The organism is Amycolatopsis sp. NPDC004378 (genome assembly GCF_053602455.1).
The window spans coordinates 380,142-434,552 of sequence record NZ_JBSGDR010000003.1; the positions used below are offsets into that span (position 1 = coordinate 380,142).

Sequence of the window (54,411 nt, forward strand, 5' to 3'; positions counted from 1 at the left end):
GACGAGACCGGGGACGGCGACGTCGTGCTGGCCGCGTGGCGCTCGGTGCTGGGCGCCACGGTCGGGCCGGACGACCACTTCTTCGACAGCGGCGGCAACTCGCTGCTGGCCGCCAAGACCCTGGCCGTCCTGCGCGGAGCCGGCCTCACCGTCGGGATCCGCGACCTCTACGGCCACCCCACCCCGCGCCTGCTCGCCGCCCACTTCGCCGCCGCTCCGCCGTCCACACAGAAGGAAGCCCAGCCGTGACCACTCCGCACCCGCAGCCCGACCTCGAAGCCCTGGTCCGCCGGACGTGGGCCCGCGTGCTGGGCCACGACCGGTTCACCGACGAGGACTTCTACTTCTCCGTCGGCGGCAACTCCCTCGGCGCGACCCGGATCATGGCGGCGCTGGGCCGGGAGCTCGGCACGCGGCTGCCGGTCCGGATGGTGTTCGACCACCAGACGGTCACCGCATTGGCCGCCGCCGTGGCCACCCGGCTCGAGGCGAACGCGGCATGAAGGGCCTGAGCCGGATCGCCGCCCTGCCGCGGGCGGCGCGGCTGCTGATCTTCACCAACGGGATCAGCGCGCTCGGCGCGGGCATGGTGATGCCGTTCCTCTGGATCTACCTGACCGAGGTGCGGCACCTGCCCACCTGGGTGCCCGCGGCGACGCTGGCGGTGCAGGCGTTCGCGGCGGTGTTCGGCGGCCTGGCCTACGGCATGCTGCTGGACCGGCTGCCCTACAACGTCGTCGTGCCGGTGGCCAACGTCAACGCCGGGATCGGCACACTGCTGTTCGCCTTCGCCGGGCAGGCCTGGATCGCGGTCGCGGCGGCGATCGTGTTCGGGTTCGGGATCAGCGGGGTCGGCACCGTCGTGCGCGCCGCCTACGGGGCGACCACGGGCCCGGAGCAGCGGGAGACGGCGTACTCGGCGGACTACGGCGTGCTCAACATCGCGATGGGGATCGGCGTGATCCTCGGCGGGGTGTTCGCCGCGCTGGCGTTCCTCAGCCCGGTCGGCCGGTACTTCCTGATGTACTCGATCGACGCGGCGACGTTCTTCGTGATGGCCGTGGCGACCGTGCGGGCGCTGCCCAACCGGGTGCACCACGCCGAAAGCAAGGCCGGCGCCGTCCGCGGCAGCTACCGGGCCGTGCTGCGCTCGCCGAGCCTGCTGGCGCTGCTGGCCGTGCTGCTGCTGTCCGCGCTGGTGTCCTTCGGCCAGTTTCGCGCGGGCCTGCCGGGCTACCTCACCCAGACCGGTGCCATCACCGCGAGCGGGCTGTCGTTCGCCTTCGCCGTCAACATCATCCTCTGCGCCGTGGTGCAGTTCCTGGTGATGCCGCACCTCGAGCGGTTCTCGCGGACGCTGCTGGTCGCGGCCAGCGGCGTGCTGTTCGCGGCGTGCTGGGTGTTCGTGCTGCTGGCCGGCGGCCACACCGGCATGACGGCGCTCGTGCTCGCCACGGTCGCGGTGATCCTGCTGTCGATCGGGGAGTCCCTGGTGGTCCCGCTGCTGACGACGTTGCTCAACAACGCCGTCAGCGAAGAACTGCGCGGCCGGGCCAACGCGCTGTTCTCGATCACGCTGTCCACCAGCGCCGTCATCGGGCCGTCGGTGGCCGGGGCGCTGCTGCCGATCGGGTCCGGTGCCGCGTTCGTCGGCGTGATGATCGTCCTGAGCGTCGTGGCGACGCTGCTGGTGCTGGGCCTGCGCCGGGCGCTGCCCGCCGAGCGGGCCGAGCCGGAGACCATCGACGAAGTGGAGGCGGCGGCATGACCACCGAGGCTGGATCGGGCGCGATCGCGATCGTCGGCATGGGCTGCCGCTACGCCGGCGCCGCGAGCGCGACGCAGTTCTGGGACAACCTGCGGGCCGGGCGCGACCGCTTCACCCGCGGCGGCCCGGTGCCTCCGGGCGACGGGCCGCGCGATATCCCGGCGTGGGGCCTGATCCCCGACCGCAACCGCTACGACGCCGGCCTGGTCGGCTACACGCGGGAGACGGCCGAGCGCGACCCGCAGCACGGCATGCTCTACGAGGCGCTGTGGGCCGCGGCCGAGGACGCCGGAGTGCGGCTCTCGGACATCGGCCCGTCGACCGCGCTCTACGCCGGGGTGGCTCGCACCAAGCACGTCGAACGCGGCACCTTCGAGTCCACAGTGGACAAGGACGCCACGTTCGCCGGGCCGCACTTCTCCTACTTCCACGACCTGCACGCCGAAAGCATCATGGTCGACGCCTCGTGCGCGACCGGGCTGGTCGTGGTGCACCTGGCCTGCCAGAGCCTGCGGCTGGGCGCGTGCGACTACGCGCTCGCCGGCGGGGTCGCGGTGATGGACACGGACGGCAGCTACGAGTACACGCCCAACGGCATCTACTCCAGCGAAGGCGTCTGCCGTCCGTTCGACCGGGCCTCGACCGGCACCGTCCCGGGTGACGGCGTCGGCGCGGTGCTGCTGCGCCGGCTCGAGGACGCGCTCGCCGACGGCGACCCGATCCACGCGGTGATCCGCTCCACCGCCGTCGACAACGACGGGCGGCAGAAGGCCGGGTTCACCATCCCGGGCGTCGAGGGCAAGATCCGGGTCGTCACCAAGGCGCTGGCCGGGGCCGGGCTGACCGGCGCCGACCTCGGGTACGTCGAGGCGCACGGCGTCGGCATCCCGGTCAACGACCAGATCGAGGCCACCGCGCTGACCGAGGCGCTCGGCCCCGAAGGCCAGCCGCTCGCCGTCGGCTCGGTGAAGGCCAGCATCGGGCACACCGACACCGCGGCCGGGCTGGCCGCGCTGATCAAGACGGCGTACGCGGTGGAGCACGGGTTCCTGCCCGCCACCCCGAACACCGGCGACCCGATCGAGGAGCTGACCGCGGGCGGCGACCGGTTCTCGATCGTGCCCGAGGGCCGCGAGTGGACGGCCGGAGTGACGCGCCGGGCCGGGGTCATGTCGGCCGGGATCGGGGGCACCAACGCGTTCGCGGTCCTCGAGCAGGTCCCGTGCTGACCGGAGCCCGGCACCGCGACCAGGTGCTCTGCGTGACGGGCACCGCCTGGCGCACGGCACTGGGCGCCGGCCGCGAGCAAGTCTGGCGGGCCCTGCTCGCCGGGCGCTCCGGCCTGCGCGTGGTGCCCGGGTCGAGCAAGGTCCGCAGCTTCGTCGCCGGCCCGCTGCCCGACGGCCCGGCCGAGGGGACCGCGCGGGAGCGGCACGTCGAACTGGCCGTCCTCACGGCCGAGGCGGCCCTGCGCGACGCCGGGCTCGAGGACACCGATCCGGTGCTGGTGCTCGGCACCAGCCTGGGCCCGCACATCGACGACGCGGACCCGGGGTCGCTGCACGACTGGGCGGCCGAGGCCGCCAAGCGGCTGGGCCTGACGCGGCCGCCGGTGTCGCTGTCGACGGCGTGCTCGTCGGGCTCGGACGCGATCGCCGTCGCCGCCGAGCTGCTGAACGCGGGCTACGCGGACGTCGCCGTCGCGGGCGGCGTCGACCTGCTGACCGAAGGCAAGCGGCTCGGGCATTCGCTGCTGGGCACCCTGTCCTCGTCGACGCACCGCGCGTTCGACGCCGACCGCAGCGGGATGCTGCCCGGCGACGGCGCCGGGTACGTCGTGCTCGAGCGCGCCGGCCCGGCCCGGCGCCGGGGCGCCCGCGTGCACGGGTACCTGCGCGGCTGGGGTTCCACCAACGACGCGGCCGGGATGACCGCGCCGAAACCCGACGGGGAGGCCGCCGCGCGGGCCGTCCGCCGCAGCGTCGAGGTCGCCGGGCTGGACCTGGCCGACGTCGCGGTCGTGAACGCCCACGGCACGGCGACCGTCCTCAACGACCAGGCCGAAGCGACCTGCCTGGCCGGGTTGTTCGGCGACGTGCCGCGCCCGCCGGTGGTGTTCGCGACCAAGGGTGCACTGGGCCATTCGCTCGGCGCGACCGGCGTGGTCGAGGCGATCACGTTGCTGCTGGCGCTGCGGGACCGGCGCGTTCCGCCGGTGCTCGGCCTCACCCAGCCGATGCCGGAGCTGCGGCTGCCGGTGGCGCGCGACGCGTCCCGCGCGTTCGACGGCGGCTTCGGGATCAGCCTGACCCTCGGCTTCGGCGGGTTCAACACCTGCCTGCTGGTCGAACGGGGGGACGATGCCTGAACCGGTCACCGCGACCCGCGCGCCGGACGCCCCCCGCCCGCCCGGCGCGCCGATCCGCTACGCCGACGCGTCCGCCTGGCTCGTGTGCGACCTCGTCGGCCAGGCCCTGCGCGACTGGTCCGGCCCCCGCGACCGGGTCGGCGTCCTCGGCATCAGCGAGTACGCCACGGGCGACACCCTGCGCCAGGTCGCCCTCGATGTCGCGAAGAAGGCGGTCTCGCCGCTGCGGTTCGTCGCCGCGAGCCCCGGGACCCTGGTCGGGCTGAGCTGCCTGCACCACGGCCTGCACGGGCCGAGCCTGCTGCTCACGATGCCGCCGTCCGACGGCCTGCCCGTCGCGCGGGTGCTCGCCGCGCAGTGGCTGGCCGGCGCCGCGCCCGCGGTGCTGCTGGTGACCCACCACGTCGACCGCTCGGGCACCCACCGCGGCACCTGCGAACTCCTGGAGGCGGCGTGAACGACACCGCGGTGACCGTGCGGGAGGTCGAAGACCTGCTCGCCCGGACGACCTGGCCCGGTGCCACCGGCGACTGCCCGGGGGTGGCGGAGCTCGCCCGCCGGTTCGCCGCGGCCGGCCTGCCCCCGGGGTCGGTGGTGCTCGTGGCGCTGCCCAACGGCACCCGGCTGATCCGGGTGTTCTTCGCCCTGGTCCTGGCCGGGCTGGTCCCGACGCTGCTGGCCGCGTCGACCCCGGCGACGCGCCTGCGTGCCACCGCGGCCCGGCTCGGCGCCGCGGCGCTCGTCCGCCCGGCCGGCACGGACGTCGCCGTCACGCACCTGGCCGAGGGACCGCGCCGCACGCACCGGCCGGGGCAGGCCGTCCTGCTCACCTCCGGCACGTCCGGGATGGCCACCGGCTGCCTGCACGACGTCACCGCGTTGCGGCGCAACGCTTCCCGGCACGCCCGGAGCATCGGCCTGCGGCCGGCCGACCGGATGCTGATCACGCTGCCGATGCACTACTCCTACGCGCTGGTCGCCCAGGTGCTGGCCGCGCTGGTCACCGGCGCGTCGCTGGTGGTCACCGGGCCGCCGTTCACCCCGGCCGGCTACCGCGACGTCGTCGCCGCGCACGACGTCACCGTCTCCGCCCTGACCCCGCTGCTCGTCGCCGGCCTGCTCGCCGACGACGGCCGGCTGCCCCGCGGGCTGCGGGCGCTCGGTGTCGGCGGCAACGCGCTCGCCCCGGACCGCACCGCCCGGCTGCTGACCGAGAACCCGGGGCTCGAGCTGTACCTGACCTACGGGCTCACCGAAGCCGGACCGCGGGTGGCGACCCTTGCCGCGCACCGCGAGCCCTCGCGCCGGTTCGCCTCGGCCGGGACACCGCTGCAGGGCGTCCGGCTCGGCGTGCGCGACGCCGGGCGCGGCCCCGCCGAACAGGAGGTGCTCGTCACCGCCGACACCGTGTACCGGGCCAAGGTCGGGGTCGAAGGCGGGGTGTCGCGCGGCAAGCTCGTCGGGCCGGACACCATCGCCACCGGCGACGTCGGCCGCCTCGACGACGACGGCTACCTGTGGCTCAGCGGCCGGATCTCCGACTTCGCGATCGTCCGCGGCGACAAGGTGTCGCTCTCCTCGGTGCGCACGGCGGCCGAGTCGCTCGACGGCGTCCTGCGCGCGGTCGTCACCCCGCCCGGCGACGAGAACGCCGGCGCGCTCGGGCTCGCGGTCTACGTCGACGAGTCCCGGTCCCTGTCCGAAACGGACGTCCGGCGGACGCTGTACCCGTTGCTGACGCCCAACGAGCGCCCCGGCGAACTGACCGTGCACCCGGTCGCCGCCGGGAGCCTGCACAAGTAGGGGAGAACGCCGTGGAACTGCTCTGCGTACCGGGGGCCGGCGGCTCGGCCCGGGCCTACCGCCCGTGGGCCGCGGCACTGGCCCCGGAACTCACCGTCCGCGCGCTCGACCTGCCGGGCCGGGGCAAGGCGGCGCGGGAGACCCCGGCGTCGACGCTGGTGGGCGCGGCCGCGAAGCTCGTCGAACGGATCCCGGACGACGGCCGCTACGCGCTGGCCGGGCACAGCATGGGCGGGCTCGTCGTCTACGAGATGGCGCGCCGGATCTGCGCGTCGGACGCACTGCCGCGGCCGGAGTTCGTCGTCATCGCCGGGGCGCGGCCGCCGCACCTGATCTCGGCCGCCGAGTTCAACCGGCTCACCACCACCGGGGACGACGACTTCGTCAACGGGCTCGTCGCCCTCGGTTTCCTCGACCCGGTCGCCCGGCAGTCGCCGATGCGCGCCCTGTTCGTGCCGACCCTGCGCGCGGACCTGGGGCTGGTGGCGGGGTACGAACCGGGACCCGTCGAGGCGCTGCCGGTCGACCTGTTCGCCTGGTACGGCCGCGCCGACCTCACCGCGCCGGGCAGCGCGGTGGCGGAATGGGCGCGCTACACCGGCGCGCGGTTCGAGGCGGCCGCCTTCCCCGGCGGCCACGACTTCCCGTTCGACCGGCCGCCCGCGGTGGCCGAGCGGCTGCGGGCGCACCTGAGCGTCCACTGAGGACGATCCGACACACGAGGAGGCACCATGTCGGCCACCATCGACCACACCCCGGGCCGGTTCACGGGCTGGACCCCGCCGCGGGAGCTGCCCTTCCACTGGCACATCTACGACGTCGGCAGCGCCCTGCCGGCCGGGTGGGCCGAGGAGCTGCTGGACGTCGCGGCCGGGCAGGCCGCCCGGCGCAGCTTCCGCCCGACTATGACCACCGCGCGCGAGACCCCCGACGCGGTCATCCCGCTGGAGTCGGTCGACGGCGAGGTGCTCGTCGAGCGGGCGCCGTGGGTCGGCGAGCTCTACACGGGCTGGTTCCGGCAGCTGGGCGAGCGGCTGATCGACGAGCCGCTGGAGCTGACCAGCACCGCCAACCGGGCGCTGAGCCTGAACGTGCAGCGCGGCATCACCATGCGCTACCCGTGCCACGTCGACAGCAACCCGATGGAGGGCCTGCTGTACCTGACCGACTGCACCGAGGAGACCGGTGGCGGCCTGGTCGTCTCCCGCAACCGCCACGCCCGTGACGTGTCCGAAGTGGACGAAGACGCGGCCGTCATCTACCCGCGGCGGGGCCAGCTGTTCTTCTTCGACGCCCGCTTCCACCCGCACTACGTCCAGCCGCTGCGCACCGCGGACGCCCTGCGCGCGGTCGTCACGATGAACTACTACACGCGGTCGATCCCGGAAGCGGTGCGCCCGGCCGGGCTCGACGACCAGCTGTTCGGCACGCGATGACGCTGCTGGTGCTCTCCGGCGACGACGTCCGCGCGGCGTTCCCGCCCGGCGAAGGCCTCGCGCCGATGCGCGACGCCCTGATCGCCCTTTCGCGCGGCGAGGCGCATCAGCCGCTGCGGCCGGTCGTCTCCCCGGAGGGCGCGTCGGGGCTGCTGGCGATGATGCCCGCTTACACCGCCGGCGCGGGCTACGGCGTCAAGATCGTCTGCCTGTTCGAGGGCAACACCGCGCTCGGCCTCGACGCCCACCAAGGCGCGATGCTGCTCTTCAGCGGAGACACCGGGGAGGCCCTGGCGCTGCTGAACGCCTCGGTGCTGACCGAGCTGCGGACCCCGGCGGTCACGGCGGTGGCGACCGAGGCGCTGGCCCGTTCGGGCGCCGCGGAGCTGACGGTGTTCGGCATCGGCGTCCAGGGGGCGGCGCACGTCCGGACGCTGGCGGCGGTCCGCCCGCTGAAGCGGGTGCGGGTGGTGGCCGGGGACGCGTCGCGGGCCGGGCGGGCGTGCGCGGCGCTGTCGGCCGAACTGGGGGTGCCGGTGGAGGTGGCGTCGTCGGCGGAGGAGGCCGTGCGCGCGGCCGACATCGTGGTGACGGCGACCACCGCGACGGCCCCGGTCCTGCGGCACGAGTGGCTGCGCCCGGGCACCCACGTCAACGCCGTGGGCTCGTGCGTCCCGCACACCCGCGAGCTGGACACGGCGACGATGGCCGCCGCGCGGGTGTTCGTGGACTCGGTCGAATCGGCGACGCACGAGGCCGGGGACTACTTGTTCGCCGCGCGCGAGGCGGCGATCGACCTCACCCCGCTGGGCGACGTCCTGCTCGGTCGCGCGCCGGGCCGGACGTCGCCGGAGGAGATCACGGTGTTCGAGTCGGTCGGCCTCGCGGTCCAGGACCTGGCGGCGGCCCGGTTCGTGGTGGCGCGCGCGGAGGAGACGGGCGCGGGCACGCGTGTCGCGTACTGACCGCGGTACGTGACAGTTCCCGGTCAGTTCCCGGCCAACCGCCGCCCGGCCGCGGAGATCGCCCCGAAGATGAGCGCGTGGGGCGATGGATCACCAAGGACGGCAAGAAGATCTACATCCGCGACAAGGGGACCGGGGTCGTGGTCGCGGCGGTCGTCGGCCTGGCGGTCGCCGGGGGCGCGGGCGGGGCGGGGGTGTTCGGTGGCGCGGCGGGGACGGCGTCGGACGCGCTCGCCGGGAACGCGGCCGGGGACGTGGCCGACTCGCTGCCCGGCCGGTCGCTGAAGACCCGGCAGGCCGAGGCCCGTGAGTCGGCCAAGCGCGGCAACGCGCGGGAAGCGTGGAGCCGGTTGAAGCTCAAGGAGCTCAAGCGGGCGGTCCGGCGGCTGGAGCGCGAAGGCGACTGCGTCGCGGCCGCTTCGGGCAAGGTGCGGGACTTCCTCGTCCGGACGCCGTGCACGTCGCTGGACCGCATGCTGCTGGCGGTCGGCGACGGCCACGGCAACGCTGCGGTCATCTCCGTGGTGCGAGTCGGATTCCGCACGAAGAAGCAAGCGAGGGACTTCGAGAAGGTCGAGGCCGTGCAAGGCGACGGCGACGTGCGCCCGCTGGAGATCGCGGCGGTCCTCGGGATCGCCGGCGTGCGGATGACCGGGCTGCACTACCGGTCCCGCGCGGACGGCACCGGCATGGTCGTCGCCGAGGCCGACACCGCCGCCGGTCACCTCGACCGCGAGACGCTCGACGCTCTGGCCGACGTGGCCGCCTACCTGCCGATCAGGTGAAGGTGGCCGCCTGTCGTCAAAAATACCGTTCCCGGATTTCGATTCGTGGTCGTCGCTAATGGGAGGAAGATTCGGCGGCCGAACGGTCGTCGAAACGACGTCGTGGAAATGGCTAGACTCCGCTGGTTGTGCCCGGATCCGTCGTCGAACTGGAGGTTTCCCATGCAGACCGTTGACACCACGGCCGTTCTCGAAGGCTGGTTGTCGGGTGCGGAATCGGCGCACGGCCAGGCGAATCCCGCCGGGCCGCTGTACGTCGGCGGGAACGCGGCCGAAGCCGCGCTGGTCGATCCGACCGACATGCTGTACGCGTTCTGTTCCAGCCCGACCGGTTCGCACGGCAGCTGGTGCTGCTGACGATATCGGGTCATCGGTACGCGCCCGCCATTCCCGTTCCCGGGAGTGCGCGGGCGCACTCGGATCGGATGAGGCGGAGGCCGGCGTGCTCGATTCGGCGGACAGCGGCACCCTTGCGTTCAGCGGACCCGTCGAACGGCTCGCGCGGCCGTGGCGGACTGCGCTGGCGGCGGACCTCGACGCGGTTCCCGGCCTGACCCCGGACGAGCGCGCTCTGGTGCTGACGGCCGGGAGCGACGCGCTGGTCCAGTCCCTGCACGCGAAGCTGTCCCGGGTGTTCCTCATCGAACTGCACGCGCGGCGGCTGGCGGGCGGGGACGACGACGAGATCTGGGCGGACTACGTCGAAGAAGCGATGCGCGAGGACTACCTGGCGAGCATCGAAGCGCGGTACCCGGTGCTGCCGGGGCGCGTCGAGCGGGTGGCGCGGGCGTCCGTGGCCGCCGTCGCCGGGTTCGCCGCCCGGCTGGCCGCCGACCGCCCGCGGTTCGCGCAGGTGACGCGCGGGACGCTGCGCGCGGTGACGTTCGGGCGTGGCGACACCCACCGCGGCGGCCTGACGGTCAGCCGCGTCGACGTCGGCGCCGGAACCGTCATGTACAAGCCGCGGAACTCGGCGATCGACGTCGCACTGGCCGCGCTGCTCGACGACGTCTACGCGGAGTTCCCGGACGCGCCGGAGACCGCCGAGCGGATCCGGGTGCCCGCGGTGCTGCTGCGCGAAGGCTACGGCTGGGCCGACTACGTCGAGCCGCGCTACTGCGCCGACGAGCACGAACTCGCCGCCTTCTACCGCAACATCGGGCACTGGCTGGCGATCCTGCGGCTGTGCGGTGGCACCGACATGCACGCGGAGAACATGATCGCGGCGGGCCCGGTGCCGGTCATCGTGGACGCCGAGACGTTGTTCGACGCCCCGGCGGAGTTCCCGGCCAGTGGTCAGGGCGACGCCGTGGACGTCGCGACCGCGGCGATCCGCCGGACGGTCCTGCGCACGGGGCTGCTCCCGGTCCGCGGCACCGGGTACGCGCTGGGCGGGGTCGACATCTCCGGGATCGGCGCGCTGCCCGGGCAGCAGCCGCGCATCCCCGCACCGGTTATCGCGGACGCGGGCACGGCCGCCGCGCGCCTGCGGGTCGACCTGGTGGACGTGCCGGCCGCGGGCAACCACCCCAGCCCGGAACCCGTGCTGCACGCCTACTGGGACCGTGTCCTGGCAGGCTTTCAGGAGATGACCGCGCACCTGCACCGCCTCGACGTGGCGCACCTGCTGCGGCACTTCGAGGGGGCCGAGGCCCGCCGGATCCTGCGGCCGACGCAGGCCTACGTCGACATCGGCCGGATGCTGTGGCACCCGGCTTCCCTGCACGACGAGGCGGCCGCGCTCGAGCGGGGCCGGGACATCCTGCGCCGCAACGCCGAAGTCCTGCACGGCGCGCCGCGGGACCTGCCGACGATCGACGCGGAGATCGCCGACCTGCTGGCCGGCGACGTCCCGTTGTTCGCCTTCACGGTGGACCGGGCGGCGATCGCGGCGTCGGTGGCCGACTGGCGCGGGGCGGACCTGCCGTTCGAGGAGGCGATCATCCAGGACGCGCTCGTCGGCGCCTACCTCAACGAGCGGACGTTGCCGACGCGGCGCCAGTACCCCGCGCACGAGCCGCACTGCCGGGACCGGGAGCACCGCCGTCGCGCGTTGGCCGCGCGGCTGGTCGGGCAGTTGTGCGACGGCGCGGTGCGCGGTGAGGACGGGACGGTCACCTGGGTCAGCCCGGTGTTCACGCCGGCGGGCTGGTCGATCCGGGTCCTGCCGGCCGATCTCTACACCGGCCAGGGCGGCGTGGTCCTCGCCCTGGCCGAGTACCTGGCCGAGGTGCGCGCCGGCCGGGCCGACGAGGTCGACGGCGTCCAGGAGTGCTTCGACGGCGCCTTGCGGGTGCTGACGAGCGTCGAGGAACTCACGGAGACGCCGTCAGCCGGGGCGTTCAGCGGTGCCGCGTCCCAGGTGTGGACGTGGCTCGCGCTGCACCGCGTGCTCGGCGAGGACTGGCTGCTGGAGCGCGCGGCCGGGCGGGCGGCACTGTTCTCCGACGGCCGCCGGATCGCCGAGGACCGCGAGGTGGACCTGCTCAACGGCGTCGCGGGCGCCGGAGTGCCGCTGCTCGGCCTCGCCGGGACCGGCCGGCCGGAGTGGCTGCCGGTGGCCGCGGCGGTCGGCAACCGGCTGGTGGAGCTGGCGGTGCACGAGGACTACGGGGCTCGCTGGCCCACCCGGCTCAACCCCGAGGGCATCGGCGGCTTCGCCCACGGCGCCACGGGCATCGGCTGGACCCTGATGCGGCTGGCCCTCAGCGACGCCGGCACGACAGCGGAACGCACCACCTGGCGGGAGCTGGCCGAGAAGGCGTTCGCCTACCAGGAATGGCTGTACCGCCCGGAGGAAGGCAACTGGTTCGACGCCCGGATCGGCAGCGAAGAGGACTTCTTCACCAGCTGGTGCCACGGCAGCGCGGGCATCGGCCTGGCAGCGCTCGACCTGCACCGGCGCACGGGCGAGCCGCGGTGGCTGGAGATGGCGGGCCGCGCCGCCCGCGCGAGCGCGGCGGAAGGGTTCGGCTGGAGCCACACGCTGTGCCACGGCGACATGGGCCAGTGGGAGGTGCTCGACGCGATCCGCCGGGCCGACCCGTCGTGGACCGGCCCGGGCCGCGACGAGATCGACGCCGAGCTCCTGACCGGCCTGGAGCAGCGTGGCCCGGTCGGCGGCCTGGCCCGCGAGGCGTTCTCGCCGAGCCTGATGTCCGGCTTGGCCGGCGTGGTGCACGGTTTGCTCCGCATGCACCCGGGCCACACCCTGCCCTCGCCGCTGCTGCTGGACTGATCCGGTGGGGCCCCGGTCCGGAGCCCCACCGGCAGGTCAGCCGCGCTGGTTGGCCCACCAGGCCTGCCCGGCCTCGGGCAGCGTCGCGATCGGGTCGTAGTACGGGTAGCGGCGCTGCAGGGCCTCCGGGTCGTCCAGCTCGATGCCCGTCCGGTAGTTCTTCGTCCAGTACGAGATGCCCAGCTCGCGGTCGTAGTCGGCCAGCTGGTGCACCCACCGCTTGCCGACGTAGGGCACGTCGCACACGATGCGCGGCGTCGCGTAGCCCGGCAGGTAGCCCATGATCGCGTGCTGCAGCTCCTGCGCCTCGTGCACCGACACCCGCCAGTGCTCGGCGTTCGGGATCATGTCGCACATGTAGAAGTAGTACGGCAGGATGTTCGCCTCGCCCTGCAGCGCGAAGCACAGGTCCAGCAGCGCCGCCGGGGTGGCGTTGACGCCGCGCATCAGGACGCCCTGGTTGCGGACGTCGCGCACCCCCACGTTCAGTGCCGTCTGGGCGGCCTCGGCCACCAGCGGGGTCACCGACTGGGCGTGGTTGACGTGGGTGTGGATCGCCAGGTTGACGCCGCGGCGCTGGGCGGTCACGGCGACGCGCTCCAGGCCTTCGACGACCTTGGGCTGGATCCAGTGCTGCGGCAGCGCCGCGAGCGCCTTCGTCGCCAGCCGGATGTCGCGGACGGTGTCGATGTCCATCAGGCGCATCAGGAACGACTCCAGCTGCGGCCACGGCACGTTGGCGACGTCGCCGCCCGACACCACGACGTCGCGCACGCCCGGGGTCTTCTTCAGGTAGGCGATCATCGCGTCCTGGCGGTCGACCGGCTTGAGCGCGAGCTTGTGCTTCTCGATCTGCTCGGTCGAGTTGCCGACCAGGTCCATGCGGGTGCAGTGGCCGCAGTACTGCGGGCAGGTCGAGATCATCTCGGCCAGCACCTTGGTCGGGTAGCGGTGGGTCAACCCCTCGACGACCCACATCTCGGCCTCGTGCAGCGAGTCGCGCTCCGAGTGGGGGTGGCTCGCCCAGACCGGGTCGCGGTCGCTGCGAACCGGGAGCATGTACCGGCGGATCGGGTCGGCGTAGAAGGCCTCGGTGACCTTCGCCGGGTCGGTGCCGGCCGTCGGCGCCATCGTGTTGAGCATCTGCGGCGGCAGCAGCATCGACATCGTCGCCATCTCGCGCTGGTCGGCGAGCAGGTCGTCGTAGAAGCGCTCCTCCAGCAGGTCGCCCATCAGCGCGCGCAGCTGCTTGGCGTTGCGGACGCAGTGCACCCGCTGCCACTGCGCGTCACGCCACTCGGCCTCGGTCACGTCGTGCCAGCCCGGGAAGCGGCGCCAGTCGGGTTCCACCAGCTCGGCGCGGGCGTACTCGTAGGGCTGGTCAAAGGCGGCGGCAGGCGTCACAGGTTCCTGGATCGCAGTCACTTGTACTCCTAGTCGTCGGGAACGCGTAAAAATATCCTGTCATAACGCTCTCACAGAGTAAATCTTCCTGCATGCTCGCGGATCTTCCCCCAGGTGGAGGAGGGGGTGACCGGCGAGGCAGACTCAAGGGCGTGACGGACGAACAGACGACGACGCTCCTGCTCGGCGGGCGCATCTACACCCCCGCCGGCCCGGACGCCACGGCGATGGCCGTCACCGGCGGCACCGTGGTCTGGGTCGGGCAGGACGCCCCGGCCCGCGCCCTGCACCCCGGCGCCCGGGTCGTCGACCTCGACGGCGCCTTCGTCGCCCCCGCGTTCGTCGACGCGCACGTCCACGCCACCGCCACCGGCCTGCACCTGACCGGCCTCGACCTCACGGGCGTCAAGAGCGGCGCCGAGTTGCTGGCCCGCGTCCGCGACGCCGTCGTGCCCGGCCGGGTCCTGCTCGCCCACGGCTGGGACGAGAGCGCCTGGACCGACCCGCGGCTGCCCAGCCGCGCCGAACTCGACGACGCCGCCGGCGGCGCCCCGGTCTACCTCAGCCGCGTCGACGTCCACTCCGCGCTGGTCTCCACCGCCCTGGTCGAGCTGGCCCCGGCCGCCCGCGACGCCGACGGCTGGTCGTCCGGCGGGCCGCTGACCCGCGCCGCCCACCACGCCGTCCGCGCGGCCGTGCGCGCCGCCGTCACCCCGGAGCAGCGCGAACACGCTCAGCGCGCGTTCCTCGCCGAGGCGGCCCGGCAGGGGATCGTCAGCGTCCACGAATGCGCGGGCCCCGACATCTCCGGCCGCGACGACCTCGCCGCACTGCTCGCCCTCGCCGGCCCGGGCACGCCGGAGGTCGTCGGCTACTGGGGCGAGCTCGGCGCCGTCGACACCGCCCGCGCACTGGGCGTCCGCGGCCTGGCCGGCGACCTGTTCGCCGACGGCGCGCTCGGCTCCCACACCGCCGCCCTGACAACGCCGTACGCCGACCACGACGGCACCGGTTCGCTCTACCTCGACGCGCGGCGCATCGGCGAGCACCTGGCCGTGTGCACCGAAGCCGGGTTGCAGGCCGGGTTCCACGTCATCGGGGACGCCGCCGTCGCCGAGGTCGTCGAAGGCTTCCGCCTCGCCGAAAAGGAAGTCGGGCAGCGCGCCCTGGCCGCCCGCCACCACCGGCTCGAGCACCTCGAGATGGTCACCGCCGAGCAGGCCGGGCTCCTGGCCGGCTGGGGCGTCGTCGCCTCGATGCAGCCGCTGTTCGACGTGCTGTGGGGTGGCCCGGACGGCATGTACGCCGAACGTCTCGGTGCGGACCGCGCGGCCGGGCTCAACCCGTTCTCGACGCTGGCCGCCGAAGGCGTCCTGCTGGCCTTCGGCTCCGACGCGCCGGTGACGCCGCTCGACCCGTGGGCCGGCGTCCGCGCGGCCGCCTACCACCGGACGCCCGGTGCGGGCCTGTCGCCGCGGGCGGCGTTCACCGCCCACACCCGGGCCGGGCACCGCGCCGCGGGCGTCAACGACGGCGTCACCGGCAGCCTCGTCCCGGGCGCGCCGGCGCACTACGCGATCTGGGACGCCACCGACCTCGTCGTCGCGACCCCGGACAGCCGCGTGCAGCGCTGGTCCACCGACCCGCGCGCCGGGGTTCCGCCGCTGCCGCGCCTCGAGCCGGACGCCGCGCTGCCACGCTGCCTGCGCACTGTCCGCGCGGGTGAAGTCCTCCACGACGCCATCACCTAGAGTTGTCACCCGTGGCAGTCACCGTCGCGGACCCGGAACCGGGCGTCCCGCACCACCCCGCCCGCACCCGGCGGTTCCCGCGAGCGTGGCTGCTGCGCCTGGCCGCCGCGCTGGTGTCCGGGTTCGCCTACTACCTGAGCTTTGCGCCGCGGCCGCTGTGGTGGCTCGCGCCCCTGGCGTTCGCCGGGTTCGCCCTCGTGCTGCGCGGGCGCCGGCGGTTCCGGGGCGCGTTCGGCTACGGCTTCGCGTTCGGGTTCGTGTTCTTCCTGCCGCTGCTGACGTGGCTGCTGGACTTCCTCGGCCCGGACTTCGGGCCGTGGCCGTGGCTGGCCCTGTCGTTCGCGCTGGCGCTCTACTACGGCCTCGCCGGCGGTCTCATGACCCTGGTGTCGCGCCTGCCGGGCGGACCGCTGTGGTCGGCCCTGGTGTTCATCGCCCTCGAGACGCCCCGCGCGTGGTTCCCCTTCGGAGGCTTCCCGTGGGGCCGGGTCGCGTTCAGCCAGCCCGAAGGTGCGTTCCTCCCGCTCGCTTCGATCGGCGGCGCGCCCCTGGTCGGCCTCGCCGTCGTGCTGAGCGGGTTCTGCCTGGCCGCGCTCGCCGGACGGCTCTGGGACGGCCGGAAGGTCCTCACGGCGGCGCTGCGGACGCGTCCGGTGGTCTTCGCGGCCGTCGGAACGGTGGTGCCGGTGGTGGCCGGGCTCGCGCTGTGGCCGACGATCGGCACCGACGCACAGGACGGCGAACGCACCGTCGCGACCGTCCAGGGCAACGCCCCCGACATCGGGCTGGCCCTGCAGGGCGAGCGCGACCTGCTGCGCCGCAACACCATCGCCGAAAGCGAACGGCTGCTGGCCGACATCCGCGCCGGGAAGGTGGCGAAGCCGGACCTGGTGCTCTGGCCGGAGAGCGCCACGACGGTCACCGGGCCGGACCCGCAGGTCGACCGGCTCGTCGCGAACTTCGGGGTACCGGCGCTGATCGGCGCGATCTACGAGCTGCCGGACCGGCACCTGCAGAACTCCGTCATCGCCTGGGACCCGGCCACCGGACCCGGGCAGCGGTACGCGAAGCAGCAGCTGGTCCCGTTCGGCGAGTACGTGCCGGCGCGGAAGGTCGCCGAGCTCGTCACCCCGTTCCTGGACAACGAAACCGTGGACATGGTCCCCGGCGACGGCGCGAACCAGGCGATGGCCGTCGCGGGCACCAAGGTCGGCGTGTTCGTCTGCTACGAGGCCGCGTTCGACTACCCGGCCCGCGACGCCGCCCGCGACGGCGCGGAACTGCTCGTGGTGCCGACCAACAACGCCTGGTACGGCGACAGCGAGATGAGCGTGCAGCAGCTGGCGATGTCGCGGCTGCGGGCGGTCGAGCACGGCCGGGCCGTGGTGGTGTCGGCGGTCTCGGGGGTGAGCGCCATCGTCGCCCCGGACGGCTCGGTGACCAGCTCAACGGGCCTTTTCACGGCGGATTCCCTGGTCGGGCGCGTCCCGCTGCGGACGCAGACTACGCTGTCGGATCGACTCGGTGCGTGGACGGAGTACGGGCTGCTGGCACTGGCGATCGCCGGGGTGGCCGGCGGGCTCGTGCTCCGTTTTCGCACCCGGCGCGTGAGCGCCGGCACGGCAGCAGGGGAAACGGCGGAGTGACCGCCGGGGATATCGGAGGAACACGGATGTCGCAGGCGCCGCGGGGGGCCCAGGGAATCGAGCCGGTGCTGGTGGTGATCCCGACCTACAACGAGCGGGAGAACCTCGGCCCGATCCTGGATCGCCTGCACAAGGTACTCCCGGACGTGCACGTGCTCGTGGTGGACGACGGCAGCCCCGACGGCACCGGCGAGCTCGCCGACGAGCGCGCGGCGGCCAACGACCACGTGCACGTGATGCACCGCACGGAGAAGGCCGGCCTCGGCGCCGCCTACATCGCCGGGTTCCGGTGGGGCCTGGCGCGCGAGTACGCCACGATCGTCGAGATGGACGCCGACGGCTCGCACGCGCCGGAGGACCTGCCGCGCCTGCTGGACGCGGTCGGCGACGCCGACCTGGCGATCGGCTCGCGGTACGTGCCGGGCGGCGCGGTAGTGAACTGGCCGCTCAAGCGGCAGGTCCTCTCGCGCGGCGCCAACATCTACTCGCAGATCGCCCTGGGCATGCGCACCCGCGACATCACGGCGGGCTTCCGCGCCTACCGCCGTCCGGTGCTGGAGAAGCTGGCCCTGGACGAGGTCAACTCCCACGGCTACTGCTTCCAGATCGACCTGACGATCCGCACGGCCGACGCCGGGTTCGAGATCGTCGAGGTGCCGATCACCTTCACCGAGCGCGAGATCGGCGAGTCCAAGATGGACGGCTCGATCATCCGCGAGGCGTTCCTGCGCGTCGCCTCGTGGGGTGCGGAGCGCCGCTGGCACCAACTGCGCCGCCTGCTCAGGCGCCGCTGACCCGCGCGGTCACGAGCCGGCGCCGAGAGCCGGACCCGGTTTCACTCATGCCGATTTCTCCTGTTCTCGGCCATCATGGGGCCGATGACGACCATCGTGGCCTTCCACGCCCACGCCGACGACCCCGTGCTGCTCAGCGGCGGCACCCTGGCCCGCGCCGCGGCGGACGGCCACCGCGTGGTGGTCGTCGTGGCCACCGACGGCATGGACGCAGCGCCGAGCCCGCGGTGGGCCGAGCTGGAGGCGAGCGCGGCCATCCTCGGCGTCCGGCGCGTCGTGCACCTCGGGTACGCCGACAGCGGGCACGGGCCCGAGCTGTACCCGGACCCGCCCGGACGGCAGCGCTTCGCCCGCGCGGAGACCGAGGAGGCCGCGCACCGGCTCGCCGCGGTCCTGCACGAGGAACACGCCGACCTGCTGCTGGGCTACGACGCCAACGGCGGCTACGGGCACCGCGACCACGTGAAGGTGCACGCCGTCGCGCGGCGGGCGGCGCGGCTGACCGGGACGCGGCTGCTGGAGGCCACCATCCCGCGCGACTTCGCGCTGCGGTTCGTCCGGGTGGTGCGGGCGCTGCGGATCCCGTTCGAGTACGACGCCGAAGCGCTCGAGCACGCCTACAGCCCGGCCTCGGCCGTCACGCACCGCTTCACCGTGCGGCGGTTCGCCGGGCGGAAACAAGCGGCGCTCGCCGCGCACGTGTCCGACGTCCGCGGCACCGGACGGCTGGCTGCTGTGCTGCGGCTGCTCGTCTGGCTGCCGGCGCCGCTGTTCGCCGTGGTGGCGGGCCGCGAGTGGTACGTCGAGGTCACGCCCGCAGGATCGGCACGCCCCGCTCTGCAAGTTCCTGCACGTTCTGTTCCTCGGCGTCGGTGATCACGCCCGCGATGTCGGTGAAGGGCAGCACGGAGAACCGCGACGCCGCTCCGAGCTTCTCGGCGCTGGCCAGCACGTAGGTGTCGGCCGCGCGGCGGGCCAGGGTGCGTTTCATGGCGGCCTCGTCGGCGTCGCCGGTGGTGAGCCCGGCGTCGGGGTGGACGCCGGTGACGCCGAGCAGGAAGACGTCGGCGCTGATCCCCTGGGCGGCCTCGGCCGCGGCGGCACCGCAGGTGACGGCGGAGTGCCGGAACAGGCGCCCGCCGAGCAGGAACACCTCGACGTGCCGGTGGTCGAGCAGGGCGACGGCCACCGTCGGGCTGTGCGTGACGACGGTGGCTTCGAGGTCCCTCGGCAGGGCCTTCGCGACGGCGAGGGTCGTGGTGCCGCCGTCGAGGATGACGGTCGAGCCGGGCCGGACCAGGCCGGCGGCCAGGGCGGCGACGCGGTCCTTGCCGTCGACGGCGATCGACGTCCGGCTCGCGTAGTCGGCGACAGCGGGGGAGACGGGCAGCGCGCCGCCGTAGACGCGCTGGCAGAGGCCGGCCGCGGCCAGGTCCCGCAGGTCGCGGCGGATGCTGTCCTCGGAGACGTTCAGCTCGGCCGCCACGTCCTTCGCCAGCACCTTGCCCTCAGCCGCCAGCCGGGTCAGCAACAGATCGCGACGCTCACCGACCAGCATGCACAGTCCTCCTTGTTTCTGCCGAGTCATGCACATTATGGTCGGGGCATGACCTCTTCGACAAGCCTCGACCGCAATCCGCGTGTCCGGATCACGGACGTGGAGCTGCTGGCGTCGGCCTGGCACGTCCTGCGCCGCACGACGTTCGAGTACCAGCACGGCGACGGCCATTGGACGACCGAGCAGCGCGAGACGTACGACCGCGGCAACGGCGCGGCGGTCCTGCTCTACGACCTCGCCGGCGGCACGGTGCTGCTGACCCGCCAGTTCCGCTACCCGGTCTACGTCAACGACCACCCGGACGGGATGTTCATCGAGGCCGCGGCGGGCCTGCTGGACGCCGACGACCCGGAGACGGCGATCCGTCGCGAAGCCCAGGAGGAGACGGGCGTCCGCATCGGCTCGCTGGAGCACGTGTTCGACGTCTACACGAGCCCGGGCTCGGTGACGGAGCGCCTGCACTGCTACGCGGCGCCGTATGACCCGGCGGCCCGGGGCGCGGGCGGCGGCATCGCGGAGGAAGGGGAGGACATCGAGGTGGTCGAGCTGCCGTTCGAGGAGGCCATGAAGATGATCGAGACGGGGGAGATAGCCGACGCGAAGACGATCATGCTGCTGCAGTGGGCCGCCCTGAGCGGCCCGTTCCGCGGTGCACTGGGGTAGGCGGGCCAGTGCGCACAGCCTGGCCGCCGCGCGCCTGAACTGCGCCCTCGGCCGGGCAAGCCGACGGGTGACCACAAGGGCTTTCCGGGTGCGTGCTCGCGTCACCAAGCCGCGGCCTGGCTGTTCCGGGTATGCGAAAGGCCCCCGCGGGGGGAGGTCGCGGGGGCCTTTCCGTTGTGGTGGGAGCGGTTGGCTACGGGCCGACGCTCGGAGGGCTTACGCGGACCGGGAGGTCCGGCGGCCCTTCAGCTCGGCGAGACGTTCGTTCAACAGGTCCTCGAGCTCGGGGATGGTGCGCCGTTCGAGCAGCATGTCCCAGTGCGTGCGCGGCGGCTTGACCTTCTTCTGCTCGGGCTGTCCGCCGTCGACGATCTCCGATTCGCTGCCGTGCAGGCGGCACTCCCAGACCGTGGGGATCTCGGCGTCGTCGGAGAACGGCACCTCGAACTCGTGGTTCTTCGGGCAGGCGTAGCGCACGGTGCGACGTGGGGCGAGGTCGTGGTTGCGGTCGGTCTCGTAGCTGACCGCTCCCAGCCGGCTTCCACGAAGAACACGGTCGGCCATGATGGGGGTCCTTTCAGTCAGCTCCGGGTGGAGCCAGGGTGATGCTCACCCTATGCAACGACTCGGGATCCCCGGGGATTCCCGGGAGACCATGTCGTTGCTCACGATGAGCTGCGTCACCCAACGGCATCAGCTTCCTCTAGTAGGAGGCGTTTCGCGCTCCGGCGTGACGTCAATACGGCCTTCTTAGTGCTGATATCCCCCGGATGGGCTACTGGCACCCGCGTCAGGTCAACCGTAACTGACCGTGACGACCAGTAACGGGCCCCAAGTCACCCGATCGAAAGTGGCGGCGGCACAATACCTGATAACGCAGAGTAGCGTTTTCGGCCTCAAAACCGGCCAAAGCTGAAGATTCAACTACGGATTGTTCGGTATCTGCCACCACAACGGTGTCGCCCTCGCGCACGACCTCGCCGTCGAGCACCCGCGCGTTGAACCTCCCGGGCAGCCCGCACCAGCACAGCACCTCCACCTGAACCTGCTGCAGCTCGTCCGCCAGTTCGAACAGGCGTGCGGCTCCCGGGAACAACCGGCTCCGGAAGTCCGTCGCGATGCCGAAGCAGTACACGTCGATCTCGACCTCGTCGGCCAGCTCGGCCAGCTGGTCGACCTGGCCGGGGGAGAGGAACTGCGCCTCGTCCACCACGACGTAGTCCACGTGCTGCCCGCGCGCCCACTCGCGCCGCACCAGGTCCCGCACGTCGGTGTCCTCGCCGACCTCCACCGCCTGCCGCGTCAGCCCGATCCGGCTCGAGATCTGCGGCGCACCCGACCGGTCGTGGCGCACCAGCACCAGCCCGCGCCGGCCCTGCCGCGCGTGGTTGTGGTCGATCTGCAGCGCCAAGGTCGACTTCCCGCAGTCCATCGGCCCGTAGCAGAACTTCAGCCTGCCCACCGGCGGTGTCCCGCGGCGCGAGCCGGCCGCGGGAACCGACGAAAGGGCATCGGTGGGATCGGGGCCGGCGGCCCGGTCGTTCACGAAGGTCACGACGGCCGACCCTATCGGGGCGTCACAGCACCTCCGGCGGGGTGTTGCCCGACGCCACGATCGCCCGCCGCACCGGCACCAGCCACACCAGCACCAGCCCGGCCGCGAAGAAGATCACCAGCGCCACGATGGCCAGCCGGAACGACCCCGTCGCCTGCCCGACCCCGGCGAACAGCAGCGGCCCCAGCCACGACGTCCCGCGCTCGCCCACGACGTAGAGCGAGTAGTACTGCGCGTCCTTGCCCTTCGGGATCATCTGGCTGAACAACGACCGCGACAACGCGTTCGTCCCGCCCAGCACCAGCCCGATCCCGACCGCCACCGCCAGGAACTGCACCAGCTGCTTCGGCTGCACGAAGTACGCCCCGGCCAGCACCACGATCCACAGCACCAGGCTGCCCAGGATCGTCCGCTTCGCCCCGATCCGGCGCGCCACCAGCCCGTGCAGCGTGCCACCCAGGTACGCCACGAACTGGATCACCAGGATCGTCACGATCAGCACCTCGTCGCCGAAGCGCAGCTCGTCCTTGCCGTACTGCGCCGACACCGTCACCACCGTGTTGATCCCGTCGGTGAAGACCAGGTAGCTGCCCAGGAACGCCAGCGTCAACGGGTACGCCTTCGCCGCCACGATCGTCTGCCGCAGCTCCGCGAACCCCGCCCGCAGCACCGACGACCCCGGCGCGACGTCCACCGGCGTGTGCCGCCGGGGGAGCGCCCGCACCGCCGGGAAGGTGAACACCGCCCACCACAGCCCCGAGGTCAGGAAGCAGATCTGCACCGCCAGGCCCTTGCTCACGCCGAAGGTGTCGTGCCCCAGGTAGAACCCGAGCTGCAGCGCCAGCGCCAGCCCGCCGCCCAGGTAGCCGAACGCCCAGCCCTTCGCCGAGATGTCGTCCCGCTCGTCCGGCCCGCCGATGTCGACCAGGAACGAGTAGTAGATCACCAGCGAACCGCCGTAGCCGATGTTCGCGATGATGAACAGCACCACGCCCAGCTGCCAGTCCGAACCGGCCAAGAAGAACATCGCCGCCGCCGCGGCCGCGCCCAGGAACGCGAACCCGCCCAGGATCCGCCGCTTGTTGTGGCTCCGGTCGGCCACCGCGCCCGCGATCGGCAGCACCAGCACCTGCACCACCGTCGCCACCGACAGCAGGTATCCCCACACCGAGCCGGCCGGGAAGTGCAGCCCGAACAACGTCACGTCGCAGTTGTGGAGCGTGTCGGTCTCGCCCGCCGCGTTCAGGCACGCACGGTCCCCGTTAAGGGTGAAGTTCGTCTTCGCGTCCGCGGCCGCGATCGTGCTCATCGACAGGGCGCCGAACACCGTCGTCGTCGACGAATAGAACGGCGAATTCGCCCAGTCGTAGAAATACCAGCCCCAGCGCTCGCGCTTGGTCGAGCGCGTCCCGGCCAGCGTCATCCACGGCTCCTCAACTCCGAAAAACAGCAGGTCAGCGCGGAGACTACTGGTGCGCCGAGGAGCGCGTGCCCGGACCACCCGAACCGTGTCCGCTTTGTCGCTTCGTGCTCATCCGCCACTTCCGGGGCGAATCACGGTCCGCCCCGCGCGGCGTGTCGCGCACAGAAGTGAACGGTGTTTCGTGTGAGACTGAGGTGCGCAGTGTGTCTCTTGTGGTCAAAGGGACACGCTCCTACTGTGCTCCCATGATCCAAAACCGGAGACGCACCGCGGCGAGACTCCTGCTGCTCGCCATCGCCGCCTTGGGTCTGCAGCTCACCGTCCCCGCCGTGGCCTCCGCGGATCCCGCGTCGAGCACCTGGGCCAAACTCCGCATGTGCGAGTCGAGCGGCCGCTACGCCACCAACACCGGCAACGGCTACTACGGCGCCTACCAGTTCGACCTGCCCACCTGGCGCAGCGTCGGCGGCGCCGGCCGCCCCGACCAGGCCGCGCCCGCCGAACAGGACTACCGAGCCCTCTACCTCTACCGCATGCGCGGCTGGCAGCCCTGGCAGTGCGCCGGCATGCTCAAGCTCACCGGCGACGCCGACGCCCGCAGCAAGCGCGTCCCCACCTACGCCGAAGCCGCCTACATCGGCGGCGGACCGGCCCCCGCACCCACCCCCGCCCCACCCGGCGGCCCGATGCCCGCCTGGCCCGGCGTCGTCTACTCCTACGGCGACTGCGCCGCCCCGCTCAAGGCGTTCCAGCTCCGCATGAACGCCTACGGCTACGGCTTCACCGGCACCGGCTGCTACTACGACAAGACCCGCACCGCCGTGCTCGACCTCCAGCGCGCCAACGGCATCAAGGACAGCGGCCTCCTCGGCCCGAAAACCTGGACCGCCGCCTGGCAGGGCAAAGCACCCCGCTGACCACTCACGACGGATCTTGGGACTGCTGCCACGCACCCCGCTCGATGAGCACCTCGCGCAGCAGGTCCGGCCGGTCTGTCACGATCCCGTGCACCCCCAGGTCCAGCAGCATCCGCATCTCCGCCGGGTCGTCGATCGTCCAGGTGTGCACCTCGATGCCGCAGCGCCCCGCCATCTTCAGGAACGCCTTGTCCACCACCCGCAACGCACCCTGGCGCACCGGCACCTGCGCCATCGCCCCCAGCACCTGCCGCCGCAACGGCAGCAGCGGGAACCGCCCGCAGCTCCACAGCACGAACGCCGACCGCGGCCCCATCGCCGTCACCAGCTTCGGCCCCGCCAGCTTCCGCAACCGCGCCAGCCGGCCGTCCGAAAAGGACGCCGCCGCCACCCGGTCGTGCGCCCCCGTCCGCTCCAGCACCGCCACGAACGGCTTCACCGCCTGCTCGGCCTTCACGTCCACGTTGAACCGCGCTTCGGGCAGTTCCTCCAGCACGTCCTCCAACCGCGACAGCGGAGCCTTCCCACCCACCTTGACGTGCTTCAGCTGCGCCCACGTCTGCGTCGCGATCGGCCCCGACCCGTCCGTCGTCCGGTCCAGGTTCGCGTCGTGGTGCACCACCACCACACCGTCCGCCGTCGCGTGCACGTCCGTCTCCAGGTAGCGGTACCCCTCGGCACACGCCCGCCGGAACGCCGGCAACGAGTTCTCGAGCCCCTCGAGCTCGTCGAGGTGCCACCCCCGGTGCGCGAACGCACGGGGGAGCGGATCGGCCAGGTACGGAAACGACGCCTGCATCCCCCCAGTGTGCCCTTCCGCCATGACCCCGGCGTGAGCAACCGGTGGCCAGCTAGGGTCTCCCGGGTGAGGGAAGCCGCCGAACTGACCCAGCCCGCCGCCCCGACCGTCGACGTCATGCCGGGTCGGCGTGGCGCGCCCCGGCACTGCGGCTGGTGCGGACGGCGCCTCCCCGAAGGCGGCAACGTCGGCCGCCGCCGGCGCTACTGCGGCCAGTCCTGCCGCCAGCGCGCCTACGAACGCCGGACCGTGCTGCAGCGCAGCGGCCTCCCCGAAGACGCCGTCGTGCTCTCCGAAACCGAGGTCGCCGCCCTCCAGGACCGCCTGTTCCAGCTCCGGTGCGCGGCCGAAGACATCGTCACCGCCGCCGACGACGGCGCCGGAGCCGGCGAACTCCGCGGCCTCGCCGACGAAATCGCCCGCGCCGCGAAAGACCTCGAACAGCTCCGCTGACCGGCACCCCCGAGCACATTCGTGCACATCTCGATCACCCGGTCACCCCACTTGCCCGCCAAGGATCGCCGCCGCCGACCCCGGCCTGAAACCCTGACGCTCAGTGGCCGACCGGTGAGCCGAGCGTGGGGGAGACATGCGGATGACAGGGCGGGCCCGGGCCTGGGCGAGCGTCGACAGCCAGGACACCCCCACCTACCGGGACGTCGTCACGGCCCACCTCGCCGTGTCGTCCCTGGCCCTCGGCCTCGAACACGCAGCCGTCGCGCGGCACGTCGAACTCGCCGGCTCCCTGATGGGCGACTGGGCCGACCAGCCCGTCACCCGGCTGGACAACCACCACTCCTTCGCCGCCAACGACGGCTCACCGGTCGAGTTCTCCTTCGCGATGACCCGATCCGGCGCCGAAGCACGCATGGGCTTCGAATCGCTCGACACCCCCGCGCGCCTGACGAACCACCACTTCGTCCGCTGGCTGCACGACGTGCTCGCCGTCGACGTCACCCGGCTGCACCTCGTCGAAGACCTCTTCACCCCCAAGCCGTCAGACCTCTTCTCGATGTTCTGCGCCACCGCGTTCCGGCCCGGCGAACCCCTCTTCAAGGTCTACCTGAACCCGGGCGCGGCACCGCACCGAACCATCGGCGAAGCCCTGCACCGCCTCGGGCTGAGCGAACCCTGGGCCCTGCTCGACGACCACCTCGGCCCCGGCTGGGCCGACTCGCCCCAGCACGAGATCGCCGTGTTCGCCCTCGACCTCGGCGCCACACCCGAAGCCAGGGTGAAGCTCTACTTCCGCCACACCGGCGCCGAACCCGAAGCCGTCGAACGGATCGCAAGCCTCGCCGACGACCACCAACCGGACCTCTTCACCAAGATCCTCACGCGCATCCACGGCTCGACAGCCGACCTCACCAAGGCACCCATGACCTGCCTGGCCTTCCGGGAAAGCCGGCCCCGGCCCGCCTCCGCCACCCTCTACTGCCCGCTCGACCCGAACCTCCGCGACGACGCCGAAGCCGCCACCCGGGTGCGCGACCTCCTCGAGATGTCCGGCATCGCCCCCGAAGACTTCGACGCCATCGCCACCGCCGTCTCCGGACCCGACCTCACCACCGGACGCCGGCTCAGCTGGCTCAGCTACAAACAACCGGCCGACCCCGTCGTGACGGTCTACGCCGGACTCGACGGACACCCACCTGACCCCAGACCGTCCAACGCCCGGTAAGTCCGGTTGCTCGCGGCCGCCGCACGCTGCTCCCGGCCCGTCGCCTCGATGTAGTTCTGGCTCGTCGCCAAGCTCGCGTGCCCCAGCAACGCCATGATCTCCGACGCCGTCGCCCCGTCCTCCGCCAGCCGCGTCGCGAACGTGTGCCGCAACGCGTGCAGATTCGCCCCCGCCGGCACCCGGTCGTGCAACCCCGCACCCCGGTAACACGACTTCACCAGGTACTCCAGCGCACCCCGCCCGATCGGCTCACCCGCGCGATCCAGCAACAACGGCGAACCAGGGGAGAAGCGCACGTGCGGGAACCGCACCCGGCACGACGCCCGGTACCGCTCGATCAGCTCCGCCAGCACCGGCTGCACCGGGATCGACCGGTCCCGGCTGCCCTTCCCCTTCACGTGCAACCTCGGCTCACCGGCCCGACCCACCAGCGACCGCCCGGTCAACGCCCGCATCTCCGCCGCCCGCAACCCCGCCACCAGCCCCAGCGCGATCACCAGCACGTCCCGCTCCGGCCACGGATCCCGCGCGCGCCGCGAACCCGCGGCCGCCGCCGACAGCAGCTGCTCCGGGGTTTCCTCACCCCGCAACGGCTTCGGCGTCAACGCCGGCGTCCGCGGCCGCGCCACCGCACCCATCGGATTGCCCTCCAAGAGCCCGTCCGCCACGCAGAACGTCAGGAACTGGTTCCACGTCGACCAGGCCCGCAGCACCGAGCTCTTCGCGTGCCCGTCCGCGAACGCGCCGAACACCGAACGCAGCGCCGGCCCGGTCAGATCGGCGACGTCCAGGTCCTCGGCGGGGCGGCCGAGCTCGGAAACCAGGAGAGTGGTGATCCCGGCGAGGTCGCGGCGGTAGGCGTCGGTGGTGTGCGGAGAGTCCTTGCGGGGACGGCGAGCGGCGAAGAAGGCTTGCTGCGCCTCGGAAACCTTCATGTGGATCTTGTACCGCACACCACCGACAATTCCGGCCCCTGGGTCCTCCTCGACATTTCATGCATAATGTTGATTATGCATGAAATGTCGGTTTAGCCGGGATTCGTCCCCTGGGGGATCCGAGGCTCTCTCGGGCCGGATCCGAGCCTTCCGCAGCCCGCCGAGTGCCCTTGACGGGGATACGCACAGGTGTTCGATCAGCCAGTTCGGGCTGCGGCGGCCGCTCGCAGGGGTCGACTGGGCGGTGAGCCGTTCACCCTCGTCGGCTGTCATTTCTGCACTGAATCGCCTGACCGAGTTTTGTCACCGTGACGTTTTACGGTCGGGTGGCAGCGTATCGTTCCGCCGCTCCAGGGGACGCCACTGCGGCGTCCAGGGGCTTCTTCAGGCGGGAAGTTCCTCCATGGCCGATGCGGGAGGGTGCGCTTCGTCAGGACAAGCCGTCCTGACGAAGCGCGAGCCCTCACGCGATCAGGGCGGTTCTTCCGCCCCTCTCGGCACTCCGCCGCAGCTGGCCCCAAGTGCCGATAATGTACATTATGTCAAGTAACGTCAGTGCCAGTCGCTGATCGCCACGTCGTTCGGGTCCGGGGCGCCCTCCCCGGTCTCCAGGAGCTGTTTGAGGCTCATCAGGAAGATCGCCCACTTGGTGCTGCAGTGGTGCATGAACTCGACGGCCTCGCGCCAGCCTTCGTGCTTGAACAGGACGATCGTGTAGTCGCCGCGCTGCTCGACGTCCCAGCGGATCGTCGTGCCGACCCATTCCGGCGGGCCGTCGACGACCTCCCAGCGGACGAGCTTGCCCGGGTCGAGTTCGGTGACCTTCATGTCGAACCCGCCGGCTCTGAACCGGAAGGCGATGACGCCGCCGAGCTCGGTGTCCCCCACGGTCTTGCGGGCCCACCACGCGGACAGGCCGTCGAGAGTGGTGAGCGCGTCGTAGACCTGGTCCGGTGAGGACTTCTCGATGCCGATGCGGTGCAGGATGTCCATGGCTACTTCTTCTTCCGTTCGATGGTTTCGGCGATGCGCTTGATGCGGCCGAGCCGGGCATCCCAGGCGGTGCCGACGGTGGTGAGCTGGGCGACGGCGCGGGCCAGTTGGGCTTCGTCTACGCGGTACTGCTTTTCGCGCCCCGCGGCGGTGGCGTGGACGAGGCCGACGCGGTCGAGGACGGCGAGGTGCTTGGCGACGGCCTGCCGGGTGACCGGGAGGTGTTCGCTGAGGCTGGTGGCGGTTCCGCTGCCGTCGTCGAGGAGCAGGTCGAGCATCCGCCGGCGGGTGGGGTCGCCGATGGCGGACCAGAGGTCGTCGTCCACGGCGGTGCTCACGGTGCGACGATCTTTTCGGCGTACGGCGGCAGGCGGGGCAGGAAGTGGTCCCAGCCGGTGACGTGGTCGGCGTACTCGGCGGCGATCTTCGCTTCCTCCCAGCCCTGTTCGCGGAAGCCGGTTTCGGTCATCCGCAGGCGGGTTCCGGTGCCGTGGGGTTCGAGTTCGAAGACGACGAGGAACGAGTTGCCGGGTGCGGCGGTCTCCCCTTCGGCGTGGGCCCACCGGAAGGAGAAGTGTTTCGGGGGCTGGGCGTCGACGACGGTGAACTGGACCCAGTTCCCGCCGAAGCCGATGCGGCCCGCTCCCCCGGGTTCGACCGGGTATTCGGCCTCGTCGGGCCACCATTCGCGGAGGTGTTCGGGGCTGCTTACGACGTCGAAGACGACTTCGGGGGTGGCGTCGATGTGGATCTCTCGTTCGATCGTCCCGTGGTCCATGTCCGCTCCTTGTGCAACGTTTGGTTGCGTGTCACGTTAGCGGGACCGGCGGCGTTGTGCAACCTTCGGTTGCGTTGAGGTCCTTCTGGACCCAGGCGACGTCGTGCCACGCGCCGTGCTTCCAGCCGACGCGGCGGTAGACGCCCGCGGGTGCGAAGCCGAGTGCGCGGTGGAGGCCGGCGCTGGCGTCGTTCGGGAGCGTCATGCCGGCGAAGGCGCGGCAGAACCCGTTGTCCCGCAAGCGTTCGAACAGCTTCTCGTACAGCGCGCGGCCGGCGCCGGTGCGGCGGCGGCCGCGTTCGAGGTAGATGCTCGTCTCGCACGACCACTGGTAGGCGGCGCGCTCGGCGAAGCGGTGGGCGTAGGCGAATCCGGCGACGCGGCTGTCGTCTTCGAGGACGAACCAGGCGTGGGCGTCGGTCATGCGCCGGGCGATTTCGGTGGCGTCGGGCGGTTCGGTCTCGAAGGAGATGGCGGTGTCGGTGACGTAGGGCGCGTAGAGAGTGGCGCACGCTTCGGCGTCGGAGGAGGTGGCGTCTCGAATCAACATGGCTCACATGGTAGCCATAGTGGTTCCTATAGTATCCAATTTTATGACGGACCTTCTCACCACTCGGCTGGCCGCGACCGTGCACGCCGCCCGGACTTCCCGTGGTCTTTCGGCCGTGGCCCTGGCGGAGCATTCCGGCGTCTCACGGGCGATGATCGGCAAGATCGAGCGGGGTGACGTGCAGCCGACGGCCGCGTTGCTGGCGAAGCTGTCCGCCGCGCTGGGCATGACGTTGTCGGAGCTGATCGCGCGGGCCGAGGGTGACGAGCGGCGGCTGGTGCGCGCGGCGGAGCAGCCGGTGTGGGTGGACCCGGACACGGGGTACCGGCGGCGGTCGGTCTCCCCCGCGGGTGGCCGTCCGCTGGAGCTGGTGGAGGTCGAGCTGCCGGCGGGTGCGGAGGTGGCGCTCGCCGCGGGGACCTACACGTTCCTGCACCAGCAGATCTGGGTGCTGGACGGGCACCTGCGGTTCCACGAGGGCACGCAGGTGCACGAGCTGGACGCCGGGGACTGCCTGCAGCTGGGGCCGGCGGCGGACTGCGTGTTCGCGAACCCGGGGCCGCTCCCCTGCCGGTACCTGGTGGCGCTGGTGAAGCGGGCCACCTGAGCGGGTGATCCGGGGTGCCGTCGCACGCGGCGGCCGCTAGCTTCGCGCCGTGCGTCGACTGCGGAGTTTCTGGTACCAGGGTGCGGAGTTCCTGCTGGTCCTGCTGGGCTTGGGGTGGCTGGTCGGGCCGAACACCGGGCTGGACGTGGTCTTCCTGCTCGCGTGGGACCTGCTGGCGGTGGCGGTGATCGCGACGCGGTTCCTGCGCATCCGCCGGTACCGGCTGGTGGCCGACGGTGAGCCGACGTGGTTGCACAGCCTGCTGGGCCGGCGGATCAGCCTTGCGGCGACGGTCCTGGTGAGCATCGTGGGCATGACCGCGGGCGGGCTGATCCTGACGGCGAACGACATCGCCGAGCAGGACGACGAGTTCGCGCTGGCGCTGCAGATCTGCGCCGTGCCGGCGGTGCTGGCGGCGTGGATCCTGCTGCACTTCGGGTACGCGGACCGGTACGCGCACCTGCACTACCGGGCCGCGCCGGAGCCGGGGCTGTGGTTCCCGGCGACGGAACGGCCGAACCTGCTGGACTTCGCGTACTTCGCCTTCACGGTGGGGACGTCGTTCGCGACGTCCGATGTGGAGGTGCGGGCGCGGCCGATCCGGTACACGGTGCTGACGCACAGCGTGGTGGCGTTCGTCTACAACACCGCGATCCTGGGCATCGCGGTCGGGGTGATCACCGGGAAATAGCGTCGACGCCGGAGTGACGTTGACTGAAGCAATGAATCAGTGCTTCACTTCTTGACGTGCCCTACCGCCGCACTCCGAAGGTGCAGGAACGCCTCGACGCCCAGCGCGCGACGATCGTCGCCGCCGCCACGGAACAGCTGGCCGGTTACGGTTACAGCGGCTGTTCGGTCGCCGCCGTCGCCGAGCGTGCCGGGGTGGCCGTGGGCAGCGTTTACCAGCACTTCCCCACCAAGGCCGACCTGGTCGTGCACGTGTTCCGGCAGGTCGTGACGCGGGAGGTCGAGGCCGTCCGGGCCGTGTCCGCGCAGCCGGGTGAGCCCGCCGAGCGGGTCGTCGCCGTGTTCGAGACCTTCGCCCAGCGCGCCCTCAAGGCGCCACGGCAGGCGTACGCCCTGCTCGCCGAGCCCGTCGACCCGCAGATCGACGCCGAACGCCTCGAGTTCCGGCGGGCGTTCACCGACGTCGTCGCCGAGCACGTCGCGGCCGGCGTCAAGGACGGCACCCTGCCGCCGCAGGACGGGCGGCTGACCGCCGCGGCGTTGGTGGGGGCCGCCGCCGAAGTCCTCATCGGTCCGTTGACCAGCGGAAACGCCGGTGACGTCGCCGAGCTCCGCACCTTCGTCGTCCGCGCTCTAGGAGGTTCCGATGCCCGCCACGCATGAGGTCACCAACCAGGTCCCGCCGTTCGCCGGCCACGACGTCGCGGACGACCCGGCCCTGCTGGCCGGGCTCGAGCGCGCCGGCGCCGGCTGGGCGGCCGACGAGGTGCACGAGCTGGGCAAGCTCGCCGGCGGTGAGCAGGCCCAGGAGTGGGGCCGGCTGGTCAACGAGAACGAGCCGGTGCTGCGCACCCACGACCGGTACGGGCACCGGATCGACGAGGTCGAGTTCCACCCGTACTGGCACGAGCTGATGACCGTCGCGGTGTCGCACGGCCTGCACGGCACGCCGTGGCAGGACCCGCGCGACGGAGCGCACGCGGCCCGGGCGGCGAAGTTCTACGTCTGGGGCCAGGTCGAGGCTGGGCACAGCTGCCCGATCTCGATGACGTACGCGGCGATCCCCGCCCTGCGCGCGAACCCGGAGCTGGCCGCGCGGTACGAGCCGCTGCTGGCCTCGACCGAGTACGACTTCGGGCTGCGCGAGCCGGGCGGCAAGCGCGGGCTGATCGCGGGCATGTCGATGACCGAGAAGCAGGGCGGCTCCGACGTCCGCGCCAACACGACCACGGCGACCCCGAGCGCCGACGGCAGCTACACCCTCGTCGGGCACAAGTGGTTCACCTCGGCGCCGATGTCGGACATGTTCCTGACCCTGGCCCAGTCGCCGGGCGGGCTTTCGTGCTTCCTGCTCCCCCGCGTCCTGCCCGACGGCTCGCGCAACCCGATCCGGCTGCAGCGGCTGAAGGACAAGCTGGGCAACCGGTCCAACGCGTCGTCGGAGATCGAGTACGACAACGCCGTGGGCTGGCTCGTCGGCGAGGAGGGCCGTGGGGTCCGCACGATCATCGAGATGGTCAACAACACCCGGCTGGACTGCACGCTCGGCAGCGCGTCGGGGATGCGGCTGGGGGCGGTCCGGGCGATCCACCACGCGACCCACCGGCACGCGTTCGGCAAGGCGCTGGTCGACCAGCCGCTGATGGCGAACGTGCTCGCCGACCTGGTGGTCGAGTCCGAAGCCGCGACGACGGTCGCGATGCGGCTGGCCGCGGCGGGCGACCGGCGCGACGACGCGCAGGAGCAGGCGTTCCGGCGGCTGGGGCTCGCGGTGTCGAAGTACTGGGTGTGCAAGCGCGCCCCGGCGCACGCGGCCGAGGCGCTGGAATGCTTCGGCGGCAACGGGTACGTCGAGGAGTCGGGCATGCCGCGGCTCTACCGCGAGGCGCCGCTGTCCTCGATCTGGGAAGGCTCGGGCAACGTCGCCGCGCTGGACGCGTTGCGGGCCATGGGCAAGCAGCCGGAGTCGGTCGCGGCGTTCTTCGCCGAGGTCGAGCAGGCGGCCGGCGGGGACGCGCGGCTCGACGACGCCGTCGACCGGATCCGCAAGGAGCTGACCGACCTCGACGGCATCGAGTACCGCGCGCGGCGGGTGGTGGAGTCGATGGCGCTGGTGCTGCAGGGCTCGCTGCTGGTGCGCCACGGTCACCCGGCGGTCGCGGACGCCTACTGCGCGTCGCGCTTCGGCGGTGACTGGGGCATCGCGTTCGGCACGCTGCCGTCCGGGGTGGACACGGGCGCGATCATCGAGCGCGCGACGGTTCGCTGAGCCAGGGAGTCGCGGACTACGCGGTCACGCCCGTGGGGTGAGCCCGTCGGCGAGGATCGCGACCATCCGCTGGTTGTACTCCAGGTCCTCGCCACGTACCGGCTGGCAGAGCAGGGCCACGGCGTGCAGGAGGTCCTTCGCGCTCACGTCGGCGCGGACCTCCCCCGCCGCGGCCGCCGCGTCCAGCAGCTCGGCCAGGGCGGGCTCCATGCGCTGCATGAAGTACCCGGGCAGGGCGTCGAAGGCGGGATCGCCCGAATGCAGCGCCGTGGCCAGCCCGCGTTTGGTGCCGACGAGCTCGGTGTAGCGGTGCAGCCACTTGCGCAGCGCGTCCCCCGGCGCGTGGTCGGCGCTCAGTGGCGGTCCCGCGTCGGCCAGGGCGTCGATCTCGCGCTGCAGCACGGCCGCGACCAGGTCGGCGCGCTGCGGAAAGTGCCGGTAGAGCGTGCCGACGCCGACCCCGGCCAGGTCGGTGATCTCCTTCGCCGGAGCGTCCACCCCCGAGGTGGCGAACACGCTCTTCGCCGCCTCCAGCAGGGCGTCGATGTTGCGCTGGGCGTCGGCGCGCCGGCGTCGCGGCTCTGCGGTCACGGTCCTCCTCGTGGCTAACCGGAAAGTCTTTCCGTATAGTTGTGGAAAAGCTTTCCGGTTGAGGTTACCCGAGGAGTCCCGATGCAGTACCGCACGCTGGGCCGGACCGGCATCAAGGTCAGTCCCTACGCCCTGGGCACGCTGATGTTCGCCACCTCGATCGGCAACGCCGACCCCGAGGACTCCGCCCGGGTCCTCCACAAGGCCCTCGACGCCGGCATCAACTTCGTCGACACCGCCGACGCCTACGGCGACTCCGAGGAGGTCGTCGGCAAAGCCCTCGAAGGCCGCCGCGACGACGTCGTGCTCGCCACCAAGTTCGGCCGCCCCACCGGCCAGGACCCCAACCACCAGGGCGCCTCCCGCCGCTGGATCGTCACCGCGGTCGAGAACTCCCTGCGGCGCCTGCGCACCGACCACATCGACCTCTACCAGCTGCACCGGCCCGACCCCGGCACCGACATCGAGGAGACCCTCGCCGCCCTCACCGACCTGCTGCGCAGCGGCAAGGTCCGCGCGATCGGCGCGTCCGGGACCCCGGCGTCCGGCATCGTCGACGCCCAGTGGGCCGCCGAGCGCCGCGGCCTCACCGGGTTCCACACCGAGCAGCCGGTCTACTCCCTGCTCAACCGCGGCATCGAACGCGAGCTCCTGCCCACCACCCAGCGCTTCGGCATGGGCACCCTGGTCTGGGGCCCGCTCGGCCAAGGCCTGCTGACCGGCCGCCCGCACGGCGAACTGCGCCGCGCGGGCCTGGTCCGCCACCTCACCGACGAAACCCGGCTCGACGTCGTCGAGAAGTTCGCCGCCCTCGCCGCCGAAGCCGGCCTGCCCCTGACGCACCTGGCGATGGCCTTCACGATCGCCCATCCCGGCGTGACGAGCGCACTGCTGGGTGCCCGCACGATGGCCCACCTCGACGACCTGCTGGCCGGCCTGGACGTCACCCTCTCCGACGACCTCCTCGACCGCATCGACGAGATCGTCGCGCCCGGCACCGACGTCGGCACCCTCGACCAGACCTACCAGCCACCCGCCCTGCAGCAGCCGGGACTGCGCCGCCGTCCGCTCGCCGAACGCGCCGCGGCCTAGACTCGCCCGATCCGGACCCGCGACAGAAGACCGGGCGGGCGCGCGGAGAGCAGCACCCGCGCGCCCGCACCCCCAGTCGCCAGGCGGAACCCGCCTTCGGGGGACAGGAGACACCGGCCCGGACGCTGGATACGTCGAATTCCCACGAAAATCCTTGACGTGGCAACCCTTTTCCGCGTGAAGAAGCCTCAGCCGAGCAGCAGGCCGGGGTCGGTCTCCGGCGGGCCCGCGGGCCACCACGTCCCGCCCTCGCGCCGGTACGGGTGCCACCGGCCCCGGCGATCCAGTCGCAGCTGCACGTCCCCGGCCGTGCAGTGGTTGCGGTCGAACACCGGCTCCACGTCGGCGAGTGCGGCCCGCGCCGCGGCCAGCACGGGCTTCGGCGGCGTCCACGACGAGTCCAGCACCTCGAGGCCGTCACGCCCGCCGTACGTCCACGCCGCGACGGCTTGCTCGAAGCCGGTGCCTTCGCCCAGCCGCGACGCCACCGGCGGGAACTCCGCGGCCAGCCGGACCGCGTCGGCCCGCCGTCCCGGCCACGGCTCCCCCGCCAGCACCGCCCGGGCCCGCGCCGCCGCGTTGGCCGACAGCAGCGCGAACGCCTCCGCGGGCACGCCGGGCGCGGCCGGAACCGACGGCGCTCCCGACGGCCGGAACTCCGCCAGGTCCGGCAGTTCGCCGGGCGTGCGGTCGGTGACCTCGAGCTCGGCCCGCGGCGCGGTCCGGCTCTCCAGCTCCTCGCGGATCTCCCGTTCGCCCCTGCCCCGCATCAGCAACAGCACGAACGGGTCGGCGTCCAGCAGCCACGACGCCTGGAACGACAACGCGGCCGCGTGCTTGCACGGCAGCTCCCAGCCCGGGCAGTCGCACTCCGGATCGAGATCGCCGATCCCCGGCAGCAGGTGGACGCCGGCGTCGCCGGCCGCGGCCACCAGGTCGTGCGGCATGTCCCGGTCCAGCAGCGCCGCCAGGTGCCCGGCCCGCGACGCGACCCGGTCGAAGAACCGCGTCCAGTCCACTTCGGACAGCTCCGCCAGGCGCAGCTCGGTCCGGTACGGGCCGCCGTCGGCGTCGTCGACCACCGCCGCGATCCGGCCCGGGCTCACCGTGATCGGCCCGACCAGCCCCGCCGCCGCGTACCGGCGCCCGGCCTTGAGCTGACGCAGGTCCAGCGCGGTGTCCTCCATCGCGCTCAGCCACGCCCGGCCCCACCACGACGTCGCGAACCGCCCGCGGACGCCGCTGGGCCCGAACGCCGGGAACCCTCGCACGTCGCTCATCAGCGGCTCCTCAGCTCGACGAGCTCCGCGAGCTCGGTGTCCGACAGTTCCGTCAACGCCGCCTCGCCCCCGGCCAGGACCGCCTCGGCCAGAGCTCGCTTCTCCCGCAGCATCGCCGCGATCCGGTCCTCGACCGTTCCTTCGGCGACCAGCCGGTGCACCTGGACCGGTCGGGTCTGCCCGATCCGGTAGGCCCGGTCGGTCGCCTGGTCTTCGACCGCCGGGTTCCACCAGCGGTCGAAGTGCACGACGTGGTCCGCGCGCGTGAGGTTCAGTCCGGTGCCCGCCGCCTTGAGCGACAACAGGAACACCGGGACCTCGCCGTCCTGGAACCGCTGCACGAGGTCTTCGCGCCGGGCCACCGGGGTGCCGCCGTGCAGCAGCTGGGTGGGGATCCCGCGCGCGGCCAGGTGCTTCTCCAGCAGCCGGGCCATGGCGACGTACTGGGTGAACACCAGCACCGCGCCGTCTTCGGCGAGGATCGTGTCCAGCAGCTCGTCGAGCAGTTCGAGCTTGCCAGAGCGGCCGCCTGGTTCCTTGAGGTACTGCGCCGGGTGGTTGCAGATCTGCTTGAGCGCGGTCAGCAGCTTGACGATCCGGCCGCGCCGCGCCATCCCGTCGCTCGCGGCGATGTCGGCCATCATCTCGCGCACCACGGCCTCGTACAGCACCACCTGATCCGGGCTCAGCGCCACCGGCCGGTCCGTCTCCGTCTTCGCCGGCAGCTCCGGCGCGATCCCGGGGTCGGACTTGCGCCGCCGCAGCAGGAACGGCCGCAGCAACCGGGACAGCCGCTCGGCCGCGGCCGGATCGCCGGCCTCGATCGGCTTCGCCCACCGCGTCCGGAACTCGCTCAGCGAACCCAGCAGCCCCGGCGCCGACCAGTCGAGGATCGCCCACAGCTCCGAGAGCGTGTTCTCCACGGGCGTGCCGGTCAGCGCGACCCGCGCGGCCGCGGGCACCAGCCGCACCGCCTTCGCCGTGCCCGACCGGTGGTTCTTGACGTGCTGGGCCTCGTCGGCCACCAGCAGCCCCCACCGCACCTGCGCCAGCGGCGCGGGATCGGCGCGCAGCGTGCCGTAGGTGGTGAGCACGAACCCGTCGAGGTCCGCCAGCGACCGCGCACCGCCGTGGAAGCGCCGCACCGGCACACCCGGAGCGAACCGGCGGATCTCGCGTTCCCAGTTGCCCAGCAACGACGCCGGGCACACCACCAGCGTCGGCCCGGACGCGCGATGCAGGTGCAGCGCGATCAGCGTGACCGTCTTGCCCAGCCCCATGTCGTCGGCGAGACAGCCACCGAGCCCGAGGCCGGTCACGGTGGCCAGCCACTGCAATCCGCGCAGCTGGTAGTCCCGCAGCGTCGCGGCCAGCCCGGCGGGCGGCGCCTGGGGTTCGGGCGGCGCGGACAGCCGTTCCCGCAGCCGCGCCAGCCAGCCCTCCGTGACGACCTCGACCGGCTCGCCGTCGACCTCGGTGGTCCCGGTCAGCACCGCGCCCAGCGCGTCGACCGGGGTCAACGGCTTCAACGTCCGCTCGCGTGCCTTCGCCGCCAATGCGGGGTCGACGAGCACCCAGCGGTCGCGCAGCCGCACCACCGGACGACGGGCCTCGGCGAGCGCGTCCAGCTCCGCCTCGGTCAGCACCTCGCCGCCCAGGGCGAGCTGCCAGTCGAACGCCAGGGCCCGCCCACCGCCGAAGAACGACGGCAGGTCACCCGGTGCGTCCCCGGCGTTCACGACCGCTCGCGCGGTCAGCGACCCGGCGAGCTCCGCCGGCCAGTGCACGTCGATCCCCACCGCCGCCAGCCGCGGCGCCGCGGCCGCGACCAGCTCGGTGACGTCGTCCTCGCCCAGCGCCAGCTCGTCCGGCACGGCCGAGGTGAGCAGCGGGCCCAACGCCGGCCACACCTGCGCACCGCGGCGCAGCGCCAGCACGACGTCGATGCGGGCCCGCGGCCCGAACCGGCCCGTCTCCCACAGCTCGGCCGCGTCGGCGATCCCGGCATCACCGTGCACCTGCACCACGGCGTGGAACCGGCCCGCGTCGAAGCCGTCCGGCGCCTCGATCCGCAGCGACACCCGGATCCCCGAGTCGAGCCCGGCCGCCAGTTCGTCGGCCCAGTCGCGCAGGGACTCCGCGCGCTGGGGTGCGACGGCGGCGAACAACCGCGTCCGGGCCGCCTTCGCCGCGGCGGGTGTGCGGGGCAGCGTGTCGGCGACGGCGTCGAGGAACGCCCGCAGCAACGGCCCCGGCGCGCGCACGTCCGCCGGCATCGCCGCCGCGAGGTCCCGCAGCCACGCGGCTTCGGCCGGGGCCAGCGGCCCGACTCGCCAGGCGTCGTAACCGCCCTCGGTGACCCCGGGCAGCAGCCGTCCCGCGGCGACGAGCTTCAACGCGGCCTGTGCCGCGGTCGCCCAGAACGCGTCGGCGCCGCCGAGCAGTTCCGGCAGTCCGTCCACAAGGGACAGCTCACGGCCGTCGATGACCAGGCGTCCCGCCCGCGGCGGCTCACCCGGGTGGAAGTCGACGTTCAGTTCCCCAGCCTCCCGTATCGGCGCACGGACAACGGCACGAACACCGCGAGCAGCACCAGCGGCCACACCACCGCCATGAGCACCGGGTGCGCGCTCACCCAGGACTCCCCGCCCGCGCCCGGGTTGCCGAACAGCACCCGCGTCGCTGTCACCGTGGAGGACAACGGGTTCCACTCCGCCACGGTTCCCAGCCACGCCGGCATGGTCGCGGTCGCCACGAACGCGCTGGAGAGGAACCCGAACGGGAACTCCAGCGTCTGCGCGAGCGTCACCATCGACGGATCGGTGGTCAGCAGGCCCAGGTAGATCCCCGCCCACACCAGGGCCGTGCGCAGCAGGAGCAGCAACCCGAACGCCGCGAGCGTCTCGGCCAGGCTGCCGTGCGGGCGCCAGCCGACGGCGAACCCGCAGCCCAGCAGCACCGCCAGCGCGAGCACCGCGTTGAGCAGGTCCGCGGCCACCCGGCCGGTCAGCACCGCCGAGGGCGCCATCGGCAAGGAGCGGAACCGGTCGGTGACGCCCTTGGCCGCGTCGTCCAGCACCGCGATCATCGTGCCCGACAACCCGAACGCCATGGTCATCGCGAACATCCCGGGCATCAGGAACTCGCGGTAGGACCCGCCGCCCGGCACGGTCATCCCGCCGCCGAGCAGGTAGGCGAAGATCAGCACCATCAGGATCGGGAACGCCACCACCGTGGCCAGCCGCACCGGGCGCCGCGCCAGCTGCGCGAGGTAGCGCTGGGTCAGCGTCCAGCTGTCCTCGAGGGCCCACCTCATCGCGGCACCCCCGTCAGCTCCAGGAACACCTCGTCGAGCGTCGGGTGCCGCAACGCCACGTCGGCGAACGACAGCCCGGTCGCCGCCAGCTCGCGCACCACGTCCGCCAGCATCGGCGGCTCGGCCGGCGCGCTGACCCGCAGCTCCTCGCGGACCGGCTCGCCCCCGGTGACCCGGGCCAGCAACGCCGTCGCCGCGGGGACGACGTCGGGGTCGGTCAGCACCAGCTCGATCCGGGTCGCCCCGAGTGAGCCCTTCAGCTCGGCCGGGGTGCCTTCGGCGATCACGCGGCCGTGTTCCACCAGGGAGATGCGGTCGGCCAGCCGGTCGGCCTCCTCCAAGTACTGCGTCGTGAGCAGCACGGTCGTGCCGTCGGCGACCAGGGACCGCACCGCCTTCCAGACCTCGGTGCGGCTGCGCGGATCGAGGCCGGTGGTCGGCTCGTCGAGGAACAGCACCCGCGGCGCGGCCAGCAGCGACGCGGCCAAGTCGAGCCGCCGACGCATCCCGCCCGAGTACGCCGAAACCGGCTTCGACCCGGTGTCCACGAGCCCGAACCGCTCGAGCAGGTCGTCGGCGCGGCGCACGGCTTCACGCCGGCCCAGGTGGTGCAGCCGGCCGAACAACACCAGGTTCTGCCGCCCGGACAACAGCTCGTCGACGGCGGCCTGCTGCCCGACCAGCCCGATCGAGGACCGCACTTTCGCTGGTTCAGCGGCGACGTCGAAGCCGGCCACCCGCACGACACCCCCGTCGTGACGCAGCAGGGTGGAGAGCACACGGACCGCCGTCGTCTTGCCCGCGCCGTTGGGTCCCAGCAGGCCGTGCAGCGACCCGGCCGGGACGGAGAGATCGAACCCATCGAGGGCGTACGCGTCGCCGTAGCGCTTGCGAAGTCCCTCGGCGTGGATCTGCGGAGTCATCAAGCCCCTTAACTCTGTACTGTGTACGAAGAAGAGGTTAGCACAACTCTGTACGACGTACGAGAATCGAGTGGGCAGAATGAGCGGCGTGCGCACGGAGGACAACGACAACGGCGACCCGAAGCGGACGATCGAGCTGCTCTGGGGCGTCTCCGGCCCCCCGAAACGCGGCCCGAAACCGAAGCTGACCACGGCCGACGTCGTCCGCGCCGCCGTGGCGCTCGCCGACGCCGACACCATCGAGGCCGTCACCATCCGCGGTGTCGCCGACCAGCTCGGCGTCTCCCCCATGTCGCTCTACACCTACGTGCCCGGCCGCGCCGAACTGCTGGACCTGATGATCGACCACGTCCACGGCGAGCTGCCGGCCCCCGAGCCCGGCCTCGGCTGGCGCGCCGCGCTCACCGCGATCGCCGACGAGCTGTGGGCCCTGTTCCACCGCCACCCGTGGCTGCTGCAGGTCACCACCAGCCGGTCGGCGCTCGGCCCGCACAGCTTCGCCAAGTACGAGCACGAGCTGCGCGCGGTCGACGGCATCGGGCTCGACGACGTCGAGATGGACGCCGCCGTCGGCCTCGTCACCGGCCTGGTCCGGACCACCGCGCGCAGCTCGATCGACGCCGCCCGCCTGGTCCGCGCCAGCGGCATGACCGACGCGCAGTGGTGGGAACGCGCCGCGCCGGTCCTGGCCGGCATCCCGGCCGCCGACGCGGCGCACTACCCGATCGCCTCGCGCGTCGGCCAGGCCGCGGGTGAGGCCCACAACGCCGCGGAAGACCCCGCCTACACCTTCCGCTTCGGCCTCGCCCGCGTCCTCGACGGCATCGAGGCGCTCGTGTCAGAGCGTCAGAAGTAGCCGCGCCGGACGCCACGTCCCGCCGTCGGGTGCCCGCGGCACGTCACCCGCGAGCGCCAGGTCCGGGAACCGGGCGAACAACGCCGACAGGGCGACCTCCGTCTCCACCCGCGCGATCGACGCGCCCAGGCAGAAGTGCGGGCCGTGCGAGAACCCCAGCTGGGCCGGTCCCGAGCGCGTCACGTCCAGGCGGCCGGCGTCGGGGAACACGCGCGGATCGCGATCGGCGGCCACCATCGCCGCCGTCACCCGCTCGCCTTCGCGAATCAGCTCACCGTCGATCTTGACGTCCTCCCGCGCGAACCGCGGCGTGGTCAGCAGCTGCGGGCTGCAGAAGCGCATCAGCTCCTCGACCGCCCCCGGCCACCACCCGGGGTCCGCCCGCAGCAGCTCGAGCTGGTCCGGGTGCCGCAGCAGGGCTTCGACGGCGTTGGCGATGAGGTTCACCGGCGTCTGCCCGGCCAGCACGAGGTGCCAGACCAGGGTGACCAGCTCGGTGTCGGTGAGCCGGTCACCGTCCTGGGCGTGCACGAGGTCGCCGATCAGGTCGTCGCCCGGGTCGGCCCGGCTGCGCGCGACCGCCGCCTTCGCGCCCTCGATGATCGCCGGGATCGCCGCCGCGAAGTCCGGACCGGCGCCGCCCGCGACCGCGGCGCCGTACTCACGCCACTGGGGCCGGCCGGCCTCGGGAATGCCCGCCAGCTCGCAGATGACGTCCATCGGCAGCGGCCGCGCGAAGTGCGGGACGAGGTCCACGACGCCGTCTTCGGCGTGCGCGGGCAGCTCGTCGAGCAGCCGTTCGGTGAGCGCGACCAGCCGCGGCCGCAGCTGTGCGGCGCGCTTCGGGGTGAACGCCGGGGCCACCAGGCGGCGCAGCCGCAGGTGCTCGGGCCCGTCGCGCTCGGCCATCGTGCGCAGGTACTCCAGGCAGTGCTCGGGGATGCCCGGCGGCCTCAGGAAGCTTTCCGCGCGGACCTCGAACCGCGGGTCGGCCAGCATCGCGCGGGCCTCGGCGTAGCGGGTCAGCGCCCAGAACGGGCCGAAGCCGGGGATCACCAGCTTGGCCACCGCGCTCTCCTCGCGGGCGCGGTCGTAGGCGGTGAACGGGTCGGTCAGGACCGCGAAGTCGGTCAGGTCGATCTCGGGGGTCATGGGCCACTCCAGATGTTCACATCAGATGTTCTAATCATCTCAGTGGTCACGATATCTTGGCTCGCGACGCCACGGCAAGGAGGACGATGGTCAGGCTCAGCAGGGCGGAGACCCAGGAACGCAACCGCGCGAAGGTCCTCGCCGCCGCCCGCGACGAGTTCGCCGGACGGGGGTTCCGCGAGGCCAAGATCGACGTCATCGCCGAACGCGCCGAGCTCACCCGCGGCGCGGTCTACTCCAACTTCCCCGGCAAACGAGCCCTCTACTTCGCGGTCCTGGCCGACCTCGCCGAACGCGCGCCCCGGCCCGCCACCCCGCCGCCGGACCCGGCCGCGGCCGATGTCCTGGCCGCATTCGCCCGCGCCTGGGTCGCCCGGCTGCCGCTCTCCACCGACAGCGACAGCCCCGAAGCCCGCCTCGGCCGCGACCTGCTGCCCGAGATCCTCGCCGACGAGCACACCCGCCGCCCGTACGCGCAGCTCATGCGCGTCAACGCGATCCTGCTCGGGCTCGCCCTCGAACGCCGCCGCCCCGGCCGGCGCCTGGTCCGCGTCGCCGAAGCCGCCCTCACGACACTCTCGGGCGCGAGCCAGCTCGCCGCGGCCGCGCCCGGCTTCGGCGAGCCGTTCCACGTCGTCACCGCCTGCGCGGCCCTGCTCGACCTGGACCTGAGCGACGACTGGCCCGGCGTCCCGCCGATCACCTCGCAGGCCCGGCCCGTCGACGAGCCGTGGACCCCGCCGCCCGCGACCGACCTGCTCACCGGCGGCGCCGTGCGTCCCGGCGACGGCGTCGTCACCGTCCTGGGCCTGCACCGCGCCTCCGCCTTCGAAGAAGCCGTCCGCGCCGGCGCCGACGTCACCGCCGTGCTCGTCACCAGCGACCCCGGCGAGCTCGCCCCGCTGGCGAGGCTCGCCGTCGCCGACCTGCGCGGCTGCCTCGACCAGGCCATCGCCCCACCGGTCCGGCCGCGGCTGCGGATCGTCTGCGACGCCACCGGAGCACTCGCCGCGGCCGCCGGCGTCACCGCGGTCAGCGACGCCACCGAGACCGCCATCCGCGTCGAAGGCGGCCGGATCGTCGCGCGTGCCGAGGGGTTCGGGGCCTGCCACGCCGCGGCTGTCGGTTTCGGCCACGGCCGTTCGTCGGGCGGGTGAACCGGCGGGAGGAGGAGCGGGTGGTGGACGTCGAGACCGTGGTCGCGGAGGCGTTCCGGGAGGAGTGGGGCCAGGTCGTGGCCACGCTCATCCGGATCACCGGCGACTGGGACCTCGCCGAAGAGTGCGCGCAGGAGGCGTTCGCGCTGGCCCTGCGCACCTGGCCCCGCGACGGCGTTCCGGCGCGGCCCGGCGCCTGGCTCACCACCACCGCCCGCAACCGCGCCACCGACCGGCTCCGCCGCGACGCCCTCGGCGCCGCCAAGCTGCAGGAGGCCGGCCGCATGCACGTCCCCGAAGAACCACCCGACGACGACAGCGGTGTCACCGACGACCGGCTGCGGCTCATCTTCACCTGCTGCCACCCGGCACTGGCCACCGAAGCCCAGGTCGCGCTCGCCCTGCGCACGTTGTCCGGGCTGTCCACCGCCGAGATCGCCCGCGCCTTCCTCGTCCCGGAAGCCACGATGTCCCAACGGCTCGTGCGGGTGAAACGCAAGATCCGCAACGCCGGCATCCCCTACCGCGTCCCGCCCGCGCACCTGCTGCCCGAACGCACCGCCGCCGTCCTCGGCGTGCTCTACCTGACCTTCAACGAGGGCTACTCCGCCAGCGCCGGCCCCGGCCTGCTGCGCCCCGACCTCGCCGCCGAAGCCGTCCGGCTCGCCCGCGTCCTGGCCCACCTGATGCCCGACGAGCCCGAAGTCCTCGGCCTGCTCGCCCTCATGCTCCTGCAGCACGCCCGCCGCGAGACCCGCACCGACGACGGACAGCTCGTCCCGCTCGAGGAACAGGACCGCACCCGCTGGGATGCCGCCGAGATCGCCGAAGGCACCCAGGTGCTGGAGACCGCGCTGCGGCGGCGCAGTCCCGGGCCGTACCAGATCCAGGCCGCCATCGCCGCCTGCCACGCGACCGCCGCCCGGGCCGCCGACACCGACTGGGCCCAGATCGCCGGCCTCTACGGCGAACTGCGCAAGTACGTGCCCAGCGCGGTCGTCGAGCTCAACCGGGCCGTCGCGGTCGGCATGGCCGACGGGCCGCTCGCCGGGCTCGCCCTGCTCGACGAGCTGACCATGGACGGCTACCACCTGCTCCCGGCCACCCGCGCCGACTTCCTCCGCCGGCTCGGCCGCCACGCCGAAGCCGCCGAGTGGTACGCGAAAGCCCGCGACCTCGCGCCCACCGAAGCCGAGCGCGCCTACCTCACGCGAAGAATTTCCGAAGGGGTGTCGGTCCCGGGCGAACCCGTTCGTCGGTCGGTCGAACCACGATCACCGGAGGAGCACCCATGACCACCCTCGCCGTACCCGGCGCCCGGCTCACCTACGACGTCACCGGCAGCGGTCCCGTCCTGCTGCTGGTCCCCGGCGGCCCCGCCGACGCCGCCGTCTTCACCCACATCCGGCCCGTCCTGGCCGAAGACCACACCGTCGTCACCTACGACCCGCGCGGCCTCGGCCGCAGCCCCCTCGACGGCGAACCGGGCGACGACGTCGTGCGCGAGCACGCCGACGACGTGCACCGCCTGCTCACCGAGGTCGGCCCCGCCGACGTCTTCGCCAACAGTGGCGGCGCCATCACGATGCTCGACCTCGTCCCGCGCCACCCCGGCGACGTCCGCACGGTCGTGCTGCACGAGCCGCCGGTCACCCGCTACCTGCCCGCCGGCGCCCTCGACGGCCCGGACATCCCGGCGCTCTTCCGCGACCAGGGCATCGACGCCGCCTTCGCCGCGTTCATGGCCCTCGTGGGTGTCGACCCCGCGCCCCCGCTCGACCCCCGTGGCCACGGCAACTTCACCTACTTCTTCCGCCACCTGATGGCCGCCACCGGCGCCTACGAACCCGATCTCGACGCGCTCAAGGCGACCTCGGCGCGGCTCGTCGTCGCCGTCGGCGAGAAGTCCGCCGGGTCCACGGCCCACGAAACCGCCCTCGGGCTCGCCGGCGGCCTCGGCCTCACCCCGGTGGAGTTCCCGGGCGACCACGGCGGGTTCGCCACCGAGCCCGAACCCTTCGCCGCGCGCCTGCGCGAAGTCCTGGAAGGACACTGACGTGCGCTACCTCCTGCTCATCGCCGGCGACGAGACCGCCGAAGACCACCAGTACGACGGCTGCGACGGCTGGGGCGAAGACCTGGCCCGCCGCGGCAAGATCCACGGCGGAGGCGGCCTGCGCCCGCCGTCGGAAGCCACCACGATCCGCGTCCGCGACGGCGAAGTCCTGCTCACCGACGGGCCGTTCACCGAAGCCAAGGAACAGGTCGGCGGCTACGTCCTCATCGAGTGCGACGACCTCGACGAAGCCGTGGAGATCGCGGCCCAGCACCCCGCCGCGACCTACGGCAGTATCGAAGTCCGCCCCGTCTTCGTCCCGGAGGAACCCTGATGCCGTCCATCGTGGACCGACCCGCCCAGCGGTACGTCGCCGAGCGCGCCACCCTCGGCATCGAGGAGTTCCCCCGAATCGCCGACCGGCTGCCCCCGCTCATCGGCACCCTCGCCGGCCACGGGATCGTCCCGGCCGGCGCGCCGTTCTTCCGCTACCGCGTGCTGCACCCCGGCATGCGCTTCACCGTCGAAGCCGGCGTCCCGATCGACGCCGCCTTCACCCCGGACGAACCGGCCTTCCCCGGCGAAGTCCCGGCCGGCAAGTACGTCCTCGAGACCTACGTCGGCGCCCCCGACGGCCTGGCCGCCGCGACCGAAGCGGTTCTGGCCTGGGGCGCCGCCGAGGGCGTCACGTGGGACGTCACCGAAGGCCCCGACGGCGAGGAGTGGGGCGGGCGCCTGGAAGTGCTGCGCACCAACCCCCTCGACGTCCCGGACCCCGCCCAGTGGGTCACCGACCTGCTCTTCCGCGTCGCCGGCTGACTCAGTTCCGGGTGAGCACGGCCGCCACCAGACAGCCGAACCCGGCCGTGCTCACCACGGCACGCACGACGTTCCAGCGCACCCACACCGCCTCGAACGCCGCCCGCACCGCCGCGTAGTCGTCGCCGCCCCTGTCCAGCGCGTTGTTCAGCGGGATGTTGACCACCCCGGTGATCACGACCATCGCCAGCAGGAACACGAACCCCGCGATCACCCACGGCAGCGACCGCGACCCCAGGTGGAAGAACACCGCGACGGCCGCCAGCAGCGGCGCGCCCAGGAACGTCAGCATGAAGACCGGGTTCACGATCGCGACGTTGATCCCGCGCATCGCCTCCACGAACGTCTTGTCGTCGCCCCGCCCGATCCCCGGCATCACCGAGCACGCGTAGGCGTAGAACAACCCCGCGACCAACCCGGCCGCGACCAGCGCGGCCACCAGCACCACCGTCGACATCGGTCTCTCCCTCCTCGTCACCGGGCCCAGACCCCGGTCGCCGCCGCGTCCCGCGCGAAGGCGGCGAAGTCCGTCGCCGGGCGCCCCAGCACCCGCGCCACGTCGCCGGTCACCGACTCGTTGCGCCCGTCGAGCACCCGCGCGAACAGCTCCGTCAGCGCCCCGACCTCTTCCGCGGGCACGCCGTACGCCACCGCCGCGGCCGCGTACTCCGCCCCGGAAACTGGAACATAGCGAACATTTCGTCCCGATGCGGCCGAGATCTCCGCGGCAGCGTCGGCGAAACTCAGCAGCCGCGGACCGGTCAGCTCGTACAACTCACCGGCGTGACCGGGCTCGGTGAGCACCTTCACCGCGACGTCGGCGATGTCGCGGACGTCGATGAACGGCTCGGTCACGGTGCCCGCCGGCAGCGCGATCTCCCCGCCGAGCACGGCTTCCAGGAGGAAGTGCTCGCTGAAGTTCTGGGCGAACCAGCTGCAGCGCAGGACCGTCCAGCCGGTGCCGGCGTCCCGGACGATCCGCTCGCACGCCCCGGCGTCCTCCTCACCGCGCCCGGACAGCAGCACGAGATGCCGAACTCCCTGCGCCACCGCGAGTTCGGCGAACGCGCGGATGTCGGCCGCCGCCTCGGGCACCACCAGATCGGGGTAGTAGGTCAGGTACACGGCGTCGACGCCCTTCAGCACCGGCGCCCAGGTCTCGCGATCGGCCCAGTCGAACGGCGGTACCCCGCGCCGGGACGTCGTCCGCACCGGCAGGTCCCGCTCCCGCAGCCGGTCCGCCACGCGCCGCCCGGTCTTGCCCGTGCCGCCCACCACCAAGAAGTTCGTTGTCATGGCACTGAGTCAACCGGCACCCGGTAAGACTCTCCATAGTTCAAAGCCTCGATCGCATGTTTCAGCGTCTACACTCAGGGGCATGGACCCGCTCGCCGCGCTGCTCGACGGACCCCGCGCCCACGGCGCGTTCCTGCTGCGCTCGGTCATGACCCCGCCGTGGTCGTTGCGCATCGAGGACCACGCGCCGCTGACCGTCGTGTCGGTGGTGCGCGGCGAAGCGTGGATCGTGCCCGACGCGGGCGAAGCGGTGCTGCTGAGCGAAGGAGACGTCGCGATCGCTCGCGGCCCGGCCCCGTACCTGGTCGCGGACCACCCGTCGACGCCACCACAAGCCGTCATCCTGCCCGGTCAGGAATGCCGGACACCCGAGGGCGGCCACCTCACCGCGTACGCCGATCTCGGCGTGCGGACCTGGGGCACGGGTGGCCCGGTCGACCTGCTGACCGGCACCTACGGCATGGAAGGCGAGATCAGCAAGAAGCTCCTGGCCGCGCTGCCGACGCTGATCGTCCTGCGCGCGGCCGACTGGCCGACGCCGCTGGTCGGGCTGCTGGCCGCCGAGATCAACCGGGACGTCCCCGGCCAGGAAGCGGTCCTCGACCGGCTGCTGGACCTGCTGCTGATCGCCGCGCTGCGCGCGTGGTTCGACCGGCCCGGCACCAGCGCGCCCGCCTGGTACCGCGCCCACGACGACCCGGTCGTCGGGCAGGCGCTGCGGCTGCTGCAGCACCAGCCCGCCGAGCCGTGGACGGTCGCCAAGCTCGCCGCGAACACCGGTGTCTCGCGGGCGGCTTTGGCCCGGCGGTTCGCGGTCACGGTCGGCGAGACCCCGATGGCCTACCTCGCCGGCTGGCGCCTCGCCCTCGCCGCGGACCTGCTGCGCCAGCAGCCGGACGCCACCATCGCCGCGGTCGCCCGCCAGGTCGGCTACGGCAGCGCGTTCGCGCTCAGCGCGGCCTTCAAACGCGAGTTCGGCGTCAGCCCCCAGCAGTACCGGACGGCGTGAGCGTGGTCGTCACTTCAGCTCTGCGCCGAGCTTGTCCAGCCAGTCACCGGTGCCCTGCTCGCGCCACTCCGGTTTCTCGGCGCCGTCGAGGAACGTGTCCTGCTCGGTGAGGACCAGCCGGGTGCCGTCGCCCTCCGGCACCAGTTCCACCGTGGTGATGGAGACGGTCGCGAGCGCACCACGACCGGTGAGCGTGGAGGAGTAGACGATCCGCTGCTCCGGCACGATCTCGTGGTAGGTCGACACGAGGTTCAGGGCACCGCCGTCGGGGGTGAGGCCGTCGAGGGTTTCCCGGCCGCCGACGCGGAAGTCCAGCTCGTGCGACCCCTCGGACACAAACCACCGGTCCTTCGCGACCGGGTTCGCCCAGGCGGCGAACACGCGCGCGGCCGGGACGGGATAGGTCCGTTCCAGCGTGAAAGTCGAGTGCTTGACGGTCATTCCGTGCTCCCTTCCGAGGTGCCGGGCCCGGCGAGGAAGTCGCCGAGCCGGTCGAGCCTGCCCTCCCACGTGGTGCGCTGCCGTCCCAGCCAGTGTTCGCCGGCGCGCAGCACGTCCGGCTCGATCCGGCAGGTGCGGACGCGGCCGGCCTTCTCCGACCGCACGATCCCGGCGGACTCCAGCACCTGCAGGTGCTGGACGACCGCGGCGAGCGACATGGTCAGCGGTTCGGCCAGCTCGCTGACCGACGCGGGCCCGCGCACAAGCCGTTCCACCAGTGCCCGCCGCGTCCGGTCCCCGAGGGCCCGGAACACCAGGTCCAGCTCATGGTCAAGCATGTACTTAAGTTATGTCGGACCGTCATGATAGTCAAGTAACTACTTAAGCATTGCCGCGACATCCTCGGGCACACTCGTGTCGGCCTCCCGCAGGACGGCCAAGACCCTGGTCAGCGCGCGTTCGGCGTTGTCGGCACGCCCGGCGGACGCGCGGAGCTCGGCGCCGAGGTGCGTGGCGGTCTCGTGCATCGACCGGACGGTCTGCTCGTGACCCGCCTGCAGCTCGGCCAGGCGCCGGTCCGCGTCCGCCCGGGCTTGACCGAGGGCGGACTGGTGAGCAGCAGCTGCCTTGGTCAGCTCTTCGCGGGCTACTTCGAGGCGCGCGTCGAGCGCCTGCGCACGTGCTTCGGCCGCGTCGAGGCGGCCCGACATCACCTCGGCCTGGGCCTCTGCCGCCTCAGTCCGCGCGGCGGCTTGGCGGCGCTCGTCCTCGAGGGCCGTTCGCGCGGCTGCGAGTTCGGCGGTCAGGGTGGCGATCGTCGCGGCGCGTTCACCGGCGAGCGCGGCCGCGGCGTCGGCCCGTTCGGCCACGCGGACCAGCTCGTCCCCGACTGCCGCCAGCTGCCCTTCGGCGCGTTGCTGCTCCTGCTGGGCAGCCCGGCGGGCGGCGCGATCCTCGTCCCGCTCACGCAGTGCCGCGGCTTTCTCCTGCTCGGCGGCTTTGGCCGCGCGGACCGCCTCATCGGCGTCCTCGCGGGCCTGGGTTGCGACGGCCTCGGCACGGCCGCGCTGCCGGCGGTGCTCATCGGCCTCGGCGAGGGCCGCGTCCCGTTCGGCCAGTGCGGTGGCCGTGGTGGCTTCGAGCTGGTGGCGCAGGGTCGTGAGCGTCTCGACGAGCCCGCGGGCGGGGTCGAGCACCCGGTCGACCTGGCCGGCGAGCGCGGTGACGGCCGTGTCGTCCAGCTCGGTGTCGCTCTCCCGCAGCGACTCGGCGTCCGAAAGGACGGCTTCGGCGTCGCGACAGGAGAGGTTCCGGCGGCCCCAGGTCTTCCCGTCCTGGCAGAACCGCGCCCGGCTCCCCCGGCCCACAGCGGGTGGCAGCGGCGCCCCGCAGCGCCGGTACTCGCAAATCCGGGCCTGACCAGCGTCTTCCGTCATGATCAGGACCCTAACACAGCTTCTAATTAGAACTAGGTGGAGCTGTTCAAAATCAAAAGAAACCGGATAGGCCTCTTGGGTTTGGATAAGGTCACATATCCCAACTTAGAACGACGTAGGTGAGGCTGACGCGGATTTGGGGCCTGCGAAAACTGGGTACCCCTCAGAACGTCAACCCGGGATTGACAGATCAGGGACCCCGACTGATCAGCTGAGTGCCTGACTCTCCTGGCCCGCCGCCCACGAGGCCAACAGGGCCAGACCGTCCGCCGACGGCGTGTCGGCCGGCGCCGTGTAGACGTTCAGGAGCAGGCCGGGATCGGCGGGCAGGTCCATCGACTCGACGTCCAGGTCGAGCCGCCCCACCACCGGGTGGTGCAGCCGCTTGCGACCGGACCGGTGGAGCCGGACGTCCTGGGACGCCCACCGCTTCCGGAACAGCTCACTGCGCGTCGACAGTTCGCCGACCAGGGCGAACAGCGCCTCGTCGTGCGGAGTGCGGCCGGCTTCCATGCGGAGTTTCGCGGCCACGTCGCCCACGATGCGGTCGTAGTCGACGAAGAACGACCGTGCCGCCTCGGGATTCAGGTACACGAACCGCGCGGTGTTCGCCGGCCCTCGTGCGTCGGCCAGCATCGGTGAGTACAGCGCGCGGGCGAGGTGGTTGGTGGCCAGCACGTCATAGCGGCCGTTGCAGATCCACGCCGGTGCATCGGTGATGGCGTCAAGCACCTGCCGAAGCGCCGGACGCACCGTCACGGCGGTCCGGCGGCGTGGGCCGCCGGACCGCCGCGCGAGGTGGAAGAGGTGGTCGCGTTCGGCCTCGTCCAGGTGCAAGGCCGAAGCCACCGCGTCCAGGACCCCGTCGGAGGCGCCGGCGAGGCCGCCGCGCTCCATGCGCACGTAGTAGTTGACCGAGATCCCGGCCAGGAGAGCGACCTCTTCCCGACGCAGACCTTTGACCCGGCGGTTGCCGCCGTACGCGGGCAGCCCGGCCCGCTCGGGCGCGATCCGCGCGCGGCGCGAGCTCAGGAACTCCTTGATCTCGGTGCGCAGGTCGATCTTGGTCACCTCCCCACCCTAGGTCCGGTCCGCGGGCGCAGGGAGGTTCTGCCGGTACCCCTATGTCCCGGTCGCGGTCGTGGCGATGCCGCCGTCGACTGGGATGATCGTGCCCGTGAGGTACGCCCCGGCCCGGGCGGCGAGGAACACGGCGATCCCCGCCATGTCGTCGTCGCGGCCGAGCCGGCGCAGCGGGGCCTTCGCCGCGATCGTGTCGCCGATGGCGTCGAGCGTGGCCGCCATCATCTGCGACGGGAACGGCCCGGGGGCCACCGCGTTCACCGTGACGTGCTGGGGGCCCAGTTCCCTGGCGAGCACCCTGGTGAGCTGGTGCAGCGCCGCTTTGCTGGCGGCGTAGGAGTAGTTGGGTGACTCGGCGACGTGGATGGCGGCGATGCTGCCGATGTTGATGATCCGTGCGGGATCGTCGGCCGTGCCCGCCCTGCGCAGCGCGGGGAGCAGCGCCTGGACCAGCCAGAACGGCGACTTGAGGTTGAGGTCGACCACCGCGTCCCAGGCCTCGGCCGGGAACGTCTCCAGCGGCTCGCGCCACATCGCTCCCGCGTTGTTGACGAGGATGTCCAGGCGGTCCGACTCGGCCTTGACGAGATCGGCGAGACGCCGGCACTCGTCGTGGTCGGACAGGTCGGCGGGGATCGCCTGGACGTCGCCGAATTCGGAGAGGTGTTCCTGGGCTTCCGCGCACGCGTCCGCCTTGCGTGAGCAGACGATGACGCGGGCACCCGCCTGCAGCAGGCCGCGCGCGATCATCACTCCGATGCCCCTGGTGCCGCCGGTGACCAGGGCGCGCTTCCCGCGCAGATCGAAGAGGTCCGCGTGGGTGGTGAACGGGTTTTCCGCCATGGGTTTTCGTTCTTTCTGCCGGGGAATTCCCCACCACGCTGGCAGCCGTTCCGGACGTCCGGGAGACCCTGGTGATCCAGGTACCGTGGGAGCCCCCACGAACGTCAGCGCCGGGCGAGCTTCCGCTCCAGAAAGGCCTTCTCGGCGGCATTGTGGGTCAGCTCGATCGCCGCGGTGTACGCAGCCACGGCGTCCTCGGCCCGGCCGAGCCGGCCCAGGAGGTCCGCGCGGATCGCGTGGAAGAGCGGGAAACGCGGCAGATCCAGGGCCTCCACCAGGGCCAGCGCGGGAGCGGGACCGTCGACTTCGGCGACCGCGACAGCGCGGTTGAGCGCCACCACCGGCGTCGGCGCCACGGCCAGGAGCTGGTCGTAGAGCGCTTTGACCTGGGACCAGTCCGTGGGCGCGTCGCTGTGGACGGCCTGGATCGCCGCCTGGATCTGGTACGGGCCCGGCTGGTTGCGGCGCAGGCACCCGCGGACGATCTCCTGGCCTTCGGCGACCAGGTCCGCGTCCCACCCGGCCGGGTTCTGGTCGGCCAGCAAGACCAGGTCGCCGGACGCGGTGGTGCGGGTCGCGCGGCGGGCGTCGATCAGCAGCATCAGGGCCAGCAGGCCCCGCACCTCCGGCTCGTCGGGCATCAGCCCGGCCAGCGCGCGGGTCAGCCGGATCGCCTCGCGGCACAGGTCGTCGCGGACCAGGTCCTCCCCCGCGCTCGCCGCGTAGCCCTCGTTGAAGATCAGGTACAGCACGCCGAGCGCTGCCGACAGCCGCGCCGGCAGGTCGGCGTCCTGCGGGACGCGGTACGGGATGCCCGCGTCGCGGATCTTGTTCTTCGCCCGGACGATCCGCTGGGCCATCGTCGGTTCGGCGACCAGGAACGCGCCGGCGATCTCCGCGGTCGTCAGGCCGCCGAGCAGCCGCAGGGTCAGTGCGACCTGGCCGGCCCGTGCGAGGGCGGGGTGGCAGCAGGTGAAGATCAGCCGGAGCCGTTCGTCGGGCACGGCGCCCTCCTCGACGGGCTCGACCGCGTCGTTCACCGAAGTGGCCTGGAGCAACGCCGCCTGGGCGTGCTTGTCCTCGCGCGCGGCCTCACGGCGGAGACGGTCGATGGCGCGGTTGCGCGCGGTGGTGATGATCCAGCCGGCCGGGCTCGGCGGCTGCCCGGCTCCCGGCCACCGCCGGACCGCCTCGGCGAACGCGTCCTGCACGGCTTCCTCGGCGACGTCGATGCTGCCGAAGACCCGCACGAGCACCGACACGGCACGGCCGTACTCCGCGGTGAAGACCTCTTCGACGCTCATCCGGCGAACGGCCGCACCTCGACCGGCAGCGGTGCGACGGCGTCGGCGAGGCGGCTGCCCCACGCGATCGCCGCGTCGAGATCGGGCGCGGTGATGATGGTGAACCCGCCGAGGTGTTCCTTGCCTTCGGCGAAGGGCCCGTCGGTGACGAGGGTGTCGCCGTTGTCGGCCCGCAGCACGGTGGCGGTGGCCGGCGGGTGCAGCCCACCGGCGAACACCCAGGCCCCGGCGGCCTTCAGGTCGGCGTTGAGGGCGTCGAGCTTCTTCACCACGCCGTCGAGCACTTCGGGCGGCGGGGTCGGGCCGTCGGGCTGGTAGATGCTGAGCAGGTACTGCTTCACAGCGGCTCCTTTCGCGGGTTCACCCTTCATACGAACGGCT

Annotated in this window: 59 protein-coding genes (1 of these 59 cut by a window edge); 33 read left to right on the plus strand and 26 right to left on the minus strand. The window is 72.6% G+C overall.

Going from position 1 to position 54,411, the window contains the following annotated elements; translation table 11 throughout:
* From ACWEN0_RS13395 to ACWEN0_RS13455, 13 genes are all read left to right on the plus strand, one after another.
* Positions 1 to 249, plus strand: partial view of a non-ribosomal peptide synthetase gene (locus ACWEN0_RS13395; protein WP_451972686.1) — the 3' end only. Its footprint begins 1,983 nt before the window's first position; the window shows 249 of its 2,232 coding nt (coding positions 1,984–2,232); the start codon falls outside the window, past its left edge; it ends in the stop codon at positions 247 to 249.
* Complete coding sequence (locus tag ACWEN0_RS13400) at positions 246 to 503, plus strand: acyl carrier protein (protein WP_451972688.1); 258 nt, start codon at positions 246 to 248, stop codon at positions 501 to 503. The genes ACWEN0_RS13395 and ACWEN0_RS13400 overlap by 4 nt, the downstream gene beginning before the upstream one ends.
* The gene (locus tag ACWEN0_RS13405; RefSeq protein WP_451972690.1) at positions 500 to 1,768 is read left to right on the plus strand and encodes an MFS transporter; all 1,269 of its coding nucleotides are present in this window, start codon (positions 500 to 502) and stop codon (positions 1,766 to 1,768) included. The genes ACWEN0_RS13400 and ACWEN0_RS13405 overlap by 4 nt, the downstream gene beginning before the upstream one ends.
* On the plus strand, positions 1,765 to 2,997 hold the full coding sequence (locus ACWEN0_RS13410) for a beta-ketoacyl [acyl carrier protein] synthase domain-containing protein (RefSeq protein WP_451972692.1): 1,233 nt from the start codon (positions 1,765 to 1,767) through the stop codon (positions 2,995 to 2,997). The genes ACWEN0_RS13405 and ACWEN0_RS13410 overlap by 4 nt, the downstream gene beginning before the upstream one ends.
* Positions 2,991 to 4,136 carry a beta-ketoacyl-[acyl-carrier-protein] synthase family protein gene (locus tag ACWEN0_RS13415; RefSeq protein WP_451972694.1) on the plus strand — a complete coding sequence of 382 codons (1,146 nt, stop codon included), beginning with the start codon at positions 2,991 to 2,993 and terminating at the stop codon, positions 4,134 to 4,136. Before ACWEN0_RS13410 ends, ACWEN0_RS13415 begins: the two co-directional genes overlap by 7 nt.
* Complete coding sequence (locus ACWEN0_RS13420) at positions 4,129 to 4,593, plus strand: hypothetical protein (protein WP_451972696.1); 465 nt, start codon at positions 4,129 to 4,131, stop codon at positions 4,591 to 4,593. The genes ACWEN0_RS13415 and ACWEN0_RS13420 overlap by 8 nt, the downstream gene beginning before the upstream one ends.
* Positions 4,590 to 5,939, plus strand: coding sequence for a class I adenylate-forming enzyme family protein (locus ACWEN0_RS13425; RefSeq protein ID WP_451972698.1), 1,350 nt, complete (start codon positions 4,590 to 4,592; stop codon positions 5,937 to 5,939). The genes ACWEN0_RS13420 and ACWEN0_RS13425 overlap by 4 nt, the downstream gene beginning before the upstream one ends.
* An 11-nt stretch (positions 5,940 to 5,950) precedes the next feature.
* Complete coding sequence (locus tag ACWEN0_RS13430; protein WP_451972700.1) at positions 5,951 to 6,643, plus strand: thioesterase II family protein; 693 nt, start codon at positions 5,951 to 5,953, stop codon at positions 6,641 to 6,643.
* Positions 6,644 to 6,670: 27 nt separating this feature from the next.
* Positions 6,671 to 7,375, plus strand: coding sequence for a 2OG-Fe(II) oxygenase (locus ACWEN0_RS13435; RefSeq protein ID WP_451972702.1), 705 nt, complete (start codon positions 6,671 to 6,673; stop codon positions 7,373 to 7,375).
* Complete coding sequence (locus ACWEN0_RS13440; RefSeq protein ID WP_451972704.1) at positions 7,372 to 8,340, plus strand: ornithine cyclodeaminase family protein; 969 nt, start codon at positions 7,372 to 7,374, stop codon at positions 8,338 to 8,340. Before ACWEN0_RS13435 ends, ACWEN0_RS13440 begins: the two co-directional genes overlap by 4 nt.
* 77 nt (positions 8,341 to 8,417) lie before the next feature.
* Positions 8,418 to 9,125 carry a hypothetical protein gene (locus ACWEN0_RS13445; protein ID WP_451972706.1) on the plus strand — a complete coding sequence of 236 codons (708 nt, stop codon included), beginning with the start codon at positions 8,418 to 8,420 and terminating at the stop codon, positions 9,123 to 9,125.
* Between the two features lie 162 nt (positions 9,126 to 9,287).
* Positions 9,288 to 9,482, plus strand: a complete 195-nt coding sequence (locus ACWEN0_RS13450) for a DUF6229 family protein (RefSeq protein ID WP_451972708.1) — start codon at positions 9,288 to 9,290, stop codon at positions 9,480 to 9,482.
* Between the two features lie 85 nt (positions 9,483 to 9,567).
* A complete protein-coding gene (locus ACWEN0_RS13455) occupies positions 9,568 to 12,363 on the plus strand; it encodes a type 2 lanthipeptide synthetase LanM family protein (RefSeq protein WP_451972710.1) in 2,796 nt (931 codons plus the stop codon).
* 36 nt (positions 12,364 to 12,399) lie between these two features.
* Here ACWEN0_RS13455 and ACWEN0_RS13460 read toward each other — a convergent pair whose 3' ends face one another.
* Positions 12,400 to 13,788 (minus strand): KamA family radical SAM protein, encoded by a 1,389-nt coding sequence (locus ACWEN0_RS13460; protein WP_451972712.1) that lies wholly within the window; start codon positions 13,786 to 13,788, stop codon positions 12,400 to 12,402.
* A gap of 131 nt (positions 13,789 to 13,919) precedes the next feature.
* Between ACWEN0_RS13460 and ACWEN0_RS13465 the strand changes: the two genes are divergently transcribed.
* The 4 genes from ACWEN0_RS13465 to ACWEN0_RS13480 all read left to right on the plus strand — a co-directional run bounded on the left by ACWEN0_RS13465 (position 13,920) and on the right by ACWEN0_RS13480 (position 18,834).
* Positions 13,920 to 15,518: an amidohydrolase gene (locus tag ACWEN0_RS13465; RefSeq protein WP_451972714.1), complete on the plus strand. Its 1,599-nt coding sequence runs from the start codon at positions 13,920 to 13,922 to the stop codon at positions 15,516 to 15,518.
* Positions 15,519 to 15,529: 11 nt separating this feature from the next.
* Positions 15,530 to 17,164: an apolipoprotein N-acyltransferase gene (lnt, locus tag ACWEN0_RS13470; protein WP_451972716.1), complete on the plus strand. Its 1,635-nt coding sequence runs from the start codon at positions 15,530 to 15,532 to the stop codon at positions 17,162 to 17,164.
* Between the two features lie 26 nt (positions 17,165 to 17,190).
* A complete protein-coding gene (locus tag ACWEN0_RS13475; protein WP_451972718.1) occupies positions 17,191 to 17,958 on the plus strand; it encodes a polyprenol monophosphomannose synthase in 768 nt (255 codons plus the stop codon).
* Positions 17,959 to 18,042: 84 nt separating this feature from the next.
* A complete protein-coding gene (locus tag ACWEN0_RS13480) occupies positions 18,043 to 18,834 on the plus strand; it encodes a PIG-L deacetylase family protein (RefSeq protein ID WP_451972720.1) in 792 nt (263 codons plus the stop codon).
* On the opposite strand, the gene ACWEN0_RS13485 is transcribed toward ACWEN0_RS13480, so the two are convergent.
* A complete protein-coding gene (locus ACWEN0_RS13485; RefSeq protein WP_451972722.1) occupies positions 18,767 to 19,516 on the minus strand; it encodes a DeoR/GlpR family DNA-binding transcription regulator in 750 nt (249 codons plus the stop codon). The genes ACWEN0_RS13480 and ACWEN0_RS13485 overlap by 68 nt on opposite strands.
* Before the next feature lie 48 nt (positions 19,517 to 19,564).
* On the opposite strand from ACWEN0_RS13485, the gene ACWEN0_RS13490 reads away from it, so the two are divergent.
* A complete protein-coding gene (locus ACWEN0_RS13490) occupies positions 19,565 to 20,179 on the plus strand; it encodes an NUDIX domain-containing protein (RefSeq protein ID WP_451972724.1) in 615 nt (204 codons plus the stop codon).
* A 216-nt stretch (positions 20,180 to 20,395) separates the two neighbouring features.
* Here ACWEN0_RS13490 and ACWEN0_RS13495 read toward each other — a convergent pair whose 3' ends face one another.
* The 3 genes from ACWEN0_RS13495 to ACWEN0_RS13505 all read right to left on the minus strand — a co-directional run bounded on the left by ACWEN0_RS13495 (position 20,396) and on the right by ACWEN0_RS13505 (position 23,157).
* Complete coding sequence (locus tag ACWEN0_RS13495; RefSeq protein WP_003081521.1) at positions 20,396 to 20,743, minus strand: RNA polymerase-binding protein RbpA; 348 nt, start codon at positions 20,741 to 20,743, stop codon at positions 20,396 to 20,398.
* Positions 20,744 to 20,969: 226 nt separating this feature from the next.
* Complete coding sequence (locus ACWEN0_RS13500) at positions 20,970 to 21,641, minus strand: thymidine kinase (RefSeq protein ID WP_451973310.1); 672 nt, start codon at positions 21,639 to 21,641, stop codon at positions 20,970 to 20,972.
* Between the two features lie 115 nt (positions 21,642 to 21,756).
* Positions 21,757 to 23,157 carry an MFS transporter gene (locus tag ACWEN0_RS13505; RefSeq protein WP_451972726.1) on the minus strand — a complete coding sequence of 467 codons (1,401 nt, stop codon included), beginning with the start codon at positions 23,155 to 23,157 and terminating at the stop codon, positions 21,757 to 21,759.
* Between the two features lie 245 nt (positions 23,158 to 23,402).
* Between ACWEN0_RS13505 and ACWEN0_RS13510 the strand changes: the two genes are divergently transcribed.
* A complete protein-coding gene (locus ACWEN0_RS13510; RefSeq protein ID WP_451972728.1) occupies positions 23,403 to 24,074 on the plus strand; it encodes a transglycosylase family protein in 672 nt (223 codons plus the stop codon).
* 4 nt (positions 24,075 to 24,078) lie between these two features.
* On the opposite strand, the gene ACWEN0_RS13515 is transcribed toward ACWEN0_RS13510, so the two are convergent.
* Positions 24,079 to 24,873 carry a glycerophosphodiester phosphodiesterase gene (locus ACWEN0_RS13515; protein WP_451972730.1) on the minus strand — a complete coding sequence of 265 codons (795 nt, stop codon included), beginning with the start codon at positions 24,871 to 24,873 and terminating at the stop codon, positions 24,079 to 24,081.
* A 66-nt stretch (positions 24,874 to 24,939) separates the two neighbouring features.
* Between ACWEN0_RS13515 and ACWEN0_RS13520 the strand changes: the two genes are divergently transcribed.
* Both ACWEN0_RS13520 and ACWEN0_RS13525 read left to right on the plus strand, forming a co-directional pair.
* Entirely contained in the window at positions 24,940 to 25,326 is a 387-nt protein-coding gene (locus ACWEN0_RS13520; RefSeq protein WP_451972732.1) for a hypothetical protein, read from the plus strand.
* 142 nt (positions 25,327 to 25,468) lie between these two features.
* Entirely contained in the window at positions 25,469 to 26,554 is a 1,086-nt protein-coding gene (locus ACWEN0_RS13525) for a tryptophan dimethylallyltransferase family protein (RefSeq protein ID WP_451972734.1), read from the plus strand.
* Here the strand turns inward: ACWEN0_RS13525 and ACWEN0_RS13530 are convergent.
* From ACWEN0_RS13530 to ACWEN0_RS13550, 5 genes are all read right to left on the minus strand, one after another.
* On the minus strand, positions 26,500 to 27,507 hold the full coding sequence (locus tag ACWEN0_RS13530; RefSeq protein ID WP_451972736.1) for a tyrosine-type recombinase/integrase: 1,008 nt from the start codon (positions 27,505 to 27,507) through the stop codon (positions 26,500 to 26,502). The two genes, ACWEN0_RS13525 and ACWEN0_RS13530, sit on opposite strands and share 55 nt — an antisense overlap.
* Positions 27,508 to 28,041: 534 nt before the next feature.
* On the minus strand, positions 28,042 to 28,482 hold the full coding sequence (locus ACWEN0_RS13535; RefSeq protein ID WP_451972738.1) for an SRPBCC family protein: 441 nt from the start codon (positions 28,480 to 28,482) through the stop codon (positions 28,042 to 28,044).
* 2 nt (positions 28,483 to 28,484) lie between these two features.
* Positions 28,485 to 28,820, minus strand: a complete 336-nt coding sequence (locus tag ACWEN0_RS13540; protein ID WP_451972740.1) for an ArsR/SmtB family transcription factor — start codon at positions 28,818 to 28,820, stop codon at positions 28,485 to 28,487.
* A complete protein-coding gene (locus ACWEN0_RS13545) occupies positions 28,817 to 29,260 on the minus strand; it encodes an SRPBCC domain-containing protein (protein ID WP_451972742.1) in 444 nt (147 codons plus the stop codon). Before ACWEN0_RS13545 ends, ACWEN0_RS13540 begins: the two co-directional genes overlap by 4 nt.
* A gap of 31 nt (positions 29,261 to 29,291) precedes the next feature.
* Positions 29,292 to 29,810 carry an N-acetyltransferase family protein gene (locus tag ACWEN0_RS13550; RefSeq protein ID WP_451972744.1) on the minus strand — a complete coding sequence of 173 codons (519 nt, stop codon included), beginning with the start codon at positions 29,808 to 29,810 and terminating at the stop codon, positions 29,292 to 29,294.
* Between the two features lie 43 nt (positions 29,811 to 29,853).
* On the opposite strand from ACWEN0_RS13550, the gene ACWEN0_RS13555 reads away from it, so the two are divergent.
* The 4 genes from ACWEN0_RS13555 to ACWEN0_RS13570 are packed head-to-tail and all read left to right on the plus strand — an operon-like array spanning position 29,854 to position 33,376.
* Positions 29,854 to 30,417: a helix-turn-helix domain-containing protein gene (locus ACWEN0_RS13555; protein ID WP_451972746.1), complete on the plus strand. Its 564-nt coding sequence runs from the start codon at positions 29,854 to 29,856 to the stop codon at positions 30,415 to 30,417.
* A 49-nt stretch (positions 30,418 to 30,466) separates the two neighbouring features.
* The gene (locus tag ACWEN0_RS13560; RefSeq protein ID WP_451972748.1) at positions 30,467 to 31,108 is read left to right on the plus strand and encodes a DUF1345 domain-containing protein; all 642 of its coding nucleotides are present in this window, start codon (positions 30,467 to 30,469) and stop codon (positions 31,106 to 31,108) included.
* Positions 31,109 to 31,164: 56 nt separating this feature from the next.
* Positions 31,165 to 31,770: a TetR/AcrR family transcriptional regulator gene (locus tag ACWEN0_RS13565; RefSeq protein WP_451972750.1), complete on the plus strand. Its 606-nt coding sequence runs from the start codon at positions 31,165 to 31,167 to the stop codon at positions 31,768 to 31,770.
* Positions 31,754 to 33,376, plus strand: a complete 1,623-nt coding sequence (locus ACWEN0_RS13570) for an acyl-CoA dehydrogenase family protein (RefSeq protein WP_451972752.1) — start codon at positions 31,754 to 31,756, stop codon at positions 33,374 to 33,376. Before ACWEN0_RS13565 ends, ACWEN0_RS13570 begins: the two co-directional genes overlap by 17 nt.
* Positions 33,377 to 33,400: 24 nt before the next feature.
* Here the strand turns inward: ACWEN0_RS13570 and ACWEN0_RS13575 are convergent, their stop codons facing one another.
* Positions 33,401 to 33,967 (minus strand): TetR/AcrR family transcriptional regulator, encoded by a 567-nt coding sequence (locus ACWEN0_RS13575; protein ID WP_451972754.1) that lies wholly within the window; start codon positions 33,965 to 33,967, stop codon positions 33,401 to 33,403.
* A gap of 81 nt (positions 33,968 to 34,048) precedes the next feature.
* Here ACWEN0_RS13575 and ACWEN0_RS13580 point away from each other — a divergent pair, with 81 nt between their 5' ends.
* On the plus strand, positions 34,049 to 35,059 hold the full coding sequence (locus ACWEN0_RS13580) for an aldo/keto reductase (protein WP_451972756.1): 1,011 nt from the start codon (positions 34,049 to 34,051) through the stop codon (positions 35,057 to 35,059).
* Positions 35,060 to 35,247: 188 nt separating this feature from the next.
* On the opposite strand, the gene ACWEN0_RS13585 is transcribed toward ACWEN0_RS13580, so the two are convergent.
* The 4 genes from ACWEN0_RS13585 to ACWEN0_RS13600 all read right to left on the minus strand — a co-directional run bounded on the left by ACWEN0_RS13585 (position 35,248) and on the right by ACWEN0_RS13600 (position 40,578).
* Positions 35,248 to 36,339 (minus strand): SWIM zinc finger family protein, encoded by a 1,092-nt coding sequence (locus ACWEN0_RS13585; RefSeq protein WP_451972758.1) that lies wholly within the window; start codon positions 36,337 to 36,339, stop codon positions 35,248 to 35,250.
* On the minus strand, positions 36,339 to 38,801 hold the full coding sequence (locus tag ACWEN0_RS13590) for a DEAD/DEAH box helicase (RefSeq protein ID WP_451972760.1): 2,463 nt from the start codon (positions 38,799 to 38,801) through the stop codon (positions 36,339 to 36,341). Before ACWEN0_RS13590 ends, ACWEN0_RS13585 begins: the two co-directional genes overlap by 1 nt.
* Before the next feature lie 71 nt (positions 38,802 to 38,872).
* Positions 38,873 to 39,655: an ABC transporter permease gene (locus ACWEN0_RS13595; RefSeq protein ID WP_451972762.1), complete on the minus strand. Its 783-nt coding sequence runs from the start codon at positions 39,653 to 39,655 to the stop codon at positions 38,873 to 38,875.
* On the minus strand, positions 39,652 to 40,578 hold the full coding sequence (locus tag ACWEN0_RS13600; RefSeq protein ID WP_451972764.1) for an ATP-binding cassette domain-containing protein: 927 nt from the start codon (positions 40,576 to 40,578) through the stop codon (positions 39,652 to 39,654). The genes ACWEN0_RS13595 and ACWEN0_RS13600 overlap by 4 nt, the downstream gene beginning before the upstream one ends.
* 79 nt (positions 40,579 to 40,657) lie before the next feature.
* Between ACWEN0_RS13600 and ACWEN0_RS13605 the strand changes: the two genes are divergently transcribed.
* A complete protein-coding gene (locus tag ACWEN0_RS13605) occupies positions 40,658 to 41,434 on the plus strand; it encodes a TetR/AcrR family transcriptional regulator (protein WP_451972766.1) in 777 nt (258 codons plus the stop codon).
* Here the strand turns inward: ACWEN0_RS13605 and ACWEN0_RS13610 are convergent.
* Positions 41,417 to 42,586, minus strand: coding sequence for a cytochrome P450 family protein (locus tag ACWEN0_RS13610; protein ID WP_451972768.1), 1,170 nt, complete (start codon positions 42,584 to 42,586; stop codon positions 41,417 to 41,419). The two genes, ACWEN0_RS13605 and ACWEN0_RS13610, sit on opposite strands and share 18 nt — an antisense overlap.
* An 86-nt stretch (positions 42,587 to 42,672) precedes the next feature.
* On the opposite strand from ACWEN0_RS13610, the gene ACWEN0_RS13615 reads away from it, so the two are divergent.
* From ACWEN0_RS13615 to ACWEN0_RS13635, 5 genes are read left to right on the plus strand one after another with little or no spacing between them, the layout of a single operon-like run.
* Complete coding sequence (locus ACWEN0_RS13615) at positions 42,673 to 43,743, plus strand: TetR/AcrR family transcriptional regulator (RefSeq protein ID WP_451972770.1); 1,071 nt, start codon at positions 42,673 to 42,675, stop codon at positions 43,741 to 43,743.
* Between the two features lie 23 nt (positions 43,744 to 43,766).
* Complete coding sequence (locus ACWEN0_RS13620; protein ID WP_451972772.1) at positions 43,767 to 45,038, plus strand: RNA polymerase sigma factor; 1,272 nt, start codon at positions 43,767 to 43,769, stop codon at positions 45,036 to 45,038.
* Complete coding sequence (locus ACWEN0_RS13625; protein ID WP_451972774.1) at positions 45,035 to 45,799, plus strand: alpha/beta fold hydrolase; 765 nt, start codon at positions 45,035 to 45,037, stop codon at positions 45,797 to 45,799. Before ACWEN0_RS13620 ends, ACWEN0_RS13625 begins: the two co-directional genes overlap by 4 nt.
* A 1-nt stretch (position 45,800) precedes the next feature.
* Positions 45,801 to 46,133, plus strand: coding sequence for a YciI family protein (locus ACWEN0_RS13630; RefSeq protein ID WP_451972776.1), 333 nt, complete (start codon positions 45,801 to 45,803; stop codon positions 46,131 to 46,133).
* Positions 46,133 to 46,618, plus strand: a complete 486-nt coding sequence (locus tag ACWEN0_RS13635) for an AraC family transcriptional regulator (protein ID WP_451972778.1) — start codon at positions 46,133 to 46,135, stop codon at positions 46,616 to 46,618. The genes ACWEN0_RS13630 and ACWEN0_RS13635 overlap by 1 nt, the downstream gene beginning before the upstream one ends.
* 1 nt (position 46,619) lies before the next feature.
* Here ACWEN0_RS13635 and ACWEN0_RS13640 read toward each other — a convergent pair whose 3' ends face one another.
* Together ACWEN0_RS13640 and ACWEN0_RS13645 are read right to left on the minus strand one after the other, a co-directional pair.
* A complete protein-coding gene (locus ACWEN0_RS13640; protein WP_451972780.1) occupies positions 46,620 to 47,075 on the minus strand; it encodes an anthrone oxygenase family protein in 456 nt (151 codons plus the stop codon).
* Positions 47,076 to 47,092: 17 nt separating this feature from the next.
* Positions 47,093 to 47,914 carry an NAD(P)H-binding protein gene (locus tag ACWEN0_RS13645; RefSeq protein ID WP_451972782.1) on the minus strand — a complete coding sequence of 274 codons (822 nt, stop codon included), beginning with the start codon at positions 47,912 to 47,914 and terminating at the stop codon, positions 47,093 to 47,095.
* A gap of 82 nt (positions 47,915 to 47,996) precedes the next feature.
* On the opposite strand from ACWEN0_RS13645, the gene ACWEN0_RS13650 reads away from it, so the two are divergent.
* Entirely contained in the window at positions 47,997 to 48,923 is a 927-nt protein-coding gene (locus ACWEN0_RS13650) for an AraC family transcriptional regulator (protein ID WP_451972784.1), read from the plus strand.
* 9 nt (positions 48,924 to 48,932) lie between these two features.
* Here ACWEN0_RS13650 and ACWEN0_RS13655 read toward each other — a convergent pair whose 3' ends face one another.
* From ACWEN0_RS13655 to ACWEN0_RS13685, 7 genes are all read right to left on the minus strand, one after another.
* A complete protein-coding gene (locus ACWEN0_RS13655) occupies positions 48,933 to 49,364 on the minus strand; it encodes an SRPBCC family protein (protein ID WP_451972786.1) in 432 nt (143 codons plus the stop codon).
* Positions 49,361 to 49,702 carry an ArsR/SmtB family transcription factor gene (locus tag ACWEN0_RS13660; RefSeq protein ID WP_451972787.1) on the minus strand — a complete coding sequence of 114 codons (342 nt, stop codon included), beginning with the start codon at positions 49,700 to 49,702 and terminating at the stop codon, positions 49,361 to 49,363. Before ACWEN0_RS13660 ends, ACWEN0_RS13655 begins: the two co-directional genes overlap by 4 nt.
* Positions 49,703 to 49,741: 39 nt before the next feature.
* Positions 49,742 to 50,800 (minus strand): hypothetical protein, encoded by a 1,059-nt coding sequence (locus ACWEN0_RS13665; RefSeq protein WP_451972789.1) that lies wholly within the window; start codon positions 50,798 to 50,800, stop codon positions 49,742 to 49,744.
* A 207-nt stretch (positions 50,801 to 51,007) separates the two neighbouring features.
* The gene (locus ACWEN0_RS13670; protein WP_451972791.1) at positions 51,008 to 51,871 is read right to left on the minus strand and encodes a helix-turn-helix domain-containing protein; all 864 of its coding nucleotides are present in this window, start codon (positions 51,869 to 51,871) and stop codon (positions 51,008 to 51,010) included.
* A gap of 51 nt (positions 51,872 to 51,922) precedes the next feature.
* Positions 51,923 to 52,726, minus strand: a complete 804-nt coding sequence (locus ACWEN0_RS13675; RefSeq protein ID WP_451972793.1) for an SDR family oxidoreductase — start codon at positions 52,724 to 52,726, stop codon at positions 51,923 to 51,925.
* A gap of 104 nt (positions 52,727 to 52,830) precedes the next feature.
* Positions 52,831 to 54,030 carry an RNA polymerase sigma factor gene (locus ACWEN0_RS13680; protein WP_451972795.1) on the minus strand — a complete coding sequence of 400 codons (1,200 nt, stop codon included), beginning with the start codon at positions 54,028 to 54,030 and terminating at the stop codon, positions 52,831 to 52,833.
* Positions 54,027 to 54,371, minus strand: a complete 345-nt coding sequence (locus tag ACWEN0_RS13685; protein WP_451972797.1) for a YciI family protein — start codon at positions 54,369 to 54,371, stop codon at positions 54,027 to 54,029. The genes ACWEN0_RS13680 and ACWEN0_RS13685 overlap by 4 nt, the downstream gene beginning before the upstream one ends.
* Between the last annotated feature and the right edge of the window lie 40 nt (positions 54,372 to 54,411).

Coding starts and splice junctions, on each gene's coding strand:
- ACWEN0_RS13405 (WP_451972690.1), top strand. CDS start 500: ATGAAGGGCCTGAGCCGGATCGCCGCCCTGCCGCGGGCGGCGCGGCTG.
- ACWEN0_RS13410 (WP_451972692.1), top strand. CDS start 1,765: ATGACCACCGAGGCTGGATCGGGCGCGATCGCGATCGTCGGCATGGGC.
- ACWEN0_RS13420 (WP_451972696.1), top strand. CDS start 4,129: ATGCCTGAACCGGTCACCGCGACCCGCGCGCCGGACGCCCCCCGCCCG.
- ACWEN0_RS13435 (WP_451972702.1), top strand. CDS start 6,671: ATGTCGGCCACCATCGACCACACCCCGGGCCGGTTCACGGGCTGGACC.
- ACWEN0_RS13440 (WP_451972704.1), top strand. CDS start 7,372: ATGACGCTGCTGGTGCTCTCCGGCGACGACGTCCGCGCGGCGTTCCCG.
- ACWEN0_RS13450 (WP_451972708.1), top strand. CDS start 9,288: ATGCAGACCGTTGACACCACGGCCGTTCTCGAAGGCTGGTTGTCGGGT.
- ACWEN0_RS13475 (WP_451972718.1), top strand. CDS start 17,191: ATGTCGCAGGCGCCGCGGGGGGCCCAGGGAATCGAGCCGGTGCTGGTG.
- ACWEN0_RS13480 (WP_451972720.1), top strand. CDS start 18,043: ATGACGACCATCGTGGCCTTCCACGCCCACGCCGACGACCCCGTGCTG.
- ACWEN0_RS13485 (WP_451972722.1), bottom strand. CDS start 19,516: ATGCTGGTCGGTGAGCGTCGCGATCTGTTGCTGACCCGGCTGGCGGCT.
- ACWEN0_RS13490 (WP_451972724.1), top strand. CDS start 19,565: ATGACCTCTTCGACAAGCCTCGACCGCAATCCGCGTGTCCGGATCACG.
- ACWEN0_RS13495 (WP_003081521.1), bottom strand. CDS start 20,743: ATGGCCGACCGTGTTCTTCGTGGAAGCCGGCTGGGAGCGGTCAGCTAC.
- ACWEN0_RS13505 (WP_451972726.1), bottom strand. CDS start 23,157: ATGACGCTGGCCGGGACGCGCTCGACCAAGCGCGAGCGCTGGGGCTGG.
- ACWEN0_RS13510 (WP_451972728.1), top strand. CDS start 23,403: ATGATCCAAAACCGGAGACGCACCGCGGCGAGACTCCTGCTGCTCGCC.
- ACWEN0_RS13515 (WP_451972730.1), bottom strand. CDS start 24,873: ATGCAGGCGTCGTTTCCGTACCTGGCCGATCCGCTCCCCCGTGCGTTC.
- ACWEN0_RS13525 (WP_451972734.1), top strand. CDS start 25,469: ATGACAGGGCGGGCCCGGGCCTGGGCGAGCGTCGACAGCCAGGACACC.
- ACWEN0_RS13535 (WP_451972738.1), bottom strand. CDS start 28,482: ATGGACATCCTGCACCGCATCGGCATCGAGAAGTCCTCACCGGACCAG.
- ACWEN0_RS13545 (WP_451972742.1), bottom strand. CDS start 29,260: ATGGACCACGGGACGATCGAACGAGAGATCCACATCGACGCCACCCCC.
- ACWEN0_RS13550 (WP_451972744.1), bottom strand. CDS start 29,810: ATGTTGATTCGAGACGCCACCTCCTCCGACGCCGAAGCGTGCGCCACT.
- ACWEN0_RS13555 (WP_451972746.1), top strand. CDS start 29,854: ATGACGGACCTTCTCACCACTCGGCTGGCCGCGACCGTGCACGCCGCC.
- ACWEN0_RS13570 (WP_451972752.1), top strand. CDS start 31,754: ATGCCCGCCACGCATGAGGTCACCAACCAGGTCCCGCCGTTCGCCGGC.
- ACWEN0_RS13580 (WP_451972756.1), top strand. CDS start 34,049: ATGCAGTACCGCACGCTGGGCCGGACCGGCATCAAGGTCAGTCCCTAC.
- ACWEN0_RS13585 (WP_451972758.1), bottom strand. CDS start 36,339: ATGAGCGACGTGCGAGGGTTCCCGGCGTTCGGGCCCAGCGGCGTCCGC.
- ACWEN0_RS13595 (WP_451972762.1), bottom strand. CDS start 39,655: ATGAGGTGGGCCCTCGAGGACAGCTGGACGCTGACCCAGCGCTACCTC.
- ACWEN0_RS13600 (WP_451972764.1), bottom strand. CDS start 40,578: ATGACTCCGCAGATCCACGCCGAGGGACTTCGCAAGCGCTACGGCGAC.
- ACWEN0_RS13605 (WP_451972766.1), top strand. CDS start 40,658: ATGAGCGGCGTGCGCACGGAGGACAACGACAACGGCGACCCGAAGCGG.
- ACWEN0_RS13610 (WP_451972768.1), bottom strand. CDS start 42,586: ATGACCCCCGAGATCGACCTGACCGACTTCGCGGTCCTGACCGACCCG.
- ACWEN0_RS13615 (WP_451972770.1), top strand. CDS start 42,673: ATGGTCAGGCTCAGCAGGGCGGAGACCCAGGAACGCAACCGCGCGAAG.
- ACWEN0_RS13625 (WP_451972774.1), top strand. CDS start 45,035: ATGACCACCCTCGCCGTACCCGGCGCCCGGCTCACCTACGACGTCACC.
- ACWEN0_RS13635 (WP_451972778.1), top strand. CDS start 46,133: ATGCCGTCCATCGTGGACCGACCCGCCCAGCGGTACGTCGCCGAGCGC.
- ACWEN0_RS13640 (WP_451972780.1), bottom strand. CDS start 47,075: ATGTCGACGGTGGTGCTGGTGGCCGCGCTGGTCGCGGCCGGGTTGGTC.
- ACWEN0_RS13645 (WP_451972782.1), bottom strand. CDS start 47,914: ATGACAACGAACTTCTTGGTGGTGGGCGGCACGGGCAAGACCGGGCGG.
- ACWEN0_RS13650 (WP_451972784.1), top strand. CDS start 47,997: ATGGACCCGCTCGCCGCGCTGCTCGACGGACCCCGCGCCCACGGCGCG.
- ACWEN0_RS13655 (WP_451972786.1), bottom strand. CDS start 49,364: ATGACCGTCAAGCACTCGACTTTCACGCTGGAACGGACCTATCCCGTC.
- ACWEN0_RS13660 (WP_451972787.1), bottom strand. CDS start 49,702: ATGCTTGACCATGAGCTGGACCTGGTGTTCCGGGCCCTCGGGGACCGG.
- ACWEN0_RS13665 (WP_451972789.1), bottom strand. CDS start 50,800: ATGACGGAAGACGCTGGTCAGGCCCGGATTTGCGAGTACCGGCGCTGC.
- ACWEN0_RS13675 (WP_451972793.1), bottom strand. CDS start 52,726: ATGGCGGAAAACCCGTTCACCACCCACGCGGACCTCTTCGATCTGCGC.
- ACWEN0_RS13680 (WP_451972795.1), bottom strand. CDS start 54,030: ATGAGCGTCGAAGAGGTCTTCACCGCGGAGTACGGCCGTGCCGTGTCG.